The organism is Janthinobacterium psychrotolerans, from assembly GCF_001677885.1.
GTDB lineage: Bacteria > Pseudomonadota > Gammaproteobacteria > Burkholderiales > Burkholderiaceae_D > Janthinobacterium > Janthinobacterium psychrotolerans.
On the sequence record NZ_LOCQ01000054.1, the window covers coordinates 1 to 56,999 of the forward strand.

Genomic DNA, 56,999 nt, shown 5'->3' on the forward strand with positions numbered 1-56,999 from the left:
TGGCTGTGAAGGGCTTGGCTCATGGCGCTGGTAGTTGGGTGACAGAATTCAACAGTGTACTCAAAAGCAACCTAGCCCTGAAAAATGGCAGGCTGCGAGTGGGAATATGATCACCCATATCTAAACATCTACCCCCTGCCGCTCACCTTCAAGTTTGGTGACGGCGTCAAAATTTTTGCCCATACGTGCAAAGTCAAAGAGGTTGTCTTAATGACCAGTCAAGGAACGTTTACCTACTCTTTTCGCTAACTAGCACGGAAATGAACCTGATTGTTCAGTTTGGCGTTTAGAAAAAATTATGCAACCATCAAGCTTGTTGTTTATGAGATGATCGCCGCGCTTGCATATTGGACCTGGGCAGATATTTTAATTTAACCAACATCTAAAAATATGAAAAAAAATATGCAATTTAGACTCGTGGCTTTGATCACGAGTGTGCTTCTCACTGGATGTGACAGTTCAGAAGTCAGTATCGTTAAAAAAATGACGGTTCCGCAAGATCAAACTCATACGTATGAAACAGCATTGTCTAACAGAGCGACCTGCGAGACCTCAGAGTGGCGCACGTTCAAGGACAATGCCAACCGGGAGGCTGTGGAGTATCTGTGCGTCCTGAAGAACGGTGCCGAACTACTGGCCGCCAAGCGCGCATGGCAAATCAAAGAAATCCGCAGTGAATTTCAAAATTATTACCAAGCGATGGATCAACGTATCGAAGAGGCCAAGCAGCACCCTGCATTTTTGGAAAAAAGAGTCGTGGAATTGCAGGAAAAACTAGCTCAGGCTCAAGCCCAAGAGGCCCAGGCCGATAAAGAAAACGGGGATAACGATCCTGTGCGCGCTATGCGCCGTGCCGCAGTCCGGAACGAAATGGGAGCCGTAGCAAGTGCTAAATTTTCAGCGGAGCGGACTGAGCAGTCCCTGCTCGATGCAAAAGCCAACATGGAAGAAAATCTTGCCAGCTTACAGCGGGAAAAGGAGCGATTTCAGGAAGACGAAAAAAATGCCCTTGCCAGGATAGAGAAAAGCTACGGCGGTGTCGTCAAGGCCACTGAAGTTTTTCAATGGAGTGTCAAGGGTGAAGAAGTTTTTCCGGCTTGGTCTGGTGTTAAGCTTCAAAAACAAGATGGGGCCACAATCAGCTTGAACACGAACTGGGGCTTAACGATGCGTGATTTGCTCCACTACCGTGGCGACGACCATGTGCGTTATGCGCTGGATATTCCAGGTGGTGTCGTTCTTGGGCAGTTGAATGCACCTAAACCGGAGGCTGCGCATCCGATACCAAATCCTGTTCAACAACCCGGTAGCTCAAAAGAAACCTGCTATCAGGTCAAGCTCAAGGACTTCCGTAAGGGAATGGGGGAAGAATCGCCTGTAAACAATGAGATGATGAACGAGTGGCGTGCGGAGTGTGGTCTTCCAGCTGTCTAAGTAGTCAGACGAAATTTATTGTGAATGCAGTTCCGAAACCGTTCATCAGGGATTCCACCTCGCTCAGCAATTCACTTCCTTTCAGCCCGGCAAAACGGCGCCAGAAATACTTGGCCTGTTTCCACAGGATCTCGATGCGATTCAGCTCCGGGCTGTAAGGGGGCAAGTAATATAGAAACAGCCCCTGCGCCATCCATTTTCGTCGGCATTTCTCAATCTGCGGCCCCTTGTGAAATGACGCATTGTCCAGTACGACAATGCGCGGCACGCTATGTTTTTGTGCCGCGAGTTCGTCGAAGAAAGCGATCACGTCGTCGCGTACTGTCGGCCGACGTTGCGTTCGCCAGTGCAGCTTGTGGTCATGGCTTAGCGCACCCATAACATTCACGCGCTCGCCATGTGACAGCGGTTCCACTCCACGCGTCTGTCCAATCGGCGACCAGCCCGACTGAATCGGCGGATTCGGGCTGAAACCGGACTCGTCATAAAACAGCAGTTCGCACTGTCCGGCACAAGCCTGTTGATCCAACTCGCCGATTATCCGTGCAGCCTTGCCGAAAGCTTCCGGTGGATGCTTTTTTTTAGACTGTAGCGGTAGCGCTTGTAGCTGAACTGCATCTCGTGCAGATATCGTCTTGCCGTTTCCTGGCTAATGGCTGGCAAGCCTTCCGTTTGCGCCAGGGTCCGTAGCAGACTGTTGGCGCTGCCCCCATCGGCTTGCGCCAATGCCCGTAGTGCTTCTTGCTGTTCGGCCGTCCACTTGCGTTTGCGGCCGGTATGACGGCCTTCATAAAGACCCATCAGCCCTTGCTTGTTCCAGCGTTGCCGCCATGCTTCAATGCTGTTCAGATGAACATGGAATTCGTTCGCGGTTTGCTGCAAAGTCAGTCCCTGGCTCAATCGAACGATCGCTTGGGCACGTATCCGTACACGGGGGTGCGGATGAAAAACACCCATGTCGCGCAATGTTTGCTGTTCAGCCTGTTGTAGTATCAGTAGTTTCATCACATCAACTCCTGCATCATTGCCTATCAGGCTTTGACAGCAAAAATTGACGAATTACTTAGCATGACGAAAAAAGTTGGACGGACATCATTGTCCGGGCTAACGTTTTTTAGTACACGGTGGTAGATAGATCAACGGTGGAATTGGGTATCTTGAGGTCCAATGCCACTGGCTATTGACTTGTTCGCTACTATCATGGCTTGTTAGTACAAACAAATAGAGACCGGATGCTTCGCTAGTTCAGGAATTATCCGGGCTCTGAACAACCCCTCCGCACCCATTCCCTCCGCACCGCTATGAATCCTTGCGCGTCATCCGCTCAATCACCTTCACCATGCCCATGAACAATGCTGCATACACTGCGGCGCCGATGCCCCAGACGATAAAAGCCGTCAACAAATCGGCCCAGATCCAGGTGACGATAAACAGAACGGGGCTGCTCAAGACGGTCAGGTAGCCGCTGGTAAACAGGATGAAGCCGTTCGCGCCTTGGAAGCCGCTGCGCGCGCCGCTGATTTCGATCAGGCTTGCCAGCAACAGAAGGCCGACGACAACGCCTGCCCATATGGTCCAGAACAGTGACATGTTTTGTTTCCTTGACTTGATATTCTGATATTTTAGCTTCTGGCACGCTGCCTCGATCAGCGATGCAGGCACCACACTTTGCTGGCCCGATACCGACCTGCGTATTGCACGCCTTGCGCGCTGTTTCAGCAAGCCAATTTTGGATTTTTGTTGCAATTTAGCATTATAATCAATACAAACTTCATAACATTTTTCATTCAATCAAAATAGAGGAACCTCGTCCATGTCACCTGCGTCACTGTCGCTATTGTTGTTGGGCCTGGCAGCCGTACCTTTCGCCGTGGTATGGATATTTCGAAAATCGGAACATGACGGCTGGTTGTATTTGCTGGCCTCGATCTCCATCCTGTTCCTGACGGCGTCCCTGCTGGCCTGGGCGCCGGTGGCCTATGAAGCTTTGGGTGGCACGTCATTCATGCCAACGTCCGATGGCGAAGGGGCGTTCGACAGCCAGTCCTACAGCGGCTTCCTGCAGATCCTGTTTGGCGTACCGGTCGCCGTCGCCGGTTCCCTTTACGCGATTTTGCTGGCGCGGCAAAGCGAACGGCAGTCGAACCTGTTCAATGCCTACGAAATCGGAAAAAACTTTCGCGACCGCGTCGAACAACGCAATGTCATCCTGGGACGGTTTGCCACCTCTCTGCGTGATATTAACAATACCGCCTTCATCCTGATGGCCCAGGTCGAGCGCGCACTTTCCGTACTGCCTGCGGCAGGCGATACACGGGAAATGGCGGTGCTTCGCATCACCAAGGAAAAGGGCAAGATGGAAGATGGGCTTGTCATGCTGCGTACGGCGCTGCAGGATTATCGTGATGCGACCATCGCTGTCCAGGCAGCCAATATCAAACTCGACCCGCAGTGGCGTGCACCGTTCGACACCATCGGCTGGCAGTTCTATGGCCGCCCCTCGGCTGCACAGGGAAGCGCTGATCTTGCCGCCCCTTTCCCGCATGCGCCTGCCGGGACGGATTTCATTGACTCTTTCCTGTCACGCGACTATCAGGCCGCAGCCGACCGTTTCATTGTCAGGGCTTATCAGTTGAGTGCGGAGAATATGGTACGCACTCGTCTTGAGCGCATGGTCCAGAGTATCGTGCGCTGGTCAGAGGATGATGCACTGCGAGCCGATTACAAGCAGGTGCGCGATATCATCGTTGGTGGTGGGCTGGCAACGGCAAACATCAGTGGCGCATCGGACTACGTGGGATTTCGTTTCATCGGCCCGGCGCTGATCAGAGCCGACAACGCCATTACCAACGGCGATTCATGGCGCCTGCCGATGCGCGTTGATATAGGATCGGCGATCCTGCTCGACTCTTTCCTGGCATTGCCAGACAAGCAGCAATCCGAACTCGAGATTCGCCAGTGGGACGAATGGGAGGTGCTGGGCAAGGTAATGAGTGCAGCCGAACGCGAGAAAATGCTCGCCACGATCGCCGGGGCCGGGCAATATTTTCCGAAGAACTTTACCGATGAAGTGGCGCGAATTCAATCTCTCTATGCTTATAGCTCGGAGCCGGATATGGCGGCGCAACAACGGCAGATGAATCGGGCACGCCTCTCGTATTGCGCGCTGTTTCATCCGATGCCGCCGCAATGGATGGAAGGTACCTTTGATGAGCTTGCGGCGCAAGTACTGAGCGAAGCCCCGCCCACCAGGCAAGAACTGGAAGAGCGCATCGCATCGCTGGCGGTCGGCATTCATCTCTTCCGCATGAATGATGTCCGCAGCGCCAGCATGCGCGCCATGAATGCGATCATGCAGTCCATGGCTGGGGCGGTCGAGCGCCAGTTCCTGCAGCTTGGCGGCGAGGGATTGAACAGCTGGCGCCGGTGCCTTCTGGTCAGCTGGGCGCAGCATCGGGATGTGGACATGCGCAAGGCTGTATGCGATCAACTGCAACAGCAACTGGCAAACAGCGCCGATACCGTACTGATCGTGCAACTGCACCTCGACTTGTTCGACTGTTACACCTTCCTCGAACAGCCGAACCTTGCATCGAGCCACTTCAACCATGCCAAGACATTGCTCAACGGCATGAGCAAGGCCGAACTCGGCAAAACACCATGGTTTGGCATGCACCAGTTGCAGGATCCTGACACATGGCTCAATGCGCAGATCGTGCTGTTCGGCCTCTGGTTCGCTGGATATCTCATGAAGCAGGACGGCGACCTCACCTTTGACGGCAACTCGATCAGCGAAGTGGAGGTGGCCATGCCCAATGGCTTTCTGCCGCTGGTCTGGCTGGACCTGGTGCGCAAGGGACTGATCAGCACGCAGGCGGGAGTAACGGTGGGGCTGTGTCCTGCCAGCGAAGACAACTATTTTGGCGGACTGATCGATCCTGATCAGGGCAGCTGGCAATGGGATCCGGCGGCGGTCTCCAGCGAAGTGGCTCGTTTGATACAGGAAGCGAACGCACACACCGGCTATCTGGATTACCTGTACCAGCAATCGAGCAGTTGAGCAGTTGGGCGGATGCATGTCACATCACGCGACGCCGCGTCGACAATCAGGGGCCAAGTTGAAGGACGGTCACCGGTAGCACTTGTCGGCACGGCGATACCGCCGTGGTCGTTTTCGCGCGGATGGCTCGTCTATAATCGTCTCCCATCTCAACCGCCGCTCACGCGCACTTTCATCCATGCTCCCTCGCCTGCCGCGTGTCCTGCTGCTTGCCGTTTCCCTGGCGGCGCTCCATCTGTGCGCGGCGGGTGCCCCCGCACCGGCGCCGGCGCCGCTGCTGTCCGACTACAGCCATAGCGCCTGGGGCGCAGTGCAGGGGGCGCCGGTTGATGTGCTGAAGTTTGCCCAAGGTAAAGATGGCTGGCTGTGGATCGCCACCGCCACCGGCTTGTACCGCTACGATGGCGTGCATTTCGAGCGCACCGACAGCGTGTATGGGCACCGGCTGCCCTCGTCGAATGTGCTGGGGCTGGCGATCGCGCCGGACGGCGCCATCTGGATCGGCTACCGGCTCGGCGGCGTGACGGTGTTTCGCCCGGACGGCGCGCGCAACTACGGCGCGGCCGAAGGACTGCCGACAGGAGCCGTGCTGCATATCGAGCGGGCGCCCGACGGCGCCATCTGGGTCGGCACGCGCGACGGCGCGGCGCGGCTGGCGCCGGGGGCGGAGCGCTTCGAGGCCCAAGGCGAGAACGTCGGGCTGCCGACGCGGCGCGTCTACCAGGTGCTGTTCGGGCGCGACGGCACGCAGTGGATGGGCACCATGTATGGCGTGTTTTTCCGCAAGCCGGGCCAGGCGCGTTTTTCACACGCCTGGCCGCGCACCATGCTCGTCAGCATGGCCGAAGCGCCCGACGGCGCCATCTGGGCGGTCGACAACGAGAACCATTACTACCGCGTGCGCACCAGCGAGCCGCCGGGCAAGGGGCCGTTGCAGCCCGACGCCATCGGCAACGGCATGCGTTTCGACCGCGACGGCACCATGTGGCTGTTCAGCGCGGACGGCATCGAGCGCAAGTTCGTGCCCGGCGGGCCTGTCCTGCCGGCGCAGCGGCTGACGCGGCAGAACGGCATCAGCGGCCCGCTGCCGCAATCGAGCTTCCAGGACCGCGAAGGCAACCTGTGGTTCGGCACTTCGGCCGGGCTGGACCGCCTGCGGCCGAACCGTCTCAAGACCTTGCCGGTGGCCGAACCGTTCGACCATCCGGGCATGCTGCCGGGACCGGACGGCGATGTGTGGATCGGCGACTACGCGGGCGACATCCGCAGCTTCACGGCCGATGGCGTGAAAAAGGTCGAATTGAAGGGGCATCTGGCGGCCAGCCACTGGGCGCCCGATGGCAGCTTATGGCTGGGCAATGAGCTGGGCCTGCATCACCGCGCCGCCGATGGCGTGTTTACGGCGGTGGCGCTGCCCCCTGGCGTGGCCGGCCTCGATCCGCAGGCGCTGCAGCAGGACCGCGCGGGCGACCTGTGGGCCGCGTTTTCGGGCGGCGGACTGTTTCGCCGCACCAGCGGGAGCTGGATCAGGGATGGCGGCTTGTCCGGCCTGCCCACGGTGCTGACCACGGCCATGGCGATGGATGGGCAGGGCACGGTCTGGCTGGGCCACGCCGACAATACCATCAGCCTGGTCAAACAGGACCAGCACGACGGCGCCGTCAAGCAGCTGGGTGCGCGCGACGGCCTGCAGTTGGGCGCCGTGCTGCAGCTGTACCGCGATGGCGGCAGCATGTGGGCCGGCGGCGAGCACGGTGTGGCGCTGTACCGCGCCGGCCGTTTCCTTCCCTTGCGCGGGCGCCAGGACGACACCTTTCGCGGCGTGTCGGGCATGCTGCGCCTGCCCGATGGCGACCTGTGGCTGCATGGCGCGGACGGCATCTATCACATCACCGCCAGCAGCCTGGCAAGCTGGCTGGCCGACACCGCCAGGCCGGTGGAGTTCGAACGATTCGACGCGCTCGACGGCCTGCAGGGCCATGCCGCACAGCTGCGTCCCCTGCCCTCGATGATCCGCGCGCCCGACGGCAAGCTGTGGTTTGCCACCGCCGCCACCATCGCCATGCTCGACCCGGCCCATATCCGCCGCAACGCCTTGCCGCCGCCCGTGCAGATCCACAGCGTGCTGGCCGATGGCAAACCCTGGACGGCGCAGGCCGGCCAGCCGTTGTCGCTGCCGCAGGGCAGCAAGAACCTGCAGATCGGTTTTACGGCGCTGAGCCTGTCCATGCCCGAGCGCGTGCGCCTGCGCTACCGGCTCACCGGGGTGGACGCCGGCTGGCAGGAAGCGGTGGGACGGCGCGAGGCGTATTACACCAACCTGGGGCCAGGCAGCTACCGCTTCGAGGTGCTGGCCGCCAATGAAGACGGCGTGTGGAACACGCAGGGCGCGCGGATGGACATCGCGATCGCGCCCACCTTCGTGCAGACGGCGTGGTTCAAGCTGCTGCTGGCGCTGGCCGGCGCGCTGCTGCTGTATGGCGGCTATGTGCTGCGCATCCGCAGCCTCAAGCGCAGCATGCACGCGCGGCTGCACGAGCGCTTGCAGGAACGCCTGGCCGAACGCTCGCGCATCGCCCGCTCGCTGCACGACACCCTGCTGCAAAGCGTGCAGGGGCTGATCCTGTCATTTCACGCGCACGCGCACATGCTGCCGCAGGGCACGCGCGAACGGGCGCGCCTCGATGGTACCTTGAACCTGGCCGACCAGCTGCTGATCGAAGGGCGCGACCAGATCATGGATCTGCGCGCCGTCGCCCCGCCCGATGAACTGCGCCTGGCATTGCAGCAGTTCGGCAAGGGCCTGGCCGAGCACCGCGCCCATGCGTTCGAGGTGCGCGTGAGCGGCGTGTGCCGCCGCCTGCAGCCCTGCGTGCACGATGAAATCTATGCGATCGCGCGCGAAGCGCTGTTCAACGCCTCGCGCTATGCCGACGCGGCGCATATCGTGCTGGAACTGGACTACGCCGAGCAGGCCTTTATTCTGCGCGTGCACGATGACGGCTGCGGCCTCGATGACGCGGTGGCGCAAGCGGGACGGCCCGGCCACTGGGGCCTGGTCGGCATGCGCGAGCGCGCCGCCAGCATCGAGGCTAGCCTGAGCATCACCAGCCGGCCCGGCGCCGGCACGCAGATCGAAGTGAACGTGCCGGGCCGGCTGGCCTATTGAAGGCTGGTCAAGCGTACACGGCGGCGGCAGGGATTATTGTAGGATGGCCAGAATGCCGTTTCAACCACCGCCTTCGTCCCACTTATTGAAAGACCACCATGAAAAAATTCATGCTTGCCGTGCTGCTGTGCGCCTCCGGCTCCGCCTTCGCCAATTCAGCCTGCGATACGCCGCGCAACGATTTCGACGGCCTGTATTGCCTGAACAAGGTGTACCAGGAAGCGGACAAGGAACTGAACGACAACTACAAGAAGCTGGCCGCCAGGCTCGACGCCAACGGCAAGCAGAGCCTGAAGTCAAGCCAGCTGTCGTGGATCAGCGAGCGCAACCAGAGCTGCTCGAAAAAAGACAGCTCGGGTTTTTATGTGAACCTCGATTGCGCCACCCACACCACCATCAAGCGCGCACAATTTTTGCAGGACCGCTACCGCGAATGCACGAGCTCGGGCTGCCAGAACAGCAAGCTGCAATAACCTTGCAACAAACTCAGCCTGGCAGGCGCGCCGCCCTGAAGCGCCGCCAGGCGCGCCGCATGCCTTGGGCGTCGCCCAGCCGTTCTTGCGCGCGCGCCGCCAGATAGCCGCGCACGAACGACGCGGGTTCCTGCAGCGCAGCTTGCCTGTCGGCCAGCTGCCGCAGCAAGCCATCGGCCACCTGCAAGTCATTCAAACCACCGAGCACATCCTGCAAGCCCGACAACGGTTTGACATAGGCGCGCACCTTGCCGTCGCTGAACAGGGAGGCAAAGAATTCGGCCGCGTAGCGCGCCTTCTTGGCGGCGATGCGTATCGCGTGGCGCTGCTCCGGCGTGCCCGTCAACAGCAGCTTGCCGCGCTTGCGCAGGCGGCGCTGGCGCTGGCGCAAGGCCTGCCTTGCAAAGCGCGGCAAGGGTTGCTCCAGGGCCCGGCGCTGGCGTGGCGTGGCGCCTTCGCGCCAGCCACACGTGAGCAGCCAGCGCTGCAGTTGCAGCAGCAGCCGCGTGTAGCGCACATCGGCCAGCGCTTCGGCCGCCTGCGCGTGGGCCGCGCGCGCCTGCCCGCGCGCCGCCTCGATCAAGGGCGCCAGCATGCTGGCATCGACGTCGCCCTGGCACGGCGCCAGCGTGTCATTGACCAGCACATCCCAGTCGCGCGCGGCGCCCAGCGTGCCGGCCAGCCAGTCGAGATCGGCTTGCAAGTCTTCGGGCAAGGCCAGCAGCGGCTTGAACAGCGAGAAGGCCGAGCGCAGCCGGCGCAGACCGACGCGCATCTGGTGCAGGCTTTCCACATCCTCGCTGCCTGCCACGCCGTCCTGGTTGGCGCTGATCTGTTCCAGGCAATTGGCGGCGATGGCCTGGAAGCCCCGCTGCACCGACAGCTTGCCGCCAAGGTGCAAGGGCCGCGCCTTGACGGCGTTCACCGGCAAGCCGGCAGCGAGGCGATAGCCGCGTTCGGCCTTGCTGGCCTGGCCTATCCACAGCGGCACCTCCCGCAGCAGCGCCAGCGCAATGTCGAACAGTGCGGCCGGCCGGCCCGCCTTCAGTTCCAGTTCGACCTCGCTGACCGGCACGCTGTTCTCGCCGCTCTCGATCAGGCCCTGGTCCAGCACGCATTCGACCAGATCGCCCTGCGGCGTGGCCAGTTGCCACACCAGCCGTTCGATGCGCGTGCTGAACACGGTCTGCAGATTGCCTCGGATGGCCTTGCGGCGCAGCAGCGCGCGCACCGGCTGCTTGCCCTTGATCTGCGCGTCGAGCGCATCGAGCCGCACCTGCGGTCCATCGACCTCGCTCTCCCACTCATGGCGGCTGTGCAGGCCGCCGCGCACGCTGCCGCCCGCTTTCAGGGTCTGCACCCATGCAGCGTCAACCTGGCGCACGCGCAGGCCGGCCTGGTGGCGGCACAGCTGCAGGTCCGGCGTATCGACATAGATGTCATGCATGGCCAGCAGCACCGGCGCCTCGCTTGGCTGCCGCGCCAGCAAAGGATGCTCGCGCAGCCGTGCGGCGTGCCGGGGATCGAGCAGCAGTTTCAGTTCGACTTCCATGGTCTGCTCCGTGTGCAGGAAAAACAATCATTGTAAGGCTGGGGACGCCTGCGCACGGTTGCCGGATTTGCGCGAGAATAAGCGCTTCACCACCAGAGGAGACACCATGACCTATCACGCCGCCGAGAATCGTTATGAACAGATGCAATATCGCACCTGCGGGCGCAGCGGACTGAAACTGCCGCTGCTGTCGCTGGGCCTGTGGCACAACTTCGGCGACAGCACCAGCCTCGACGTCCAGCGCGACATGCTGCGCACGGCCTTCGACCTGGGCATTACCCATTTCGACCTGGCCAACAATTACGGACCGCCGTATGGCAGCGCGGAAAGCAATTTCGGCAAGCTGCTGCGCGACGATTTTTTACCCTACCGCGATGAGCTGATCATTTCCACCAAGGCTGGCTGGGACATGTGGCCCGGCCCTTACGGCCAGGGCGGCGGCTCGCGCAAATACGTGCTGGCCAGCCTGGACCAGAGCTTGAAGCGCATGGGCCTGGACTATGTCGACATCTTTTATTCGCACCGTTTCGACGCCGACACGCCGCTCGAAGAAACCATGGGCGCGCTGGCCACGGCCGTGCAGCAGGGCAAGGCGCTGTACGTGGGCCTGTCGTCGTATTCGCCGCAAAAGACGGCCGAAGCGGCGGCCCTGCTGCGCGGCTGGAAAGTGCCGTGTCTGATTCACCAGCCCTCGTACAACATGCTCAACCGCTGGATCGAGGACGACGGCCTGCTCGACACGCTGGAACAGGAAGGCATGGGCTGCATCACCTTCACGGCGCTGGCGCAAGGCTTGTTGAGCGACAAATACCTCGATGGCGTGCCGCAGGATGCGCGCATCAACCGCCCCGGCGGCGGCTCGATGACCAAAGAACACCTGAGCGTGGAAAACCTGGCCCGGGTGCGCGGCCTGAACCAGATCGCCGCCGCCCGCGGACAGAGCCTGGCGCAGATGGCGCTGGCCTGGGTGCTGCGCGACCCGCGCGTGACCACCACCCTGATCGGCGCGAGCAGCAGCGCGCAGATCCGCGAAAACGTGGCGGCGCTGCGGCAACTGGGCTTTACGGCAGAAGAACTGCGCGCCATCGATGTGCAGGCGCGCGAAGGCCATATCAATCTGTGGGAAGGGCCGTCGAAGGCGAAATAAGGCAGTGAAGCGGTAACAAATGGGCGCCTGATCGGCGCCCATTTTTACGTTCCCATATGCACCAGCGCATGCCCCACATGCTGCCACCAGTGCTCGCGCGATTTCACCTGTTGCAGGCAAGCCATGTCGATTTCAGTGGGAAACACGTGGTCCTGGCAGGCTTTGGTCTGCAGGGCGTAACGCTGGTTCTCGGCCGCCGCCAGCGCCAGCGCCAGCCAGAAGGCCAGCGCCATCAGGACAATCAGCAAGCTCCACGCCAGGTGGTTGGTGGTGCTTTTTTCGCCGACAAACTCGCGCGGCCGCGTCTCGCGGTACATCGACATCAAGGTTTTCTGTTTCTCTTGCTTGTCTTGCGTCATCGCTGCGGCTTTCTGGTGAACGGGCTAGCCGCCATTTTACGCTCAGTCAGGACGGTCGGGGTCTTCTTCGCCTTCGACCTCGTCCACGGCGCGATCGGGCACCATGCGTTCCACATGGTCGACATCGATATCGCCGCCGTCGGCCGCCGCGTTTTCAGGCTCGACACCGGCCCGCTCGCCGGTACCGGCGGCGTCGCTGTCGCTGTCGAGGCTGTCCTGGTCCTGGCCGGGGATGCCCTGCACATCGCTGCCGCTGTCGGAATTGTCACTGGGACCCAGTGCGCCCTTGCCATGGCCCGTGCCAAGCACGCGGTCCGGCAGGCCGGGCAGGTTGTCTGGATCGAGGCTGCTTGCGCTCATGCTGTTCTCCTGTTAATAAAATATTACTGTACTCCACCCTTTGCAAAAACGTCGCACGGCTGCAATACACCATATTTGAAGATAATACTTCACAAATGTACTATTCATTGCTATAGTTCATTCAAGTAAGCACGCTTCTGATCCAGAAACATGTTTCATCGGCGGCAAGGCGCCAAACGCGCCCTGCCGCCGAGCCGACCGGTACGTGGCGATCCGGCCCATCCATCCAGCCATGCCCAAACAGGAGTTCATCATGCAAGCCAAATCACTCGCAGCAGCATTGCTCGCTCTCGCCGCCTCGTCGGCGTTTGCCCAGAGCACGGCGCCAGCCGCCAACAAGGCGCAACTGACGCGCACCGACGTCACGGCCGACTATATCCGCGCCCGCAACGCCGGCGACATCGCCACCAGCGCCGAAACCTATCCGGCCCCCCCTGCCACCGCCGCCAGCAGCGTGACGCGCGAACAGGTCATGAACGAGTTCTACGCCGCCCGCAAGGCTGGCCAGATCCCGCAGACGGAAGCCGATTTCGATATCGCGCAGACCCGTCACCATGTCGTCAAATAAAAACCGGTCAGCCGGGATGTGGCGGTAACCCAGCAGTAACCGGTTGCGGCGCAGCAGACCCAGGCCACTCCTGGCAAGCTCACCGCTGCGTGCCATCTTTTTTACCGACTATTTTCAGGAGTTCCGCGCATGTCCCTGCCCCGCCGCCTGCTGGCCGCCAGCCTGGCCCTTGCCCTCGCCGCTTGCGCCGACATGGGCCATATCGCGCCGCAGGCGGCGCTGGCGGACGCGCATGCGCTCGACGGCGGCAAGAACAACGCGGCGGCCAGCGCCGCCATCGCCTGGCCGCACGCCCGGTGGTGGCAAGCACTGCAGGACCCGCAGCTGGACCGCCTGATGGAACAGGCGCTGGCCGACAGCCCGACCCTGCGCGGCGCCCAGGCGCGCGTGCGCCAGGCCGAGGCGCTGGCCGGCGCAGCCGAAGACAAGACCCGCCCGCAGCTGGACGCCAGCGTGTCGGTCAACCGCGAACTGTATTCGCAGCATGGCGCTACCCCGGCGCCCTTGGCCGGCAACTACGCCTGGCGCAACCAGGCCACCGTCACCGCCTCGTACGACCTGGACCTGTGGGGCCGCAACCGCGCCGCGCTGGCCGCCGCGCTCGGTGACGTGCAGCTGGCCTCGGCCGAATCGCAGATGGCGCGCCTGGCCCTGGAAACAGCGCTGGTGCGCACCTACATCGAGCTGTCGTACGAATACACCTTGCAGGACGTGATACAAAACAGCCTGGCGCAGCGCGCGCGCATCCTCGACATTACCCAGCGCCGCCGCCAGGCCGGCATCGGTACCGACGTCGACGTGGCGCAGATCGAAACCACCCTGCCCGCCGGCCGGCGCCAGCTGGAGCAAGCCAGGGAATCGCTGGCGCTGCTGCGCAACCAGCTGGCCGCGCTGTCGGGCAAGGGTCCGTCGGCGGGCAGCGCGCTCACGCGCCCGGTGCTGCGGCTGGACCACCCGCTGGCGATTCCCTCGGCCCTGCCGGCCGACCTGATCGGCCGCCGTCCCGATATCGCCGCCCAACGCTGGAGGGTGGAAGCGGCCGCCAAACGCATCGATGCGGCCAAAGCCGAGTTTTATCCGAACGTGAACCTGGTGGCGTTTGCCGGTTTCCAGGCTTTCGGCTTCAGCCATTTTCTCGACGCCCATTCGCAGGTGCGCGGCGCCTCGCCGGCGCTGAGTCTGCCGATTTTCGCCGGCGCCCGCCTGCGCGCCCAGCTGGGCAGCCAGACGGCCGTGTATGACGGCGCCGTCGAGCAGTACAACGCCATCGTCATCAGCGCCATGGCCGATGTCGCCAACGCGGTGACCAAAGCGCAGTCGCTGCAAAAGCAGCATGCGCTGACGCAGCAGGCGCTGGCCACGGCGCAGCGGGCGCGCGACCTGGCCGAGCAGGCCTACAAGGCCGGCATGAGCGACGCCATCAACATGCTCAACACGCAGGTGGCGCTGCTGGCGGAACAGCAGCAGCAGGCAAAGAATGGCGCCAGCGAACTCGATCTGTATGTCTCGCTGATGAACGCACTGGGAGGCGGCATTTAGCGCCAAAGATTAGCGTTGCCACAACATGGCAAGCTACAATCAGCGCTTTATTCTCACGCAAAGGAACACGACATGACAGCATTTGACGCCACCTCGAAGCGGCTGCAGCATATCCGCACGCGCATGCCGGCGTTTCCGCTGGAACTGATGCGCTTGCTGCGCATGACGTATCACATCCAGAAAGGCATGAAGGACCTGACCAATGCCGCGTTGAAAAAGCACGACCTGGTCGACGCCAGCTACATGGTGCTGGCCGTGTTGTATGGCACCGAAGACGAAACCTCGAGCGCCGCCGTGCTGGGCATGGCCTGCCATGAAAAGCCGGCCAACCTGACGCGCGTGTGCAACGACCTGGAAACGCGCGGCCTGATCCATCGCGGCACGCGTCCGGGCGACCGCCGCTCGGTGATGATTTCGCTGACCGACCAGGGCCGCGCCCTGATCGAAGCGGCGCTGCCCGACGTGTACACCGAAACCTCGTCGCTGTACCAGGGTTTCAGCGCCGAAGAGCTGCAGGTGCTCGACAAGCTGTATGCGCGCCAGCTGCGCAACCTGAACAATCTCAACCACCCGGACTGACACCGCTATCGATGACGCCAGCCACAGCACCCTCACATACAGGCCCCCTGCCACGGGCCGCACATAGGCTGGCGCATGCGCTGCGCGACTGGCGCGCGACCGAAGGCGAACGCTGGCTCCATGTCGCCAAGACCCTGACGGCCGCCTTCTGCGCGCTGTGGCTGGCCTACCGCCTGGGCCTCGATTCGCCCAGCACGGCCATGACCACCACCATCATCCTGGCCCTGCCCAGCAGCGGCATGGTGCTGGAAAAAAGCTTTTATCGGCTATGCGGCACCCTGCTCGGCTGCACCGCCGCGCTGTGCCTGATCGGCTTTTTCCCGCAGCAGCCGGTGCTGCTGTTCGCCGGCCTGGCGCTGTGGGTGGGCCTGTGCACCAGCGGCGCCGCGCTGCACCGCAACGCCCAGTCCTATGTCTATGTCTTGTCCGGCTACACCGCCTGCATGATCGTGCTGCCGGCCATCGAGCAGCCGATGCAGGTGTTCGCGCTGGCCGTCACGCGCGTGGCGGAAGTGAGCCTGGGCATTATCTGTTCGGCGGTGGTCTCCAGCGTGCTGCTGCCGCGCCACCAGGGCACGCAGGTGATGCGTTCGGTCGAGGCGCGCTATGCCAAATTCCTCGGCTTTTGCCAGGACGTGCTGCAGCAGAAGCTGTCGGCGGCAGAAGTGGAAGTGACGCATTTGCGCTTCGCCGCCGACGTGGCCGCGCTGGAACAGGGCCGCTCGGCCGCCCTGTTCGAAGTGAGCGACGCCGTCAGCCATGTGCGCGCGCAAAACCGCAAGCTGCACGCGTTTAACAGTACCTTCATGACGGCGCTGACCACCTTTTATACCTTTCACCGCCTGTTCGAGCGCCTGCAGCGCGACGGCCAGACGCAGGTCGTCGAGGCCTGCGCGCCGCTGTTCGACATCATCGCCGAAGCGCTGCGCTCGCGCCCGTCGCAAGACTCGCTCGATACCATGCAGCTGCACCTGCAGGCGGCGCTGGCGCAGGCCCGCGTGCGGATCGGCGACGCCGCCGTCGAACACGCGCAGCGCATCGATTTCGACACCGTCTGCGAGCTGCTGGAACGCTTCGCGCGCGACATGAGCCGCTATCACGAAGTGTATTTCAGCCTGGCGCACGACACCCCACTGGAAGTGAGCACGCCGCAGGCGTACGCGCCGAAAACCCCGCCGGCACTGGTGATCGCCAGCGGCGCGCGCGCGGCCATCAGCCTGGCCCTGCTGGCGCTGGGCGCCTACTACCTGGCCTGGCCCTACGCCAGCACCGCCATGCTGATGGCGGCCGTATTCTGCGCGCTGGCCTCGTCGGTGCCGCGCCCGATCGCGATGATACGCCAGGTGCTGACGGGCTTTTTCATCGCCATGCCGCTGGCCCTGGTGTGCGTGTATTTCGTGCTGGTGCACGGCGACGGCTTTCCCATGCTGGTGCTGAGCTTTGCGCCCTTCCTGGCGCTCGGCCTGTACCTGATGAGCGATCCCGCCAGGCTGGGCATCGGCCTTGGGGTGGGCACCTTCATGACGCAGATGGCGCCCACCAACCTGATGCACATCGACGGCGCGGCCTTTCTCAATACCGGCATGGCGCTGATCGTCGGCCTGACGCTGGCCGGCGTGGTGTTTGCCGTGATCCTGCCCGGGCACACCATGGGCCACAAGGACCATGTGGGGCCGGCCCTGTGGCGCGAAGCGCTGCGCGCCTGCACGGCACGGCTGTCGACAGGCGGCCGGAACAGGCACCGCTTCGACAACCGCATGCGCGATTTGCTCAGCCAGCTCAATGCGGCGGCCGGCCCGGCGCCGGGCGAGGAAGCGCGCGCCGTGGTGCGCCAGGCCCTGACCCTGCTGGAAATCGGCCACTCGGTGATCGAAGTGCGCGAACTGGTCGCCACCTCCACGGCACCCGGCGCCGCCACCCGGGCGCTCGGCCTCTGCGTAGCGAGCATCGCCGCCTGGCTGAGCACGCGCGGCCCAGCCGAGCTGCAGGCCGCCATCGACGCCACCCTGCGGGCCGGCGCCTGCGTGCGCGCGGCGCAGGAGGGTGCCGGCGCCGAGCGTTACGTGCGCCTGCAAACGGCGCTGGCCGACCTGCACTCCCTGTACACCTCCCTGCTAGACCATATGGCGCCTGCCGCCGGAGACCATCATGCCGCGTGAATTCGCTCTGTTCGGGGTATTGCTGCCCACCCTGCTGCCCCTGTTCATTCTCAGCATCGTGCTGCAGACCGTGCTGGACCGCGTGTTCGGCTGGCTCGGCGTGTACCGCATGGTGTGGCATCCATCGCTGGCGCGGCTGTGCATCTTCGTCGCCATCTTCGGCGCGCTGTCCTTGAGTCTTTACAAATAAAAAAACCGTTCAACCTGAAAAAAGAGGGTACCACCATGGTCACCAAACTGACCCGCTATGCAATCACCTTGCTGCTGCTCGCCGCCGCGCTCTGGATCGGCAAGTCCCTGTGGGACCGCTACATGGAATCGCCCTGGACGCGCGACGGGCGCATCAAGGCCGACGTGATCAATATCAGCGCCGACGTGGCCGGCACCGTCACGCAGGTGCTGGTGCGCGACAACCAATTGGTGCACAAGGGCGACGTGCTGTTCGTCGTCGACAAGGAACGCTACGCCAGCGCGCTGGCCCAGGCCGACGCCGTGCTGGCCGCGCAAAGGACGGAGCAGGGCCGCCGCGGCAAGGAAGCGCAGCGCCGCGCCAGCCTGGACGCCAGCATCATCTCGACCGAAAGCCGCGAAAGCGCCGCCTACGCCGCCAGCTCGGCCACCTCGCAGGTGCAGGGCGCGCTGGCCGCGCGCACCCTGGCGCAGCTGAACCTGGAGCGCACCACCGTGCGCGCCCCCGTCGACGGCTACGTCACCAACCTGAATGTCCATACGGGCGACTTTGCCGCCGTCGGCGCGGCCAAGCTGGCCGTGATCGACAGCGCCTCGTACTACGTGGTGGGCTACTTTGAAGAGACCAAGCTGGCCATGCTGGCGCAGGACGACCAGGCGGAAATGAGTCTGATGAGCGGCGGCACCCTGCACGGCCATATCGAAAGCATCGCGCGCGGCATCACCGACCGCGACGCCGCCACCGGCCGCGAACTGCTGGCCGACGTCAACCCCACCTTCAACTGGGTGCGCCTGGCGCAGCGCGTGCCGGTGCGCATCCATATCGACCGGCTGCCGACGAATCAGGTGCTGGTGGCCGGCACCACCTGCACCGTGGTGATCACGCCGCATTCACAAGCGAGCAAGGCTTAACGTCCGCCCGACACGTCCAGCAAGACCCCCGTCACATAGCTGGCGGCGGGACCGAGCAGGTACATGATGGCGTCCGCCACTTCCTCGGGCTGGCCGCCGCGCTGCATCGGCACGCCGGCCGCCAGCCGGTCCACCCGCCCCGCTTCGCCGCCCGAGGCGTGGATCTCGGTATAGATCAGGCCGGGCCGCACGCCGTTGACGCGGATGCCGTCGGGCGCCACCTCTTTCGCCAGGCCGATGGTCAGGGTATCGATCGCGCCCTTCGAGGCCGCATAGTCGATATATTCGGCGCTGCCGCCCAGGCGCGCCGCCGCCGACGACACATTGACGATGCGTCCGCCCTGCCCGCCCATGGCGGTCGACATGCGCCGCACGGCCTGCTGGCTGCACAGAAAATAACTGATCACATTGCTGCGCAGCACGCGCTCCACGCGCTGCACCGACATGTCGACCAGCTTGCATTTCTGTTCGAGCACGCCCACATTGTTGACCAGCGCCGTGATCGTGCCCAGGCGTGCGTCGACTTCCCGGAACAAGCGTTCCACATCGGCTTCCTCCCCGGCGTCGGCCTGTACCGCGATCGCCTCAAAGCCTTCTTCACGGATGCGCGCGCACAGCGCGTCGGCCGCCTCCTTGTCGCGTACATAGTTGATGCAGACCGCATACCCCTGGCGCGCGGCCAGCAAGGCCGTTGCAGCGCCGATGCCGCGGCTACTGCCGGTGATCAGGATGACTTCTTTCATGCTTGCTCCTTATATGAAAAAGCCCGCGTAGGGCGGGCTGTGGGGTGGCTGCGATGATGATTGTCGGATTACGCGCATGGCGCTAATCCGACCTACGCTGTACGTCCCGTAGGTCGGATTAGCGTAGCGTAATCCGACACACCGCCGACATATCAGGGCCGCACATGCGTCATCGCATACGCCAGATGCTGCCACCAGTGCGCGCGCGTCTGTGCGGCGGCCAGGCACTGCGTGTCGCTTTCGGCGCAGGCCTTGCTGGCCAGCGCGTGGCGCTGGTTTTCCACGCTGACGACGGCCAGCGCCAGCCAGGCGACCAACGCCAGGGCTACTGCGCACAAGGTCCAGGGCAGCTGTTTCATGGCTTACTTCTTCGCCGGCGCAGCCACAGGACCGCGCTCCTTGAGGGTGCGCGCCACCAGCTCATCCATCACGCGCAGGGTCGCTTCCTGGGTCTGGCGCTCGGACTGGCCCGGACGCGACAGCTGCGCCGGCGAGGTGACGAAACGGCCATCGATGACGATGGTCGGCGCGCTGTCGATCTTGCTGGCGGTAATCAGCTGCTCGTTGCGTTTGAGCTTGGTCTGGACGCCGAAGGAGTTGAACATTTCCAGGTATTTCGCCTTGTCGATGCCGTTCTTGACCAGCAGCTCGAGAATCGCGCCATCGGTCATCAGGCGGTTGCGGTCAACGTGGATGGCGCGGAAGATCTTCGCATGGTACTGCTCCAGCACGCCCATCGATTCCAGCGTGGCGTAGGCGTGCGCCTGCGGGTCTTTCGGGCCACTGAAGGCCAGGTGGACGCGGCGGAAGGCGACGGCGTCGCCCTGTTTCTTGAGCCAGTCATGCATCAGCGGTTCGAGCGCATTGCAGTGCGGGCACGAATACATGAAGTACTCGACCACTTCCACTTTCTTGCCGGTGTCGGCGCGCTGCGGCGTGGCCAGGGTGGTAAAGCCCGTATCGGCGGCCATGGCGCCGCCGGTGGCGGCGAGGAGGAACGTGGCGGCCAGTACAGGGCGCAGCAGGGAACGCAGGAAGCGCGGGAAACGCATGGTCTATCCTTCATCATAGTGGTCGTAAACAGTGCGAGGTTACCATTTTTTGTGCGCCTGCATCGGCCACCGGTTTCAAAAACAGCCGCCACGGTCAAGCCGGCGACGCCAATTAAGCTCCACTTAAGCACCAGGGCGGGCCGGCGTCAGAAGCGGTAGCGCGCCGACAGGCGCAACTGGCGCGTATCGTTCTGGTAAATGCTGGAGCGGCAGGCCCGCGCCGCGCCGTAATGGCGGCGGTTGGCCAGGTTGCTGGCCGCCAGTTCCAGCTGCCAGGCGCCCACCTTGTAGCCATAGTGGCCATCGAGAGTGGCGAAGGCCGGCACCCGCGCCAGGCAGCTGTGGCCGAAATCATTGCCATAGCGCAGGGCGCGCAGCCACTGCACGCCCAGGTCGGCCGTGGCGCGGCCCGGTGGCGTCCAGTACAGCCGGGCCGAGGCCAGGGTCTTGGGCACCAGCGCGATATCGGCGCCGTCATACGGGTAGTTGTCATAGCGGGCGTGCGCCTGCTGCAGCTGGCCCTCGAACCGCAACGCCGGCGACAGAGTCGTGCTGGCCTCGATGGCCACGCCGTCGCGGCGGGCCGGCTCGAAGTTGCCGGCGTAGCCCTGCTGGTTCAGTTCCACCAGGCTGGGGTCGAAGACGATTTTCGTTACCAGGCGCTCGCTGAACAGGCGCAGCGAAGCGCTGCGGTCCTTGCCGCTCCAGTTCAGGCCCACTTCGCGCTGGTAGCGCAGCTGGCCCGCCAGCGGACGGTAGCCGGCGCTGGTATAGCCATCGTCGTCGATACGGTAGTTGCGCGCGGTCTTGGCATACGCGCTCAGATCGGGGCGCAGCAACACGCTGGCCTGCAGATCCCAGGCGCGCTGGTGTTCCCAGTCGCTGCCGCCGGCCGGCCGGTCGGCCGGGTCGAGGTGAAACTGCTCGTGGCGCAGGCTGGCCAGCAGGCGCGGCGCGCGCACGCCGCCAAAGTCCAGTTCTTCGCGCAGTAGCAGCGCGCGCGCATGCTGGCGGCGCGTCAGGTCGCTGCTGACATCGTCGGTCACGCGCGCCGTGCGGCGCTGCCATTGCATCAGGTCGACACCGACTTCGGTGTCGGTGCCCACCGTGCCCAGCTTGCCATAGTGGCGCAGGCGCGGCGCCAGCTGCAGCTGGCGGCTGCGGTACGACGACACATCGGTGCCGGTGTCATTGGCATAGGTGGTGGCCGCGCGCTTTTCGCGCACGGTCGCCTCCACCCCCAGTTCGACGTTGCCGAGATAGCGCTGGACAAAGGCGCTGGCGCGGCTCACATCGTAGCGGTAGCGGTCATCGGGCCAGGCCGCCAGCACCATCGCAAAGGTATTGAACGGCGCCGGGTAGCGGGTCTGCTGTTCGACCTTGCCGGCACTGAAGCCGTAGCGGCCCTGGCGCGACTTCCATTCGCCGCCAAGGCTGGCGGCGCGTTCGAGAAACACGCTGCCATCGCGGTAATTGCTGCTGCGCACGATGTCGAGCGCGGCGTCGAGCGACAGGCCCGGCTGGTCGCGCGCCACGCTGGCATGCGCGCTGCGCTGGCCGTACCCGCCGAGCTCGGCGGACACTTCGCCCGAGGTGGCGGCGGCGCCCGGCCCGCTGGCCTGCTGCGCCAGCGCCGGCAAGGCCAGCATGGACAGCACGCACAACAACGATAGCGGGAAGAACGGAAATAGCGCCGGCTTAAGCACCGAGCCCCCCTTCGTCGGCCAGGAAGTCGATAAAGGTGCGCACTTTCGAGGACAGGTAGCGCCGGCTGGTGTACACGGCGTGCACCTTGCCGCCGAACACCGTGTAATCGTCGAACAGGCGCACCAGGCGGCCCGAAGCAATGTCATCGTCGGCCTGCCACGATGGCAGCAGCGCGATGCCCATGGCGTCGCGCGCGGCCGCATGCAGCAGGCTTTCATTATTCGACTGCAATACCGGCTGGAATTTGACCTTGAGGGTGCCATGCGGCCCATCGAAAGGCAGTTCATTGCCCGAGGCCATCAAGGAATAACTGATCATGGCGTGCGCGGCCAGTTCCTGCGGCAGGCGCGGCGCACCGAAGCGGGCCAGGTAGGCTGGCGCCGCCACCAGGTAAAACCGCACCTTGCCGACCGGGCGCGCGATCAGGGCCGGCGATGGCGCCTGGCTCACGCGCAGGGCCAGGTCGAAGCCCTCCTCCACCAGGTTCACCACCCGGCCGCTCAGGTCGATGTCGAACGTGACTTCCGGAAAGCGCTCGCGGTAGGCGGCCAGGGTGCGCGTGAAGATGGGATTGGCAAACCAGACCGGCGCGCTCAGGCGCAGCATGCCGCGCGGCACCACCGTCGTGCGGCCGACGGTTGCTTCGACTTCATCGAGGTTGTCCAGCATGTCGCGGCATTGCTCGAAATACACCTTGCCGATTTCCGTCAGGCTCAGGTGGCGGCTGCTGCGGTTGAGCAGGCGCGCATCGAGGTGGCGCTCGAGGTGCATCACATGCTTGCTGACCATGGCCGGCGACAGCCCCAGGCGTTCGCTGGCGCGCACGAAACTGTCAAGCTCCACCACGGCGCGAAACACGCGCATGCTGCGCAAGGTATCCATCCCCGCCCCATCATCAACAAAACGACAATGATATATCAATATTTTCCGTATTGATCAACTTCTGGCGCATGACTATAGTAGCAGCATTCCCAGCCATCCCTGAACGGAGCCGCCATGTCCCAGCTTGCCTTCCCCACCTATTTCCTGTCGCACGGCGGCGGCCCGTGGCCGTTCATGAAAGACCAGTTTGGCGGGCGCTACGATGTGCTCGAAGCGTCGCTGCAGGATATCCCGCGCCAGCTCGGCGCGCGTCCCAAGGCCGTGCTGGTGGTCACGGCGCACTGGGAAGGGCCGCAGTTCCTGGTCTCGGCCAGCCCCAACCCTGGCATGATCTACGACTACTCGGGCTTTCCGGCGCATACCTACCAGATTCAATATCCGGCGCCCGGCGCGCCCGCACTGGCGGCGCAGGTGAAAACCCTGCTCGACGCGGCCGGCCACCCTGCCCGCCTCGACCATGAACGGGGGTTTGACCACGGCACTTTCAGCGCCCTGTTCCCGATCTACCCCGAGGCCGACATGCCCTTGGTGCAGCTGTCGCTGAAGCACGGCTACGATGCGCTCACGCATATCCAAGTGGGGCGCGCGCTGGCCAGCCTGCGCCAGCAGGGCGTGCTGATACTGGGCAGCGGCTTGAGTTACCATAACCTGCGCCAGTTCGGCCAGCCGGGCGCGGTCGCCTCGCAGCAGTTCGACGCCTGGCTGCGCCAGGCCATGGCCTTGCCGCCGGCCGAGCGCCTGGCGCACCTGCTGGCCTGGGACCAGGCCCCCGCCGCGCGCCAGGCCCATCCGCGCGAAGACCATCTGCTGCCGCTGATGGTGGCGCTGGGCGCGGCCGAAAACGAGCCGGCGCAGGTGGTGTATCACGAGGATGATTTTTTTGGCGCGCTGGCGGTGTCCAGTTTCAGATTTGGCCAGGCGGCAGACTGAAAAAAAAGCGCCGCGAGATTGCTGTCGCGGCGCTTTTTTTGACCTGCGGAAGATCAGGTGCCGCGCTTGCCGCGCGCGGCATTCTTGGCCTTTTCAGCCGCAATCGCGGCCGCTACCGCCGCTTTCTCCGCCATCTCGGCCGCATGCTGGGCCAGCAGCGCCGCGCGCGTGTCCGGCGTTTCCAGCGAGATGCGTCCCAGGATGCCGCTGCGGTAGTCCAGCAGCAGGGTGTGCGAAGCTTTTTCAAAGTCGTAGTCGCCGCCCTTGATGCGGAAACCGCGTTTGGCGGCGATGCCTTCGACCACGCCGATGGCGTCGACTTCACCGACCTTGGTGCCGTAGCGGGCGGCCAGCAGGTCCGGGTAGCGCTTGAGCAATTCCTCGGCCAGGAACACGGCCACTTCTTCTTCGATCAGCGCGTTCGAGCCGATGGCGTGGCTGGCGGCCAGCATCAGGCCGTCGCTGGGGATGGCAATCTTCGGCCACAGCATGCCGGGCGTGTCGACCAGGATGGTGTTCTTGTCGAGGTACAGCTTCTGCTGCATTTTCGTCACGGCCGGCTCGTCGCCCACCTTGGCCACGCGCTTTTTCAGCAGCGCGTTCATCAGGGTCGACTTGCCGACGTTGGGGATGCCCATGATCATGATGCGCAGCGGCTTCGTCGGCACGCCACGGTGCGGCGCCAGCGACCTGGCCAGTTCCGGGATGCGCGCCACGTCGCCCGGCTTCTTGGTCGTCATCGCATACGCGGTCACGCCTTCCTGGGCATTGAAATAGGCCACCCAGGCGCTCGTTGCGGCCGGGTCGGCCAGGTCGGTCTTGTTGAGGATTTTCAGGCAGGGGCGCTGGCGGAACAGGCGCAGTTCGTCGACCATGGGATTGCAGCTGGCTGCCGGCAGGCGCGCGTCGACCACTTCAATCACCAGATCGGTGTTTTCCATGGTCTCGGCCGCTTTCTTGCGGGCCGCGTTCATATGTCCTGGGTACCATTGTATCGCCATGCTCTTGCCTTCAAATTCGTTCAGTCAATCCGCTATTTTACGTGGTTGCCGGCGCAGCGTCCGGTTTACCGCCGCCAGGGCGCACCGCGCGGCACGAAACGAGACAATTGGTGATAATTTCATGCTAACCGTGGTGCTACCATCCGCGCTTGCGCCCCGGCGCCCACCGTCCCCGACCCCGACCGACCCGATCCATGCCACCAGCCCGCCTGTTCCCGCCTGCCCTGCTTTGCCTGCTCACAGCCTGTCTGATACCTGCCCATGCACAAGACGCCGGCACGCCGGAAGACAGCGCCGCCGCCCAGGTCATCGATGTGCGCGGCACGCGCGATCCGGACTTGCAGCCCTACCGCACCATGCTCAAGGGCCTCGACGCCTACGCCGACCACCAGCGCCTGGCCCCAGGCGCGCCGCTGCGCTTCAAGCTGATGGCCGCCACCCCGGCCGTCTCGATGGCGGACGTGGCCTTGCGCCTGGAAGCGGACAATCTGTCGGTCGCGATTCCCCTGGCCAGCGACGGCACGTTTGCCCTGACGCGTGACAAGACGGCCTACGACGCGAATGCCGACCTGGTCAGCAACAAGAAACGCAGCACCGTGCGCTGGCGCCCGAATATCGTCACGCCGGGCCTGCCGGCCAATGTGCGGCGCCTGGGCGACCTGCGGCTGGAATGCGAAGTGCGCTGGGCGGTGGAACAGGACGCGCTGCCGTTCATGCGCCGCAACCTGTTCAAGCTGGCGGGCGGCCCCTGCCATTCGGCCATGATCAGCGTTCCCTACCCTGCCGCCCGCACCCTGGCCGGCGTGCTGCTGAAGTCGGGTGACCGCAGCGTGCGCCTGCCGCTGGGCGAGGATCGCCAGCGCTATACGCCGCCTCTGCATGATGCGAGCTGGAACGACGATGCCCTGCTGACGTTCAGCTATGCGGACGAGGAACAGGCCGCCACAGCGGCGCGTAAAAGCCTGTAAATATTTCCACATGGATTTTAATATTTACTTTTAGTAATAAAAATATGTTTTAATACCGCCTCTTACATGAAAGGTAATTGTTTTACTTTGGCAACCTGGTTCAGCTATGGAAGGCCAGCACGAAACAAGCATATGGCATGAGTATCACGACGATGGAAGACACCGGCGCCACTGTGGCGCAGGTGAACCGGCAGTTGCAGTTGCAGGTAGCGAAGCTGGAAGATCGGCTGAAACGCCAGAGCGCCGACACGGCAGGGCTGCAGGCGCTGTACGACCAACTGGTCAATGAAATCAAGCATCACCGCGACATGCTGCACCTCGACAGCTTCGACGCCGACAAATCGGCGGCCGTCTACACGCGCGCGTGGCGCGGCTTCATGGCCGGCGAAGCATGCGATTTCCAGACCCACCGCCACCTCAATACGGGCAGCCGCCTGTCGCTTTTCTAGAGTTCGGCCAGCGCCTTGACATGGGCCGCCACGCTGCGCCCCAGCGACGACAGGTTGTAGCCGCCTTCCAGGCAGCTGACGATGCGCCCCTCGCCATATTGCCGGGCCACCGCCATCATCTGCTGCGTCAGCCAGCTGTAGTCGGCTTCGACCAGGCCCATGCCGCCCACATCGTCTTCGCGGTGGGCGTCGAAACCGGCGGAAATGAAGATCATCTGCGGACGCTGGCGGTGCAGCGCCGGCAGCCAGTGGTCAAGCACCAGCTGGCGCACCACATCGCCCTTCGAGCGGGCCGGCACCGGCACATTGACGCGCGTGTCGGTATAGGATTCGACATCGCTGTAGGGATAGAACGGGTGCTGGAAAAAACTGACCATCAGAATGCGCGGATCGTGCGCCACCGATTCGGCCGTGCCGTTGCCATGATGCACGTCGAAGTCGACGATGGCGACCCGCTCCAGGCCGCGCACGTCGAGCGCATGCTTGGCGGCGATGGCGATATTGTTGAACAGGCAGAAACCCATCGGCTCGCTGGGCCGCGCATGGTGGCCGGGCGGACGGATGGCGCAAAAGGCGTTGGCGATCTCGCCGTCGATCACCGCGTCGGTGGCCGAAATGGCCGCGCCGGCCGCCGCCAGCGCCGCCTGATAGCTGTGTGCGTTGAGCAAGGTATCGCCGTCGAGCGGATAGTAGTCGCCTGGCGGCGGCAGGTTGTCGCGCACCAGGCCGATGGCCGTGGCGCTGTGATTGCGCTCGATATCGGACAGCTGCGCGCAGGCGCCCGTGCGGTGTTCGACCAGGTCGCTGATATGGGCCAGAATCAGCTGGTCGCTGATGGCCTGCAGGCGGGCTGGCGATTCGGGATGCCAGTCGCCCATTTCATGGCGCTGGCAATCGGGGTGGGTATAAATAGCTGTGCTCATTGTTGTACTTGTTCGCTTGGTCTCTGCTATGTCGCTGTCCGCGCAGGTAAAATCACAGGCTGGCCTGCGCCGCCATTGTCTCGACCTTCTAATCTACCACGGACACGCCGGTGGCGGGTGCGGTGGCAGGCGCGGGATTTGACCGGCGCCAGCGATTCCGGATGAAATGGCTGTGCGTACACGACAAGGACTCCATGTTTTCAACCTTACACCAGGCCGCGTGCCAGGTCGGCGAAGTGATCGTCGGCAAGGATCTGCAGATACGCCAGGCGCTGGCCTGCCTGCTGGCCGGTGGCCATCTGCTGATCGAAGACGTGCCCGGCGTCGGCAAGACCACGCTGGCGCACGCGCTGGCCGTGTCGCTGGGCCTGCAATGGAAGCGCCAGCAATTTACCAGCGACCTGCTGCCGGCCGACGTGGCCGGCATGTCGGTCTACGACCGCGCCAGTACCAGCTTCGTGTTCCACCCGGGTCCGCTGTTTACCCAAGTGCTGCTGGCCGACGAGATCAACCGCGCCACGCCCAGGACCCAGTCGGGCCTGCTCGAAGCAATGGAGGAGCGGCAAGTGAGCCTCGATGGCGTCACCCATGCGCTGCCGCAACCGTTCTTCGTGATCGCCACGCAAAACGGCCAGCACCAGGCCGGCACTTTCCCATTGCCCGAATCGCAGCTGGACCGCTTCCTGATGTGCATCACCCTGGGCTATCCCGATGCGGCTGCCGAGCGCGCCCTGCTGCTGGGCCTGGACCGGCGCGCCATGCTGCGGTCGCTGGCGCCCGTGTTGCAGGCCGGGCAATTGCTGGCGATGCAGGCCGCCCTGCGCCAGGTGCATGTATCGGCCGTGCTGGCCGACTATGTGCTGGCGCTGGTGCACGCCACGCGCACGGGCGAGCTGTTTGCCGAAGGCCTCAGTCCGCGCGCCGCGCTGGCCCTGCTGCAGGCGGCGCGCGCCTGGGCAGCGCTGGCCGGGCGCGACCATGTCACGCCCGACGACGTGCAGGCGATGCTGCTGCCCGTCTGCGCGCACCGGCTGCGCCCACGGCAAGGCGGACAGAACAGTGGCGCGCTGCTGCGGCAGATCCTGCTGGCCACGCCGGTGTGAACCGATGCCACGCGCTTCACTGCTGCCCACGCGCCCCTGGCTCGGCGCGCACCGCGTGCATATCCGGCCCTCGCGCGCCGGCCTGGCGTTTGCCGTGCTGCTGCTGGCGCTGTGGATTGCCGCCGTCAACTACGAACTGGCGCTGGGCCATGCGCTGACCTGGTTTGCCGTCGCCTGCGCCATCACCGACATGCTGTTTGCCAGCCGTAACCTGGCCGGACTGTCGCTGTCGGCCACGCCGGGCCGGCCGCTGGCCGTGGGTGGCAACGCCAATTTCGAGCTGCGCCTGATCAACCGCAGCAGCCGGCCCCGTCATGCGATTGCCGTACTGGCGGCCGTGCCGCAAGCGGCGCCCGCACTGGTTGACGTGGACGCCGGCGGCGCGGCCACCGTCACGCTGGTCTTGCCAGCGCTCAAACGAGGCTGGCTGGCGGCGCCTGCCGTGCGCCTGGCCAGCGGCTTCCCGCTGGGCCTGTTCCACGCCTGGTGCCACTGGCAGCCGGGCGCGCGCGTGCTGGTCCATCCGCGCCCGGAAACGCCGGCGCCGCCGCTCCCCTTCAACCTCACCGAAACCCATCCCCGGCACTTGGAGCTGGCCGGCGTGGCCGCCTACCGGCGCGGCGATGCGCTGCAGCGGCTGGCCTGGCGCCATATCGCACGCCACGACGGCGAGCATTTATACAGCAAGCAATTCGAGCCGGCCCACGGCGAAGGCCGGGACGACTTGCTGCTCGACTACGCCAGCCTGCCGGCGCAACTGGACCCGGAAGCGCGGCTGTCGCGCCTGTGCGCCTGGGCGCTGGCGGCCGAACAGTCGCAGCTGGCGTATGGCCTGCGCGTGGATGAGGTCGTCGTCGCATCGGGCCAGGGCGCGGCGCACCTCGACGCCTGCCTGCGCGCACTGGCGCTGCATGGCTTGCCGCAGGCTGCCGCGTAATGGGCCTGCTGCAAACACTGCCGCGCGAGCGCGCCGATATGCTGCTGCTGTTGGTTGCGGTGGCCATGGTGCTGGCGCCGCATGCCGCGCATTTTCCGCCGTGGCTGTCGCTGGCCATGGCCGCGCCGCTGCTGTGGCGCGCGGCGCTGGCCATCATGGCGCGCCCGGGTGGGCGCCAGCCGCCGCTGGGCTGGCTGATGCTGCTGGCCATGCTGGGCATCTCGGGCGTGCATATCAGCTACGGCACCCTGCTCGGGCGCGATCCGGGCGTGGCCATGCTGGCCCTGCTGCTGTCGCTCAAATGCCTGGAAATGCACGGCCGGCGCGATGTCTGCGTGGTGGTGTTCATCAGCTTCTTTTTGCTGCTGGCCAATTTCTTCCATGGCCAGGGCCTGCTCGGCGCGGCGTGGCTGCTGGCCACGGTGAGCGTGCTGCTGGCGGCGCTGCTGTCGTTTCAGTACGGCACGATGCAACCGCGCTGGCCGGCGCGCTGGCGTTTGCTGGGCCGCATGCTGGCGCTGGCCCTGCCCCTGTCGGCGCTGCTGTTTTTCATGATGCCGCGCCTGTCCGGCCCGCTATGGGGCCAGGCCGGCGCCGGCGCGCGCGGCGCCACGGGATTATCGGACAGCATGCAGCCGGGAGCGATCGCGCAGCTGGCCTTGTCCGGCGAGCCCGTCTTCACGGCGCGCTTCCCTGCCGCGCTGCCGCCGCAAGACGCGCTGTACTGGCGTGGTGTGGTGCTGGGCAACTACGACGGCGTCCGCTGGACCCGCAACACCGCGTCCGCGACCGCGGGCAAGATCGATGTCGCACTGACCGGCCAGCGTTTCGATTACCAGGTCGAGCTGCTGGCGAGCGGCCAGCGGCGCATCTTTGCACTGGACCTGCCGCGCAGCCTCGAGCGCCTGCCCGGCAATCCCTATCTGGTGTCGCCGGCACTGGAGCTGCAAACCGTGCAGCCCATCACGACAGCCGTGCGCTACCGCGCCAGTTCGCAAACGCGCTACCGGCTGCAGCCGCAGCTGGCGCCGGAGCAAAGGCAACCCTGGCTGGCGCTGCCTGCGCAGGCCAATCCGCGCAGCCTGGCGTGGGCGCGGCACTTGCGCGCAGGACAGACGGATGCACAGGCGGCCATCAACGCCGTGCTCGCCCACTTTCGCCAGGCGCCGTTCCGCTATACCCTGCAGCCGCCGCTGCTGCCGGGCAAGAATGGCGTCGACCAGTTCCTGTTCGATACGCAAGCGGGCTTTTGCGAACACTATGCGGGCAGCTTTGTCGTGCTGATGCGCGCCATGGGCATCCCGGCGCGCGTGGTGACCGGCTACCAGGGCGGCCTGCGCGACGAGACGGCAGGAACCATCACCGTGCGCCAGTCCGACGCCCACGCCTGGAGCGAAGTGTGGTTGGCCGATCAAGGCTGGACCAGGATCGATCCCACCGCCCAGGTCGCGCCGATGCGCACCGCGCGCAGCCTGGACGCGGCGCTGCCGCCGGTGCCGGCGCAGGCCGGCCGCTGGCGGCCACTGGACGCCTGGCATAGCGCCTGGCAGCGGGCCGAGCAACGCTGGCAGCACTGGGTGCTCGATTACACGCCCGAGCGCCAGCGCGTTCTGCTCAATGCCGTGCTGGCGCTGCCGGCGCGCGGCATCGCCGCCGCCTGCGCGCTGCTCGCCGCGCTGGCGGCACTGGCCGGCGCCCTGCTGTGGTGGCGCCAGCGGCCGGCCACGCACGCCGACGCCGCGCTAGACAATCTGTATGCGCGCTTTTGCCGCCGCCAGGCGCGACGCGGACACAGCCGTGCGACAAATGAGGGGCCGCACGGTTATGCTGCACGGCTGGCGGCCAGCCCGGCCACGCCGCGCGCGCACGATGCGATGGCGCGCTTTCTGGCTATCTATGCGGCGATGAAGTATGGTAACGCCAGCCCAGACGAACACACCCGTGCGCGGCGCGAACTGCGCCGCCTGTTAACACTATGCCGATGAGACGATTCTTGCCTACCACTACCTCGACCACTTCCGCCTTCCTGTTGTCCCTGCTGCTGGCCGTCACTGCACAGGCCGCCGAAAACAGCCAGATTTCCGCCGCCGACCGCGCCAGGGCGATCCAGGCCGCCAAACAGGGCGCAATCAAGCCGGCCGCAAAAAAGGCGCCCGCCAGGTTCGATTTCGAAGGCGAATTCGTCAATTACGCCAGCTGGCCCGAGGTGCGGAGCTTTCTCGACGAGATGGCGTCCAGGCACGGCTTTGACCGCGCCGAACTCGATGCACTGATCGGCAAGGTGCGCTATGTGGACACCACGGTGCAGCTGATGAAACCGGCGCCGCCGGGCAAGCCGAAGAACTGGCAAGCCTACAGCGCGCGCTTTATCGAACCGGTACGCATCAATGCCGGCGTGAAATTCTGGCAGGAAAACGCCGAAGCGCTGGCGCGCGCCGAGCGCGAGTATGGCGTGCCGGCCAATATCATCGTCGGCATTATCGGCGTGGAAACCGTGTACGGACGCAATACGGGCCGCTTCCGCGTGCTCGACGCGCTGACCACGCTGGCGTTTTCCTACCCGGAAAGCCCTACCCGCGCCGCGCGCATGGCCTACTTCAAGGGCGAACTGGAAAATGCGCTGCTGTTCGCGCGCAAGGATGGCATCGATCCGCTGACCTTGCTGGGATCCTACGCGGGCGCCATCGGCCTGCCACAGTTCATGCCCAGCAGCATCATGAAATATGCGGTGGACTTCGACGGCGATAGCCATATCGACTTGCGCAACTCGACCGCCGACGCCATCGGCAGCGTGGCCCACTTCCTCGTCGAGCATGGCTGGAAACGCGATGATCCGGCCACCATCGCCTATCCGGTGACGGTCTCGCCGAGCCGCGTCTGGGAAAAATTCCTCGGTGCCGGCCTGGCCGCCAAATTCACTTTGGCCGAGCTGCAGCAGGCTGGCGTGAGCAGCGTGGCGGCACCACCACAGAATATGCTGTACGGCTTGATCGACCTGCAGAATGGCTCAGAAGCAACAGAGTACAGCTTGGCAAGCAATAACTTCTTTGCTATAACTCAGTACAACAGAAGTTACTTCTATGCCATGTCAGTGATTGATCTGGGCAAGGCTGTCAGCGAAGCGCGCGCTCGCTAACCGGAAGTCGGTGTAAAGTTATAATGTTACTTGTAAGAAAGCGTAAGCGCGATTGTCGCTGCTCTGGAACATGTTTATGGTACACAGATCAGCATCGCGCTCGCCGAGCTCGCCAGTGATCCGGCCACCTCAAGAATTGCGCATGGTTTTTAACTTAACTTTTCTCAAAAAGCAATTTTTGATTTATCATGTCAATGGTAAAGAATACATAGGTGTTGCAACAGGACAACGAAAAAAAGAATGTGACACGATTGTCACACTTTCTAACGTGAAACTAAATCCTGCTGTACAATTGTGTATATATTATGAAAAACTGTACCCCGGATCGTACCATGTGTGAAATCGTTCCTTTTAGTAAAGAATGAACATGAACGCAGCAAGAGCGAGCTCCGAGTGTTTTTACTTTGCAGTGCAACTACAGAAGGAACTAACAACATCATGACAAATCAAGTCGGCATTGATATGAACAGCGATTCGGACTCCGACGATCTGTTGCAATACAACCCAAACAGATTGCTCGACACCCTGATCGAAAACCTGCGCCTGAAAAATGACGCAGCCCTGTCGCGCGCACTCGAAGTGGCGCCGCCAGTCATCAGCAAAATCCGCCACCACCGCCTGCCGGTCGGCGCCTCGCTGCTGATCCGCATGCACGAAGTCAGCGATCTGAGCATTCGTGACCTGCGTTATTTGATGGGTGACCGTCGCAACAAATTCCGCATCAGCGACAAGCAATTCAAGCCGAAAGAAGGCGAAACGCCACAAGGCTGATCCTGCCGCTTGCGCAGGTTTTCCCTCCCCGTCCGGGGAGGGGGTCTTTACACCGTATGTCCAGGCCGTTCTGGCCGACCTGAATCACACCTTATGCTGGAAACACGCCGGTCGACAGATATCTGTCTCCGCGGTCGCAGACCACGAACACGATGGTCGCATTCTCCACGGTTTGCGAAATGCGCAGCGCGATCTCGCAGGCGCCGGCCGCTGAAATGCCGCAAAACAAGCCCTCTTCCGCCGCCAGGCTGCGCGCCATGCGTTCGGCCACGCCCTGGCTCACGTATTCGATCTGGTCGACGCGCGTCTTGTCGTAGATTTTCGGCAGATACGCTTCCGGCCACTTGCGGATGCCGGGAATCTGCGAGCCTTCTTCCGGCTGCGCGCCGATGATCTGGATCGCCGGATTGCGCTCCTTCAGATAGCGCGACACGCCCATGATGGTGCCGGTGGTGCCCATGGCGCTGACGAAATGCGTGACGCGCCCTTCCGTGTCGCGCCAGATTTCCGGGCCCGTGCTTTCGTAGTGGGCGCGCGCATTGTCTTCATTGCCGAACTGGTCGAGGATGATGCCGCGGCCGTCTTTCTGCATCTGCTCGGCCAGGTCGCGCGCATATTCCATGCCACCCGTCTTGGGCGTGAGCAGGATATCGGCGCCGTACGCGGCCATGCTCTGGCGGCGCTCGACGCTCAGATTGTCGGGCATCAGCAGCAGCATCTTGTAGCCGCGCAGCGCGGCGGCCATCGCCAGCGCGATGCCGGTATTGCCGCTGGTCGCCTCGATCAGGGTATCGCCCGGCTTGATCTGGCCGCGTTCTTCGGCGCGCCTGAGCATGGACATGGCGGCGCGGTCCTTGACGGAGCCTGCCGGGTTGTTGCCTTCGAGCTTGCCGAGGATGATGTTGTTGCGCGCAAGCGCGTCGGCGCCCGGCAAACGCGTCAGCTGTACCAGCGGAGTATTGCCTATCGTATCTTCAAGTGTCTTGTAAGCCATCGTGTCGCTTCGCGTAAATTCAACAAAGACCCATTCTAATATGAGATGCACGCTCGCGTGTCGCCGATCAACGGCCCGCCGGGCGCCCTGGCAGGCCGCGCCCACCCGCGCCACAAGGCGCATGGATGCTCGCTTGCGCGGCTTTCCTTGCGGCAGTGCGGCAAGCTTTGGGCACGCGGCGCGGCCTTGCGCTAGACTGCCGTTATCAGTTATTTTTCTTATTTGCTTATTCACTTCCCCTATCGCCACCACGGATACGCCATGACCAGCAGCGCACCTGAATTCATCCCTGAAACCACGCCGGATGATGCACTCCAGGCCAGTTCCTTCGACCTGCCCGGCCGCAGCCACCAGATTTCGCCCGTCTTCAATGACGCCGAACTCGACCGCATGCAGCGCTATGGCAAGCTCAAGCATTTTGCCGATGGCGAAACGCTGTTCAAGGCCGGTAACAGCAGTTTCGGCATGCTGGTCATCCTGTCGGGGCGGGTCGCCGTCACGCGCCATGAAGTCATGGGACAAGATACCTTGCTGCGCGAAGTGGGCCGCGGCCATTTCATCGCCGAGGTGGCGCAACTGTCGGGCCGCCCCACTCTCGTCAATGGCTGCGCCGTCGGCACCGTGGCGCTGCTCGACATCAGCTCGGAGTCGCTGCGCGCGCTGATCGTGGCCGAAGCGGAAATGGGCGAGCGCATCGTGCGCGCCCTGATACTGCGCCGCGTCGGCCTGATCGAAGCGAACTCGGGCGGACCGGTGCTGGTCGGGCCGCGTGGCAATGCCAATATGTTCCAGCTGCAAAGCTTTTTGACCAGCAACGGCCATCCGCACACGGTGCTCGATCCGGACAGCGATACGGCGGCCGCCGCCCTGCGCGCGCGCTACCAGCCGGCGCCGCACGAGTGGCCGCTGGTGGTCTGCCCGGACGGCAAGATCATGAAAAACCCGGGCAACGCCGATATCGGCCGCTGCCTGGACATGCTGCCGGACTTGTCAGGCGACAAGATTTTCGACGTGCTGGTGGTGGGCGCCGGCCCGGCCGGCCTGGCCACGGCCGTGTATGCGGCCTCGGAAGGCTTGTCGGTGCTGGCGCTGGAGCAGCGCTCCTATGGCGGCCAGGCCGGCGCCAGCGCGCGGATTGAAAACTATCTGGGTTTTCCAACCGGAATTTCCGGCCGCGCACTGGCCGGGCGCGCTTATGTGCAGGCGCAAAAATTCGGCGTCGAAGTGGCCACGCCGGCCAATGCCGCCAAACTCGACTGCGACGGCTGGCCGCTGCGCCTGACCTTGTCCGATGGCATTACCGTGCGCGCCCGCACCGTGGTGCTGTCGTGCGGCGCGCGCTACCGCCGCCCGTCGCTGGCCAACCTGAAAACCTATGAGGGACGCGGCATTTATTACTGGGCCTCGCCGATCGAAGCCAAGCTGTGCCACCAGGAAGAAATCATCCTCGTCGGCGGCGGCAATTCGGCCGGCCAGGCGGCCGTGTTTCTGTCCGGCCATGCGGCCAGGGTGCACATGGTGATCCGCGGCGCCGGCCTGGCCGCCAGCATGTCGAGCTATCTGATCGAACGCATCGCCGCCACGCCGAATATCATCTTGCATACGCACACTGAAATCGTCGCGCTCGAAGGCGACGACGATGGCTTGAGCGAGGTGCGCTGGCGCAACAACCAGACCGGCGAGGAGTCCGATTGCGCCGTGCGCCGCGTGTTCCTGTTTGTTGGCGCCGATCCGAACACCGACTGGCTGCAGGACTGCGCCGTGGCGGTCGACCCACAGGGCTTTATCCGCACCGGCTTTGACGTCACGCGCGCTCAATGCAGCAAGCTCGGCGACAAGCCGATCTCGCCGGCAGAACTGCCCGACCGCGCCGCGCTGGAAACGAGCGTGCCGGGCGTGTTCGCGATCGGCGACGTACGCGCCGGTTCGACCAAGCGGGTGGCCGCCGCCGTCGGCGAAGGCGCGGCCGTGGTGTCGCAGATCCACAGCTTCCTGGCCAGGCTGCCCGTCGACGCTGCGCAATAATCAGCGTCGTGGCGTCGGACAAGTCGCCACGCTGACATTGCCGACGTCCTGCGCGCCCTGCCACTGGTCGGCCGTGGTGGCGCGCCAGACCACGCGGTAGCCGGCCAGGTCCGGTTCCGTGTTCGGCTGCCGCTGCAGCGAGGTGGCGTTTTCCAATTTATCCGTGCGCACCTGGACCTGCGACGGCGCGTCTGGCGCGCCACCGTTCATGCTGCTCGACGGCCCGGGCCTGCTCGGCTTCATGGCCATGCTGACGCATATACCCGGGCTGGCAGCTGCGTAGGTCGGGTTAGCGCGCAAGCGCGTAACCCGACGCCACCGTTGACGCCAACAATGTCGTCGGATTACGGCGCCTGGCGTCTAATCCGAGCGACGCCGCCTACTTCTTCTCAGCGACTTTCGCCGCCGGCTTGGCCGCGCCGCCCTTGCCCTGGCCATTGATCTGCAAACCCGCCTCGGACAGCTTCACGGCGCTTTTCGGGCCGATGCCCTTGACCCGGCTTTCAAAGTCGGGCCAGTCCTTGTAGGGTCCCTTGGCGCGCTCGTCGATGATGGCTTTCGAGGTGGCCGGGCCGATGCCCTTCACGCTGTCGAGCGCGGCCTGGTCAGCCTTGTTGACGTCCACCTGGGCCATCGCCAGGCCCATCGTCGCAGCCAGGGTGGCCACGGCCAAAACAAATTGTTTAAACATGGGAAAGTCTCCGTAGTGTGGTTGAAGAACACTGAAACGGCAGACAAGACAGCGCCTGGCCGTCATCACAGTGTAGCGAACGCGGCATGGAGCGGCCGAGGGCCCGGAGTGGAAGAGCTGCGCCAGATCAAGCGAACTGGCGCAGATAGTGAGGAAGATTTATTGCGGGAACAGTTCGGCGCGCGTGACGGTCGCCGTGCCCAACTTGCCGACCACGATGCCGCCGGCGCGGTTGGCCGTGCGCACGGCGTCACCGAGGCTCATGCCGGCGCCCAGCATGGCGGCCATGGTGGCGATCACCGTGTCGCCGGCGCCGGAGACGTCGAACACTTCGCGCGCGTCGGTCGGCATGTGCAGCACCTCGTCGGCCGTGTACAAGCTCATGCCCTCTTCCGAACGGGTCAGCAGCAAGGCGTCCAGGCCCAGCTGGGAGCGCATCTGCTGCGCGCGCTGCGTCAATTGCGCTTCGGTGCTCCAGTTGCCGATAATGCGGCGCAGTTCCGACTTGTTCGGCGTGAGCACTGACGCGCCCGCATAGCGCGAAAAATCGTCGCCTTTCGGGTCAACCATCACGATCTTGCCGGCCGCGCGCGCCGCCTTGACCATCTCGGCCACGTTCACCAGGCTGCCCTTGGCGTAGTCGGACAAAATCACCACGTCGCAGTCGGGCAGCAGGGTATTGAACTGCTTGAGCTTGTCGCGCAGCACCGTGTCGCTGGGCGCATCCTCAAAGTCAATCCGCAGCATCTGCTGCTGGCGGCCGATCACGCGCAGCTTGATGATGGTGGAAATGGCCGCATCGCGCTGCAAGTGGCTGCGGATGCCGTCCTCGCCCAGCAGGCGCTCGACCTGGCTGCCGGCTTCGTCATCACCGACCACGCCCAGCAAGCTGGTCTGCGCACCGAGCGCGGCCGCATTGCGCGCCACGTTGGCCGCGCCACCCAGGCGCTCTTCGCGTTTCTCGATGCGCACGATGGGTACCGGCGCTTCCGGCGAAATGCGGCTGACATCGCCGAACCAGTAACGGTCCAGCATCACGTCGCCCACCACCAGCAGGCGCACTTTGGCCAGGCGCTCTGGCGCCGTCAAGCTTGCCACCGCGTGCGCGCTCATGCCGGCACCTGCAGCGAGCGGCCGATGCCGTGGTATTCGATGCCGGCGTCAAACATGGTGTCGGGCTCGTACAGGTTACGCCCGTCGAAAATCACCGGCTGCTTCAGGCGCTTCTTGATCAGCTCGAAGTCGGGGCTGCGGAAGGCTTTCCATTCGGTCACGATCACCAGCGCATCGGCGTCCACCAGCGCATCGGATGGATTCTCCGCATAGCGGATGTTGGCCAGTTGCGCGGATGTGAGATCGAGCTGCAGCACGCGCTGCGCTTCCGCCATTGCCACCGGATCGTACACCGCCACCGTGGCGCCGCGCGATAACAGGTCGGCCAGCAGCACGCGCGCCGACGCTTCGCGCATGTCGTCCGTGTTCGGCTTGAACGCCAGGCCCCAGATGGCGAAATGGCGCCCGGCCAGGTCGTTGCCGAAGCGCTTCACGATCTTGTTGCCCAGGATATGCTTTTGCCGGTCGTTCACCGCTTCGACCGCGCGCAGGATCAGCAATTCCTGATCGTGGTGCCGGGCCGTACGCTCGAGCGCCTGCACGTCTTTCGGGAAGCACGAGCCGCCATAGCCGCAGCCGGCGTACAAAAAACTGTAGCCGATGCGCGGATCGGAGCCGACGCCACGGCGCACCGCTTCGATATCGACGCCGACCTTGTCGGCCAGGTTGGCCAGTTCGTTCATGAACGAGATGCGCGTGGCCAGCATGGCGTTGGCCGCGTACTTGGTAAATTCGGCCGAGCGCACATCCATCCAGTAGGTGCGCTCGCGGTTGCGGTTGAACGGCGCGTACAAGCTGCGCAGCAGGTCGCGCGCGCGCTCGCCTTCCGGTGTGGCGTCGACGCCGATGACGATGCGGTCGGGCCGCATGAAGTCTTCGACGGCCGCGCCTTCTTTCAGAAATTCCGGGTTCGAGGCCACCGAGAAGGTGGCGTAGGTGGCGCGCAGGTCCAGTTCGGCCTGGATGGCGGCGCGCACTTTTTCGGCCGTGCCGACCGGCACCGTCGACTTGTCGACAATGACCTTGTATTCCTTCATGTGGCGGCCGATGCCGCGCGCGGCGGCCAGCACGTATTGCAGGTCGGCCGAGCCGTCCTCGTCGGGCGGCGTGCCGACGGCGATGAACTGCAGCACGCCGTGGTGGGCGGCCGCTTCGACGTCGGTGGAAAAGGTCAGGCGGCCGGCGGCGCGGTTGCGCGCGACGACTTCTTCCAGGCCCGGTTCATGGATGGGAATGCCGCCGCTGTTGAGCAGGTCGATTTTTTTCGCGTCGAGATCGAGGCAAAAGACGTCATTGCCCAGTTCGGCCAGGCAGGCGCCGGTCACGAGGCCAACATAGCCGGTGCCGATAATGGTGATTTTCATGGTTGTACCGTATGGATAAAAAGCAGGTCTTACATAGAAGTACACGCCACATTGCTTCGGGGCAAAGTGACGTGTACGTATCAGTTCATGACGTTCAATTCTTCGGTGCGGCGCGGTGGGTAGGTTTCCCACTTGTTGCAGCCCGGGCAGTGCCAGTAGAACTGGCGCGCCTTGAAGCCGCAGTGGCTGCACTGGTAGCGGGCCAGTTTTTGCGTATAGCCGTGCACCAGGTTTTTCACCATCGACAGTTCCGACCAGATCGCCGCCGGCGCGTCCATCATGCGCGCCTCGAGCAATTTGTCGAGGCCCAGCAGGGTCGGCGTGCGGCGCAGTTCGGCGCTCACCAGCTGCTTGGCGGCGTCGACGCCGTCCAGCTCCAGCACCGCCTTGAACACCACTTCGATCAGGTCGATCGACGAGGCTTCTTCCAGGTAGGAACGCAGCAGGTTGATGCCTTCCTGCGGCCGGCCCACCCTGGTGTAGCCGTCCATCAGGCGCTGCGCCACCAGGGCCACGTGCGGCACGCTTTGCTGCTCGACGCGGCGCCAGGTCATGATCGCCTCTTCCACGGCGCCGCGCGCCAGCAGCACGTCGCCCGTCAGGATGGTGGCGCGCACGCTCTTGCGGTCGGTCTGCAGCGCTTTTTCCAGCAGCGGCATGGCTTCGTCGGGTTTCAGGTGCACCAGCGCGTCATGCGCCAGTTCGCAATAGAACTGGGCGATTTCCTTCTGGCGCGCACCGGCGCCCGACTCCTGCAGGCCCAGCGCCGCTTCGATGGCGCGTGGCCACTCCTTTTCGCGCTGGAAGATTTCCAGCAGCGCGCGGCGCGCCTGCGCCGCGTATTGGGTCTCGACCAGGCCATTGAAGGTTTCTTCGGCGCGGTCCAGCAAGCCGGCCTTCAGGTAGTCCATGCCCAGCTCGTAGGCAGCATGCACCTGCTGTTCCTGCGGCAGGTCCGGGCGCGCCAGCAGGTTCTGGTGCACGCGAATCGCCCGCTCGGTCTCGCCGCGGCGGCGGAACAGGTTGCCGAGCGCAAAGTGCATGTCGGCCGATTCGGGATCGAGTTTGACGATCTCGATAAACGCGTCGATCGCCTTGTCATGCTGTTCGGTGAGCAGGAAGTTCAGGCCCTTGAAGTAATTGCGCGGCAGGCTGCGCGATTCCGACACCAGCTGATTGATATCGACGCGCGCGGCGATCCAGCCCAGTGCGAAAAACAGGGGAATGCCCAGGAGCCACCAGAATTCAAATTCCATGCGATAGTTTTTATTCGTATAAGAGGAGAAAAGAAGCCCGCTGCATCAAGGCTGGGTGCTGACGCCATCCGGTTGCGGCTGCACATTCGACGACACGCCCACGGCGTGCAATGCGGCGATCGTGGTTTTTTGACGGCTCGCTTCACGGCGGTGGCGGAAAACCGTCGGCGTCAGGGCCAGTACGCCCAGGCTGGCGCCGGCGACAAAAAATCCCAGCAGCATCAGGACCAGGGGGCCACGGATTTCATAATTGAGGAAAACATGCAGGTCGACCACCTGCGCATTCTTCAGCGCAAAACCGAAGAACAGGACGAAAAGAACACAGCCAACGATGGTGGAGATGATTTTCATCGAGAGGTCCAGACAGAGAAAACGGCAATACAAAGGGTATTCATGCCTTACAGCATAAACTTGGAACATATTAACAAAAAAAAGCGGCATCCAAGGACGCCGCTCTTTATTTTCCGCCTTCCAGCAGACGATTAATCCTCGATGATCGGCTGGCCGACCATCGCGTCCACGCGCTCGCGCAACTGTTTGCCCGGCTTGAAGTGGGGCACCCGTTTTTCGGGCACCATCACCTTGTCGCCGGATTTCGGGTTGCGGCCGATGCGCGGTGGCCGGCTGTTCAGGGCAAAACTGCCAAAACCGCGGATCTCGATGCGCTGGCCGGTCGCCAGGGCGTTGGTCATCGCATCGAGAATGGTCTTGACGGCATACTCCGCATCTTTCGCCACCAGCTGAGAATAGCGCTCGGCGAGGCGGTTGATCAGCTCGGACTTTGTCATCTGCCGGTATCCGCAGTCTTAGTTCTTGTTATCGAACTTGGCTTTCAACAAGGCGCCCAGGCTGGTGGTGCCCGAAGCTGCGTTGTTGTCGGTCGCTGCCATCTTCTGCATCGCTTCCTGGGTTTCAACGTTGTCTTTCGCTTTGATCGACAGTTGGATACCACGGGCTTTGCGGTCGATGTTCAGCACCATGGCTTCAACGGTGTCGCCGACTTTCAGGTGCGTACCAGCATCTTCAACGCGGTCGCGCGAGATTTCGGAAGCGCGCAGGTAGCCTTCAACTTCTTCGGACAGTTGGATCACGGCGCCTTTAGGCTCAACCGATTTAACGGTACCGGTTACCAGCGAGCCTTTGTCGTTCATGGCGGCGAAGTTGTTGAATGGGTCACCTTCCAGTTGCTTGACGCCCAGGGAAACGCGCTCGCGCTCAACGTCGATGGCCAGAACGATGGCTTCCAGTTCGTCACCTTTCTTGAAGCGACGCACGGCTTCTTCGCCGGTTTCGGTCCAGGACAGGTCGGACAGGTGCACCAGGCCGTCGATGTTGCCGGCCAGGCCAATGAACACGCCGAAGTCGGTGATCGATTTGATCGCGCCGCGGACTTTGTCACCTTTCTTATGGGTAACACCGAAGTCGTCCCATGGATTGGCTTTGCACTGTTTCATGCCCAGCGAAATACGACGACGCTCTTCGTCGATTTCCAGAACCATCACTTCTACTTCGTCGCCCAGTTGGACAACTTTGTTAGGAGCGACGTTTTTGTTGGTCCAGTCCATTTCGGAAACGTGTACCAGACCTTCGATACCTTGTTCCACTTCAACGAACGCGCCGTAGTCGGTCAGGTTCGTTACTTTACCGAACAGACGGGTGCTTTGTGGGTAACGACGGGACAGACCGGTCCAAGGATCGTCGCCCAGTTGTTTCACGCCCAGCGAAACACGGTTTTTCTCTTGATCGTATTTCAGGACTTTGGCGGTGATTTCCTGGCCAACCGTCAGTACTTCCGACGGGTGACGTACACGGCGCCATGCCAGGTCGGTGATGTGCAGCAGGCCATCGATACCGCCCAGATCCACGAACGCGCCGTAGTCGGTGATATTTTTGACGACGCCGGTCACGACCGTGCCTTCTTTCAGCGTTTCCATCAGTTTCTGACGCTCTTCGCCCATCGAAGCTTCGATGACGGCGCGGCGCGACAACACCACGTTGTTACGCTTGCGGTCCAGTTTGATGACCTTGAATTCGAGGGTCTTGCCTTCGAATGGGGTGGTATCTTTCACCGGGCGGGTGTCAACCAGCGAACCCGGCAGGAATGCGCGGATGCCGTTGGTCAGGACGGTCAGGCCGCCTTTGACTTTGCCATTGACGGTACCGACGACGATTTCGCCCGATTCCATCGCTTTTTCCAGGGCCAGCCACGAAGCCAGACGCTTGGCTTTATCGCGCGACAGGATGGTATCGCCGAAACCGTTTTCCAGCGATTCGATCGCCACGGAAACGAAGTCACCAACTTTGACTTCCAGTTCGCCGTGGTCGTTCTTGAATTCTTCGACAGGGATGAATGCTTCGGATTTGAGGCCGGCGTTCACGATCACGAAATTGTGGTCGAGGCGCACGACTTCAGCGGAAATAACTTCGCCGGAGCGCATATCTTGACGCGACAACGATTCCTCGAAGAGCGCAGCAAAACTTTCCATACCGGTAGATTCGTTAGTTGTAACAGTAGACATAGGGTTCACACAGGTTATCCAGCAGAGATCGCACCATGCGACTTAAACTGGGTTAGGTTTTTGACACACCCGGACAGGCCAGGAGCCGTCAACGGGCACCACATAGCATCAAAATCATGCTATTTTGCAACAGCTGCATACCATTTCAGCACGGTTTCGACAGCAACATCTGCCGTCATCGCCGACGTATCGAGGACATGCGCCCCTTCCGCGGGGACCAGCGGCGCAATCGCACGGTGAGTATCACGTTCGTCCCGCGCCTGCAAATCCATCAGAAGGTCTTCCATATTAGCAGAAAAACCCTTGTCTATCAATTGCTTGTAGCGCCGTTGCGCGCGCGCAGGGACGCTGGCCGTCAAAAACACTTTCAATTGGGCATGCGGAAAGATCACCGTGCCCATGTCGCGCCCGTCGGCCACCAGGCCCGGCGTCTTGCGAAAACCCAGCTGCAAACTGACCAGCGCATGGCGCACTGTTGGCAACACGGCAATCTTCGACGCCGTATTGCCGACCTCTTCCGCGCGGATCTGCTCGGTGACGTTTTCGTTGGCCAGCAGGATCTCGCCATTGGAAAAGTGGCAAGGCAGGTGCTCGGCCAGCTTGGCCAGCGCGTGCTCGTCGCGCAGGTCGGTGCCACGGCGCAAGGCGGTCAGCGCCGTCAGACGGTACAGCGCGCCCGAATCGAGGTAGTGAAAGCCGAGCTTGTCGGCCACGCGGTGCGCCACCGTGCCCTTGCCGGAAGCGGTGGGGCCGTCGATGGCGATGACCGGGATGTGGGATGTGGACATGGTTGGCTCTATCAATTAAATCAGGGTGTCCCTGGCAATCGCCGCAAACGCGGCGAAATACTCGGGGAAGGTCTTGGCCACGCATTTCGGGTCGTTGATGCGCATTTCATTGCCACGGCGGGCGGCGCCGTCGAGCGAGGCCAGCGAAAAGCACATCGCCATGCGGTGGTCGTCATAGGTGTCGATGGTGGCGGCGGCAATTTCCGCCGGCGGCGTCACGCGCAGATAGTCCGCGCCCTCCTCCACCTGCGCGCCGAGCTTGCGCAATTCGGTCGCCATCGCCGACAGGCGGTCGGTCTCTTTCACGCGCCAGCTGGCGATATTGCGCAGCGTGCTGGTGCCGTCCGCGTACAGCGCGGCCACCGCGATCGTCATGGCCGCGTCGGGTATATGGTTGAAGTCCATGTCCACCGCTTTCAGGGGGCCGTTCGAACGCGCCTCGATCCAGTTCTCGCCCATGGTAATGGTCGCGCCCATCTGCTGCAACGCTTCGACAAAGCGCACATCGCCCTGGATGCTGTCGCGGCCCACGCCTTCGACCCGCACCGGGCCGCCGCCAATCGCGCCGGCCGCCAGGAAGTAGGACGCCGACGAGGCGTCGCCTTCGACATGGATGGTGCCCGGGCTTTGATACTGCTGGCCCGGCTGTACCGTAAACGACTGCCAGCCGTCATGCTCGACCGTCACGCCAAAGCGGCGCATCAGGTTCAGGGTAATCTCGATATACGGTTTCGAAATCAGCTCGCCCGTCACGTCGATGGTCACCGCATGGTCGCGCGCCATCAGCGGCGCCACCATCAGCAAAGCCGTCAAAAACTGGCTCGACACATTGCCGCGCACGGCAATGCGCTGCGCATGGATATGGCCGCGGCGGATGCGCAGCGGCGGAAAGCCGTGCTCGCCGGTGTATTCGATCTGCGTGCCGACCGCGTTCAAGGCGTCGACCAGGTCGCCGATCGGACGCTCGTGCATGCGCGATACGCCATGCAGCGTGTAGTCGCCGCCGATCACGGCCAGCGCCGCCGTCAGCGGGCGGATCGCGGTGCCGGCGTTACCCATGAACAGGTCCGCCTCGTGATTCGGCAACACGCCGCCGCAACCTTCCACATGGTGCACCTGGTGCAAGCTGGCCGCGTCCAGACTCAGGTCGATTTCATCCTGGGTCCATTTGACGCCCAGCGAGGTCAATGCGGTCAGCATGACGAAGGTGTCGTCGGAGGCCAGCAGGTCGACAATTTTGGTCGTGCCCTTGGCCAGCGCGGCGAGCAGCAGCACGCGGTTCGAGATGCTTTTCGAGCCGGGCAAGCGCACCGTGCCTTCGACATGCATCACCGGTTTCAGATCGATATGGTGGGGGTAGTGCTTGGTCTGGGTCATGCTGGAATCCTTTGATAGTTTATTTGGGCGCCGGCGTTTCCGCCGTTTCAATCGCTTCGCTCCATTGCTGGCGCGCGTGCTGGGCGTTCGCGTACACCGCCTCGATCGCCGCGCCATCGCTGGCCGCCAGATGCGCGCGCAAGGTCGTCAGCTGCGCCATATAGGCATCGAGCTCGGCCAGCAGCGCCGGCTGGTTGGCCAGGCTGATATCGCGCCACATTTCGGGCGACGAACCGGCAATGCGCGTAAAGTCGCGAAAACCGCTGGCCGCGTACTGGAACAGCAAGGCCGCATGCGGCTTGTTGGCGATATCGTCGACCAGCGCAAAGGCCAGCAGATGCGGCAGATGGCTGACGGCGGCAAACACCTTGTCGTGTTCCTGCGGGCTCAAGGTGTGCAGGATGGCGCCGCAGGCACGCCAGGCGCCAGCCACCGTTTCAATGTCGGCCGCGCTGTTTTCCGCCAGGGGCGTGAGCACCACTTTCTTGCCCTGGTACAGATCGATAATGGCCGCGTCGGGCCCATTCGTTTCGCGGCCCGCGATCGGATGGCCCGGCACGAACTGCGCCACCTTGTCTTTCAATGCCGCGCGCGCCGCCGCCACCACATCGCTCTTGGTGCTGCCGGCGTCGGTGACGATGGTGCCGGGCCGCAGATGCGGCGCGATGGCCGCCAGGATGGCGCCCGTCTGCGCCACGGGCGCGGCCAGCAGCACCAGGTCGGCGCCGTTCAAGGCTTCCGCCATATCGCCGCCAACGACGTCGATGATGCCCAGTTCAAGTGCGCGCGCCATCGAGGCCGGCGAGCGGCCCATGCCGACCACGGTATTGACCGCGCCCGCATGTTTCAGGGCCCGCGCGAACGAGCCGCCGATCAGGCCCACGCCGAAGATGACAACTTTGTTCAGCATCGGCTTCAAGCCAGCGCCTTCGTCAGCGCGGCGATAAAGATGGCGTTTTCCTGCTGCAGGCCGATGGAAATGCGCAGCCATTGCGGCAAGCCGTAGCTGCCGACCGGGCGCACGATCACGCCCTGTTTCAGCAAGGCCAGGTTGACGCGCGCGCCCGCTTCATCGTCGTCGCCGACTTTCACCAGCACGAAGTTGCCGTGCGACGGCACGTATTCCAGGCCCAGCGCGGTGAACGCTTCGGTGAACTGCTGGTAGCCGGCGGCGTTGTTGCGCGCGCTTTTCTCCAGGAATGCCTTGTCGTCCAGCGCGGCAATCGCGGCGGCCTGCGCCATCGAGTTGACATTGAACGGCTGGCGGATGCGGTTCATCAGGTCGGTCAATACCGGCTGGGCGATGGCAAAACCGATGCGCAGGCCGGCCAGGCCATAGGCCTTGGACAGGGTGCGCGACACCACCAGGTTAGGATACTGGCGCACCCAGGCGGTCGACTCGTACTGGTCGTCGGCGGACAAAAATTCGTTGTACGCTTCGTCCAGCACCACCACCACGTGCTGCGGCACTTTCTGCAAAAACGCTTCGATCTGCGCGGCGGAGAGGAAGGTGCCGGTCGGATTGTTCGGGTTGGCGATAAACAGCAAACGCGTGTCGTCGCCAATGGCGGCGGCCATCGCGTCGAGGTCGTGGCCATAGGCCTGCGCCGGCACCACCAGGTGGCGCGCGCCCAGGCCTTGGGTGGCCAGCGCGTACACGGCAAACGAATACTGCGAATAGACGACGGCCTGGCCATGCTGCACAAAGGCGTGGGCGGCGATTTCGAGGATATCGTTGCTGCCGTTGCCCAGCGTGATCCAGTCGGCCGGCACGTCATAGCGCTGCGACAGCACGGCTTTCAGTTCAAAGCCGTTGGCGTCCGGGTAGCGGCCCAGGTCGTCGATGGCGGCGATCATGGCCTGCTTGGCCGAGTCCGGCATGCCGTACGGGTTTTCATTCGACGCCAGCTTGACGATGGATGCCTCGTCCAGGCCGAATTCGCGCGCGACTTCCGCGATCGGTTTGCCGCTCTGGTAAGGAGCGATGGCGCGGACGTATTCGGGACCGATATTTTTAGACATGGTGTGCTTTAAAAGTTGGTATTAATTAGATTGGCGGCTGTTGTTGGGTTACGCTGCGCTAACCCAACCTACGAAATATACAAGGCGTAGGTCGGATCAGGCCGCAGGCCGTAATCCGACACCACCGTCGGCGTCACAGGCTGACCGGATACGACCCCAGCACCTTGAAGAACGCCGCATTGCCCTGCAGTTCGCCCAGCGCCTGCGCCACGGCCGGGTTGTGCACATGGCCTTCCACGTCGACATAGAAATAATACTCCCAGCTGCCCATGCGGGCCGGGCGCGACTCGAAGCGCGTCATCGACACGCCGTGTTTGGCCAGCGGCGCCAGCAGCTGGTAGACGGCGCCCGCCTTGTTCGGCACGGCCAGCACCAGCGAGGTCTGGTCCTTGCCCGACGGCGCGGTCTGCAAGGTGCCGACCACGGCAAAGCGGGTGCGGTTGTGCGGGTCGTCCTGGATATGGCCCTTGACCACGCCCAGCTTGTACTGGGCGCCGGCCAGTTCGCTGGCAATCGCGGCCACCGTGCCGTCTTCGCTGGCCAGGCGCGCCGCTTCCGCGTTCGAGGCCACGGCGTGGCGCGCGATGTGCGGGTAGTGCTGGTTCAGCCACACCTGGCACTGCGCCAGCGCCTGCGAATGGGCGCAGATCGACGTCACGCCGTCCATATTGCCGCTTTTGGTCATCAGGCTGTGGTGCACGGCGATCGCCACTTCGCCGCTGATGATGAGGCTGGTCTGCAGCATCATGTCCAGGGTGCGGTTGACGGCGCCTTCCGAGGAGTTTTCAATCGGCACCACGCCAAAGTCCGCCGTGCCCGCTTCGGCCGAACGGAACACTTCATCGATGGACGCGCATGGCAGGCCTTCGACGGCGCTGCCGAACTGCTGGTAGACGGCCTGTTCGCTGAAGGTACCGGCCGGTCCCAGGTACGCCACCGTCACGCGCTTTTCCAGCGAGCGGCAGGACGACATGATTTCGCGGAAGATGGTCTGCACTTCGCGGTTGCCCATGGGGCCGGGATTGCGCTCGGCCACACCGCGCAGCACCTGCGCCTCGCGCTCGGGGCGGAACACGGGCGCCTGGGTTTCGGCCTTCACGTGGCCCACTTCCTGGGCGATCAGGGCGCGGCGGTTCAGCAGGTCGAGGATCTGCGCGTCGATCGCATCGATCTGTTCGCGCAAGGGTTTCAATTTATCGGTCATGGTGTTGTTTCGTCAGCTGTACTTCAATCATGGCCGCACGGCTTGCGCCGGCGGCGGGCCGGCGCTCATATGCATAAGAATACCGGACAAAATGATCAGGGCTAGGCGCATTGCCGCAGGCAGTACGAATGTACGACAAGGCAATGCAACAACGCCCTGGGCTTTTTGGCAGGTGTTCTAGCGTCCGGCAAACTCGTTCAAATAAGTAACCAAGGCCTGCACGCCCTCGATCGGCATCGCGTTATAGATCGATGCGCGCATGCCGCCGACGGACTTGTGGCCCTTCAGTTGCAGCAGGCCGCGCTGTTTCGCGCCGGCCAGGAAGGCCTCGTTCAGGCTTTCGTCGCGCAGGTAGAACGGGATCGTCATGCGCGAACGGTATGGTGGGGCGACACGGTTCTGGTAGAAGTCGTCCGCGTCCAGCGCCGCGTATAGCAGCGCCGCTTTCTCAATATTACGCTGTTCCATGGCCGCCACGCCACCCTGGCGTTTGAGCCACTGGAACACCAGGCCGGCGATATAGATGCCATAGGTGGGCGGCGTGTTGTACATGGACTCGTGCTCGGCCACGTTGGCCCAGTCGAAAGCCGACGGGCAGATATCCAGCGCATGGCCCAGCAGGTCTTCGCGCACGATCACCACCGTCAGGCCGGCCGGGCCGATATTCTTCTGCGCGCCGCCAAAGATCACGCCGTACTGCGACACGTCGACCACGCGCGACAGAATATGCGAAGACATGTCGGCCACGATGGTGGTGCCGCCTGGCACCTGCGGCGCCTCCTGGAACTCCACGCCGTCGATGGTTTCGTTGGTGCAGATATGCAAATAAGCCGCGCCTGGCGTCAGCTGCCATTCGCTCACCGGCGGCACGCCGGCAAAACCGCCCGCCTGCGACGAGGCGGCCACATTCACCTTGGCGTATTTGGCCGCTTCCTTGATCGATTTGCCCGACCATGCCCCCGTCTGCACGAAGTCGATGCTGGCCGGCTGGGTGGCCGACAGGCCCACCAGGTTCATCGGAATGATGGCGTTCTCGCCCAGGCCGCCGCCCTGCAGGAACAAAATTTTGTAATTGTCGGGCACGGCCAGCAGTTCACGCAGGTCGGCCACGGCCTGCTGGTAGATGGAGATGAATTCGGGGCCGCGATGGCTCATTTCCATCACCGACATGCCGCTGCCATGCCAGTCCAGCATTTCGGCGGCGGCTTGCGCCAGCACTTCCTTGGGCAGCACGGCCGGGCCGGCGGAGAAATTGTAGACAGGATTCAAGATGCATTCCTCAAAGGGTTATTGCGGCGGCTGCGTGGCCGCCCGCAGGACTTGTTCGAGCACGGCGTTGACACGGGGAATGAGCACGCGCTGGCTGATCGCCATCGATTCGGCCGACAGCTGCGGCATGGTGGCCAGCATCTTGCGGCCCAGCGGCGTCTGGTAGAACGCCGTCAGTTGCTCGATTTCCTGCACCGTGTAATAGCGTGCGTACAACGGCACCATTTCGGCGCTCAATTCGTCGATCAGGCTCTGGTCGGCCAGCACCTGGGTCAGGGTCGATACGGCCAGCGGAATCTCTTCTTCCGCATTGGCCAGCGCGCGCGCCTTGCGCTCCTCGGTCAGCTCGGCGTTGCCGGTGATGTTCTGCAAGGCGGCCTGGCGCATCATGGCCGGCACCGATTGCAGCATCTGATCAAAAATCTGCCGCGTCAGCGCGGGGAACTGCATGGCCTCTAACATGCGGCGCACGGCCACCTTCATGGCGGGACTGGGCGCGGCCTGGCGCGCGGGCGCCGCCTGGGTGTTCTGGGCCAGGGCCGGCAAGCTGGCAAGAAAGGCCAGCGAAAAGGCGGCAAAGAAGGTGGCGACGATTTTTCTCATGGTGTGCGAGATTTTGCTCTGAAAAGGGAACTGCGGTGCTGCTTGTCGGCTTACGCCCTGCGGGCCAAGCCGACCTACGATAATGGTGCTGGGGCCGCAAAAGTGGCGCCAATAGCAATTGGGGCTCCCGAAAGAGCCCCAATCATCTTACTCCGGCTGCGCCGGGTCCGTCTCGTCGCTGGCCGGGTCGGCCGGATCGACGGAGGCCGCTGGCGCCGCAGCGGCCTCCGTCGTCAGCTCGACTTCGTCGATATCGGTTTCCACCACGCGTTGCAGGCCAGACAGCTTGGTGCCGTCTTCGACCGCGATCAGGGTCACGCCTTGCGTGGCGCGGCCCATTTCGCGGATCTCCGACACGCGGGTGCGGATCAAGACGCCGCCGGTGGTGATCAGCATGATTTCGTCGGTCGTGTTGACCAGGGTGGCGGCAACCACTTTACCGTTGCGCTCGCTGGTCTGGATGGCGATCATGCCTTTCGTGCCACGGCCATGGCGCGTGTACTCGAGTATCGGCGTACGCTTGCCGTAACCGTTTTCGGTGGCCGTCAGCACCGACTGCTGCTCGTTCTCGGCCACCAGCAGCGCGATCACGTGCTGGCCTTCTTCCAGGTTCATGCCGCGCACGCCGCGCGCCGTGCGGCCCATCGGCCGCACATCGTTTTCGTCGAAGCGCACCGCCTTGCCCGAATCCGAGAACAGCATCACGTCGTGCTTGCCGTCGGTCAGCGCCGCGCCGATCAGGAAGTCGCCGTCGTCCAGGTCAACCGCGATGATGCCGGCCTTGCGTGGATTGCTGAAGTCCTTCAGCGGGGTTTTCTTGACCGTGCCCAGGCTGGTCGACATGAAGACGTAATGGTCTTCCGGGAAGGTGCGGTTCTCGCCCGACAGCGGCAGGATCACGGTGATCTTCTCGTTGTCCTGCAGCGGGAACATGTTGACGATCGGCTTGCCGCGCGAATTGCGCGAGCCTTGCGGCACTTCCCACACCTTCAGCCAGTACATGCGGCCACGGTCCGAGAAGCACAGGATGTAGTCGTGCGTATTGGCGATGAACAGCTGGTCGATCCAGTCTTCCTCTTTGGTCGCCATCGCCTGCTTGCCGCGTCCGCCGCGCTTCTGCGCGCGGTATTCGGTGATCGGCTGGGCCTTCATGTAGCCGGTGTGCGACAGGGTCACCACCATGTCCTGCGGCGTGATCAGGTCTTCGGTTTCGAGGTCGGTCGCGTTCAGTTCGATCTGCGAGCGGCGCACGTCCTTCTTGCCGGCGCCGTACTCGTTCATCGCCAGTGTCATTTCGTCGGTGATGATGACAGTCACGCGTTCCGGTTTGGCCAGGATGTCGAGCAGGTCGGCGATATGTTCCATCACTTCCTTGTACTCGTTGACGATCTTGTCCTGCTCCAGGCCGGTCAGGCGCTGCAGGCGCATCTGCAAAATTTCCTGCGCCTGGTCGTCCGACAGCTTGTACAGGCCGTCGGCTTGCATGCCGTAGTGCTTCGGCAGGTTTTCCGGACGATACGCGTCCACGCCGCCCGGCGTATTGCCGTCGCCGGTACGCGCCAGCATCTCGCGCACCACCGACGAATCCCATGGGCGCGCCATCAGCTCGACCTTGGCGATCGGCGGCGTCGGCGCGGCCTTGATGATGGCGATGAAGTCGTCGATATTGGCCAGCGCGACGGCCAGGCCTTCGAGCACGTGGCCGCGTTCGCGCGCCTTGCGCAGTTCGAACACGGTACGGCGCGTGACCACTTCGCGGCGGTGCGACAGGAAGCACTGCAGCATCTGCTTCAGGTTCAGCAGCTTGGGCTGGCCATCGACCAGGGCCACCATGTTCATGCCGAAGGTGTCCTGCAACTGGGTCTGCTTGTACAGATTGTTGAGCACCACTTCCGGCACTTCGCCGCGTTTCAGTTCGATCACCACGCGCATGCCCGATTTGTCGGACTCGTCGCGGATGTCGGAAATGCCTTCGAGCTTCTTGTCGCGCACGTTTTCGGCGATGCGTTCCAACAAGGATTTCTTGTTGACCTGGAATGGCAGCTCGTCGACGATGATCGCGATGCGTCCGCCGTCCTTGCCGTATTCCTCGAAGTGGGTCTTGGCGCGCATCACCACGCGGCCACGGCCGGTGCGGTAGCCGTCGCGCACACCCGAGACGCCATAGATGATGCCGGCCGTCGGGAAGTCCGGCGCCGGGATCAGTTCGATCAATTCGTCGATCGTGCACTCCGGATTGCGCAGCACATGCAGCGCGCCGTTGATCACTTCGGTGATGTTGTGCGGCGGAATATTGGTCGCCATGCCGACCGCGATACCGGACGAGCCGTTGATCAGCAGGTTCGGTATGCGCGTCGGCAATACCGACGGTTCCTTTTCCTTGCCATCGTAGTTGGGTACGAAGTCGACCGTGTCTTTTTCAATGTCGGCCAGCAGTTCACCGGCGATCTTGTCGAGGCGGCACTCGGTGTAACGCATGGCCGCGGCGGCGTCGCCGTCGACGGAGCCGAAGTTGCCCTGGCCATCGACGAGCATGTAGCGCAGCGAAAAATCTTGCGCCATGCGCACCAGGGTGTCGTAGATCGAGGCGTCGCCGTGCGGGTGGTACTTACCCATGGTTTCACCAACCACGCGGGCGCACTTGACGTAAGGGCGGTTCCACACGTTGTTCATTTCATGCATCGCGAACAGGACGCGGCGGTGCACCGGCTTCAAGCCATCACGCGCGTCAGGCAAGGCGCGACCGACGATCACGCTCATGGCGTAATCGAGGTAGCTCTTGCGCATCTCTTCTTCGAGGGAAATAGGGATTGTTTCTTTTGCGAATTGATCCATTGGCGGTTCGACTGATCTCAGGCTGTGGTTAACTTATCTGCTACGCAATGTAATGACGCAATACTGCATATCCTAGGCGGCTGTCGTCGTGGAGTGGCTGGCAAAAGGGGCAGGACGGTTGCAGGAGCGCAGCGCCGCCATGGGCTTTTTGTCAGGCACGCCCAACAGTCAAGCGTACGATTTTAGCATGCGCGCCCTGCCGCAAGTGCAAATTGCCGGACACGCGGGAAATGCCAGGGCGTGCCGGCGGTGCACCGGGGCTGTGCATGACTGCTTGACAATAGTGCATATTGACAATATCTGTTCAAGTCCTCTGCCCACAAAACAGGCACTAAATGTAACCAGATGTCACGGGCGCGTCATAATTGGGCATTTTCGTTGCGTAGTTACAACATGCAGTCTAAAATCGCGGAAGCTTTGATTTGCCCACGGTCGTGCGCTACGGATGCGTGTGGCAAAATGAAGTAGAAGTTAATTGCTAGTTTCGCAATCTGAACGAGCGTTATGGTCTACATGATAAAATCCCGGCACGTAAGACCAGTAGCGCCGTGTTGTTCTGCGGATATCACCCCCCGAAAGGAAAAAAGAATGAATAAATTTGTAACGCTGTTTTTCGCTGCATCCGCAGTGATTGCTGGCTCGGCTTCGGCTCAAACCCCAACCTCGCCACCATTCGCTCCAGTGACCACCGACATCAAGGCACCAACGCCAAAGAGCGCCTATGTGCAAGATGCCCGCGGCGTAATCGTGCGTGACCCATTCGGCCTGTGCTGGCGTACCGGCTACTGGACACCTGCTGACGCGGTGCCAGGTTGCGACGTGCCACTGTGCGTAGAACCAGAAACCCTGCAAAACGGCAAATGCGTGGCACCTCCTCCGCCACCAGCACCAGCGCCTGCTCCAGCACCAGCGCCAGTGGTTGTGCCAGTACCAGCAGCTCCTACCTCGGAAAAAGTCAGCTTCGCCGCTGATGCCTTCTTCGACTTCGACAAAGCCACTCTGAAACCAGAAGGCAAGTCGAAACTGGATCAGCTGACCACCCAACTGGGCGGCATCAACCTGGAAGTCATCATCGCTGTGGGTCATACCGACTCCGTCGGCACCGATGCTTACAACCAGAAACTGTCGGTACGTCGTGCTGATGCTGTCAAAGCCTACCTGGTCTCCAAAGGCGTTGAAAGCAACCGCGTGTACACCGAAGGCAAAGGCGAGAAACAGCCAGTTGCTGACAACAAAACCGCCGAAGGCCGTGCGAAAAACCGTCGCGTGGAAATCGAAGTGGTTGGTACCCGCAAGTAATTGCTCCAACGGCTGCGCCTGATCCGACCATCAGATCAAGCGCATTCGAGAAAAACCCCGCCCCGGCGGGGTTTTTTTTCGTCCGTGGCTGCCCGTTTTGAAAAATGCCGCTATCATTCCACCCATGAACGCCGACCCTCTAGAAATCCAAAAATTCAGTGAGCTGGCCCACCGCTGGTGGGACCCCACTTCCGAGTTTCGTCCCCTGCACGAAATTAACCCCCTGCGCCTGGAATGGATCAACGCGAAAGTGCCGCTGGCCGGCAAGCGCGTGATCGACATCGGCTGCGGCGGCGGCATCCTGGCCGAGTCGATGGCCCGCAAGGGCGCCGACGTGACGGGCATCGACCTGTCCGAAAAAGCCCTGAAAGTGGCCGACCTGCACAGCCTGGAGTCCGGCGTGAACGTGCGCTACAAGCTGATCGCCGCCGAAGCCATGGCCGCCGAAGAAGCGGGCCAGTACGATGTGGTGACCTGCATGGAAATGCTCGAGCACGTGCCGGACCCCTCGGCCATCGTGCAAGCCTGCGCCGCGCTGGTCAAGCCGGGTGGCCATGTGTTCATGTCGACCCTGAACCGCAACCCGAAAGCCTATCTGTTCGCCATCCTGGGCGCCGAATACGTCTTGCGCCTGCTGCCAAAAGGCACGCACGACTACGACAAATTCATCACCCCGGCCGAACTGTCGCAATTTGCGCGCACGGCCGGCCTCGACCTCCACGGCATGCGCGGCATGGGCTACAACCCGCTGACCAAGATTTATTCGCTGACCAACGACACCAGCGTGAACTATCTGGTGGCCTGCACCCGCCCCCTGTAACTCAAAAGCAACACCCAAGGCGGCTGCGGCCGCCATTTTTCTTTTTTTACTCACTTTTACCGACCAGCGCCCGCCATGACCACCGACCACCTGCCAGCCCCGCGCGCCATCCTGTTCGACCTCGACGGCACCCTGGCCGACACCGCACCCGACCTGGCGGCGGCCATCAACCTGATGCGCACCCGCGCCGGCCTCGCCCCCACGCCCTACGAAGTGCTGCGCCCCACGGCCTCGGCCGGCGCCCGCGGCATGATAGGCGCGTCCTACGGCATTGCCCCCGGCGAAAGCGGCTACGAGCCTCTGAAAAACGGTTTCCTCGACAACTATGAAGCCGCCCTCGCCGTGGAAAGCCGCTTGTTCGACGGCATCCCCGAGCTGCTCGACGGCCTGACGGCCCTCGGCCTGCAATGGGGCGTGGTCACCAACAAGGCCGCCCGCTTTACCGACCCGCTGATCAAACAGATCGGCCTGGCCAGTGCCGGCTGCGTGATCTCCGGCGACACCATGGCCCACCCGAAACCGCACCCCGCCCCGCTGCTGGAAGCGGCCCGCCGCCTGAACCTGGCCCCCGAGCAATGCTGGTACGTCGGCGACGACCTGCGCGACATCCAGGCCGGCCGCGCCGCCGGCATGCGCACGATCGCCTGCGCCTGGGGCTACTGCGGCCCGGTCGAGCCCTTGTCGTGGAACGCCGATTATTTGCTGGAGACGCCGGCGGCGTTGCTGGAGCTGGTGAGCGAAGTCGTGCTGGCGGAGCGGGAAAGGCAGCTGGCGGCTTGATACCGCATCTTCTATGCGTAGCGTTCAATACTGCGAATGCACCATGCAAGACTACGAAGTTTGCGCTACAATGAATGTTCTGTGGGGACGACCTGGTTTCGACGTGGGTTGCAAAGCAGCGCAGGGCATACCGAGGGCGGGCTACCTCGTAAATACAACCTGAAAAAACTTAACTGCAAACGATAACTCGTACGCACTGGCAGCTTAATCGCTGTTAGCTCTAGAACACCTCGTCCCTGGGGTGGGCCGTCAAAAGCTCTAGAGTCATTTACAGGGACTCGTCGTATGCTGGGTTACTTAGCGTCCGACTAAATAATAGGTAACTCGCTTGCCCATAACGTGCACATCCGTGCTGGCTGAGTTAAATTAAATGATAGTGCTAAGTATGTAGAACTGTCTGTAGAGTGCTTGCGGACGCGGGTTCGATTCCCGCCGTCTCCACCACTGGATAAAAAACAAAGGCCCCCGAGCGCAAGCGACGGGGCTTTTGTTTTTTATCCAAAGACGAAACAGCCAGAACCGAATCCGCGTCCGGCACGGACGCGGGGCGTAGCGGGGAATTCGCCCCGCATGCGGGGTGCCCGCGCAGCGACGTTGCGCTGCAGCGCAACGGCTCCCCGATTCTTCTGACCAAGGAAGCGCCCCGGCGCTTTTGCCTTGTCTCCACCACTGGATAAAAAACAAAGGCCCCCGAGCGCAAGCGACGGGGCTTTTGTTTTTTATCCAAAGACGAAACAGCCAGAACCGAATCCGCGTCCGGCACGGACGCGGGGCGTAGCGGGGAATTCGCCCCGCATGCGGGGTGCCCGCGCAGCGACGTTGCGCTGCAGCGCAACGGCTCCCCGATTCTTCTGACCAAGGAAGCGCCCCGGCGCTTTTGCCTTGTCTCCACCACTGGATAAAAAACAAAGGCCCCCGAGCGCAAGCGACGGGGCTTT

General features: G+C 63.2%; 53 protein-coding genes and 1 other RNA gene. 24 read left to right on the plus strand and 30 right to left on the minus strand.

The window, feature by feature from the left end; translation table 11 throughout:
* Positions 1–402: 402 nt before the first annotated feature.
* Positions 403–1,434 (plus strand): hypothetical protein, encoded by a 1,032-nt coding sequence (locus ASR47_RS11700; protein ID WP_065307964.1) that lies wholly within the window; start codon positions 403–405, stop codon positions 1,432–1,434.
* Positions 1,435–1,438: 4 nt separating this feature from the next.
* Here the strand turns inward: ASR47_RS11700 and ASR47_RS26470 are convergent, their stop codons facing one another.
* From ASR47_RS26470 to ASR47_RS11715, 3 genes are all read right to left on the minus strand, one after another.
* Entirely contained in the window at positions 1,439–1,963 is a 525-nt protein-coding gene (locus ASR47_RS26470) for an IS630 family transposase (RefSeq protein ID WP_245714335.1), read from the minus strand.
* Positions 1,964–1,971: 8 nt separating this feature from the next.
* Positions 1,972–2,439 carry a helix-turn-helix domain-containing protein gene (locus tag ASR47_RS11710; protein WP_065307966.1) on the minus strand — a complete coding sequence of 156 codons (468 nt, stop codon included), beginning with the start codon at positions 2,437–2,439 and terminating at the stop codon, positions 1,972–1,974.
* Positions 2,440–2,733: 294 nt separating this feature from the next.
* The gene (locus tag ASR47_RS11715) at positions 2,734–3,024 is read right to left on the minus strand and encodes a hypothetical protein (RefSeq protein WP_065307967.1); all 291 of its coding nucleotides are present in this window, start codon (positions 3,022–3,024) and stop codon (positions 2,734–2,736) included.
* Positions 3,025–3,247: 223 nt separating this feature from the next.
* Here ASR47_RS11715 and ASR47_RS11720 point away from each other — a divergent pair, with 223 nt between their 5' ends.
* From ASR47_RS11720 to ASR47_RS11730, 3 genes are all read left to right on the plus strand, one after another.
* On the plus strand, positions 3,248–5,494 hold the full coding sequence (locus ASR47_RS11720) for a hypothetical protein (protein ID WP_150127772.1): 2,247 nt from the start codon (positions 3,248–3,250) through the stop codon (positions 5,492–5,494).
* Between the two features lie 178 nt (positions 5,495–5,672).
* Positions 5,673–8,663, plus strand: coding sequence for a sensor histidine kinase (locus tag ASR47_RS11725; protein ID WP_065307969.1), 2,991 nt, complete (start codon positions 5,673–5,675; stop codon positions 8,661–8,663).
* Between the two features lie 98 nt (positions 8,664–8,761).
* Positions 8,762–9,136 (plus strand): lysozyme inhibitor LprI family protein, encoded by a 375-nt coding sequence (locus tag ASR47_RS11730; protein WP_065307970.1) that lies wholly within the window; start codon positions 8,762–8,764, stop codon positions 9,134–9,136.
* Between the two features lie 13 nt (positions 9,137–9,149).
* Here the strand turns inward: ASR47_RS11730 and ASR47_RS11735 are convergent, their stop codons facing one another.
* Positions 9,150–10,688: a CYTH and CHAD domain-containing protein gene (locus ASR47_RS11735; protein WP_065308160.1), complete on the minus strand. Its 1,539-nt coding sequence runs from the start codon at positions 10,686–10,688 to the stop codon at positions 9,150–9,152.
* Positions 10,689–10,794: 106 nt separating this feature from the next.
* Between ASR47_RS11735 and mgrA the strand changes: the two genes are divergently transcribed.
* Entirely contained in the window at positions 10,795–11,835 is a 1,041-nt protein-coding gene (gene mgrA, locus ASR47_RS11740) for an L-glyceraldehyde 3-phosphate reductase (protein ID WP_065307971.1), read from the plus strand.
* Between the two features lie 44 nt (positions 11,836–11,879).
* Here mgrA and ASR47_RS11745 read toward each other — a convergent pair whose 3' ends face one another.
* Both ASR47_RS11745 and ASR47_RS11750 read right to left on the minus strand, forming a co-directional pair.
* On the minus strand, positions 11,880–12,194 hold the full coding sequence (locus ASR47_RS11745) for a hypothetical protein (protein WP_082988882.1): 315 nt from the start codon (positions 12,192–12,194) through the stop codon (positions 11,880–11,882).
* A gap of 42 nt (positions 12,195–12,236) precedes the next feature.
* Complete coding sequence (locus ASR47_RS11750) at positions 12,237–12,554, minus strand: hypothetical protein (protein WP_065307972.1); 318 nt, start codon at positions 12,552–12,554, stop codon at positions 12,237–12,239.
* Positions 12,555–12,807: 253 nt separating this feature from the next.
* On the opposite strand from ASR47_RS11750, the gene ASR47_RS11755 reads away from it, so the two are divergent.
* From ASR47_RS11755 to ASR47_RS11780, 6 genes are all read left to right on the plus strand, one after another.
* Positions 12,808–13,122 carry a DUF4148 domain-containing protein gene (locus tag ASR47_RS11755; protein WP_171898933.1) on the plus strand — a complete coding sequence of 105 codons (315 nt, stop codon included), beginning with the start codon at positions 12,808–12,810 and terminating at the stop codon, positions 13,120–13,122.
* Positions 13,123–13,251: 129 nt separating this feature from the next.
* Entirely contained in the window at positions 13,252–14,661 is a 1,410-nt protein-coding gene (locus tag ASR47_RS11760; protein WP_065307974.1) for an efflux transporter outer membrane subunit, read from the plus strand.
* A 72-nt stretch (positions 14,662–14,733) separates the two neighbouring features.
* Positions 14,734–15,240 (plus strand): MarR family winged helix-turn-helix transcriptional regulator, encoded by a 507-nt coding sequence (locus tag ASR47_RS11765; protein ID WP_065307975.1) that lies wholly within the window; start codon positions 14,734–14,736, stop codon positions 15,238–15,240.
* Between the two features lie 11 nt (positions 15,241–15,251).
* Positions 15,252–17,399: an FUSC family protein gene (locus ASR47_RS11770; protein ID WP_065307976.1), complete on the plus strand. Its 2,148-nt coding sequence runs from the start codon at positions 15,252–15,254 to the stop codon at positions 17,397–17,399.
* Positions 17,389–17,589 (plus strand): DUF1656 domain-containing protein, encoded by a 201-nt coding sequence (locus ASR47_RS11775; RefSeq protein ID WP_065307977.1) that lies wholly within the window; start codon positions 17,389–17,391, stop codon positions 17,587–17,589. Before ASR47_RS11770 ends, ASR47_RS11775 begins: the two co-directional genes overlap by 11 nt.
* A gap of 35 nt (positions 17,590–17,624) precedes the next feature.
* The gene (locus ASR47_RS11780; RefSeq protein WP_065307978.1) at positions 17,625–18,500 is read left to right on the plus strand and encodes an efflux RND transporter periplasmic adaptor subunit; all 876 of its coding nucleotides are present in this window, start codon (positions 17,625–17,627) and stop codon (positions 18,498–18,500) included.
* Here the strand turns inward: ASR47_RS11780 and ASR47_RS11785 are convergent.
* From ASR47_RS11785 to ASR47_RS11805, 5 genes are all read right to left on the minus strand, one after another.
* On the minus strand, positions 18,497–19,243 hold the full coding sequence (locus ASR47_RS11785) for an SDR family oxidoreductase (protein WP_065307979.1): 747 nt from the start codon (positions 19,241–19,243) through the stop codon (positions 18,497–18,499). The genes ASR47_RS11780 and ASR47_RS11785 overlap by 4 nt on opposite strands.
* Before the next feature lie 152 nt (positions 19,244–19,395).
* The gene (locus ASR47_RS11790; protein ID WP_065307980.1) at positions 19,396–19,602 is read right to left on the minus strand and encodes a hypothetical protein; all 207 of its coding nucleotides are present in this window, start codon (positions 19,600–19,602) and stop codon (positions 19,396–19,398) included.
* A 3-nt stretch (positions 19,603–19,605) separates the two neighbouring features.
* On the minus strand, positions 19,606–20,295 hold the full coding sequence (locus tag ASR47_RS11795; protein WP_065307981.1) for a thiol:disulfide interchange protein DsbA/DsbL: 690 nt from the start codon (positions 20,293–20,295) through the stop codon (positions 19,606–19,608).
* A gap of 146 nt (positions 20,296–20,441) precedes the next feature.
* Positions 20,442–22,001: a TonB-dependent receptor gene (locus tag ASR47_RS11800; protein ID WP_150127773.1), complete on the minus strand. Its 1,560-nt coding sequence runs from the start codon at positions 21,999–22,001 to the stop codon at positions 20,442–20,444.
* The gene (locus ASR47_RS11805) at positions 21,994–22,884 is read right to left on the minus strand and encodes a LysR family transcriptional regulator (RefSeq protein WP_065307983.1); all 891 of its coding nucleotides are present in this window, start codon (positions 22,882–22,884) and stop codon (positions 21,994–21,996) included. The genes ASR47_RS11800 and ASR47_RS11805 overlap by 8 nt, the downstream gene beginning before the upstream one ends.
* Before the next feature lie 114 nt (positions 22,885–22,998).
* Here ASR47_RS11805 and ASR47_RS11810 point away from each other — a divergent pair, with 114 nt between their 5' ends.
* Positions 22,999–23,814, plus strand: coding sequence for a DODA-type extradiol aromatic ring-opening family dioxygenase (locus ASR47_RS11810; RefSeq protein ID WP_065307984.1), 816 nt, complete (start codon positions 22,999–23,001; stop codon positions 23,812–23,814).
* A 53-nt stretch (positions 23,815–23,867) separates the two neighbouring features.
* On the opposite strand, the gene ylqF is transcribed toward ASR47_RS11810, so the two are convergent.
* Complete coding sequence (ylqF, locus tag ASR47_RS11815) at positions 23,868–24,815, minus strand: ribosome biogenesis GTPase YlqF (protein ID WP_082988883.1); 948 nt, start codon at positions 24,813–24,815, stop codon at positions 23,868–23,870.
* A gap of 194 nt (positions 24,816–25,009) precedes the next feature.
* On the opposite strand from ylqF, the gene ASR47_RS11820 reads away from it, so the two are divergent.
* On the plus strand, positions 25,010–25,783 hold the full coding sequence (locus ASR47_RS11820; RefSeq protein ID WP_065307986.1) for a hypothetical protein: 774 nt from the start codon (positions 25,010–25,012) through the stop codon (positions 25,781–25,783).
* 137 nt (positions 25,784–25,920) lie between these two features.
* Entirely contained in the window at positions 25,921–26,232 is a 312-nt protein-coding gene (locus tag ASR47_RS11825) for a hypothetical protein (RefSeq protein ID WP_150127774.1), read from the plus strand.
* Here the strand turns inward: ASR47_RS11825 and ASR47_RS11830 are convergent.
* Positions 26,229–27,155, minus strand: a complete 927-nt coding sequence (locus ASR47_RS11830) for a histone deacetylase family protein (RefSeq protein ID WP_065307988.1) — start codon at positions 27,153–27,155, stop codon at positions 26,229–26,231. The genes ASR47_RS11825 and ASR47_RS11830 overlap by 4 nt on opposite strands.
* A gap of 194 nt (positions 27,156–27,349) precedes the next feature.
* On the opposite strand from ASR47_RS11830, the gene ASR47_RS11835 reads away from it, so the two are divergent.
* The 5 genes from ASR47_RS11835 to ASR47_RS11855 all read left to right on the plus strand — a co-directional run bounded on the left by ASR47_RS11835 (position 27,350) and on the right by ASR47_RS11855 (position 33,102).
* A complete protein-coding gene (locus ASR47_RS11835) occupies positions 27,350–28,258 on the plus strand; it encodes an AAA family ATPase (RefSeq protein ID WP_065308162.1) in 909 nt (302 codons plus the stop codon).
* 4 nt (positions 28,259–28,262) lie between these two features.
* On the plus strand, positions 28,263–29,195 hold the full coding sequence (locus tag ASR47_RS11840) for a DUF58 domain-containing protein (protein WP_065307989.1): 933 nt from the start codon (positions 28,263–28,265) through the stop codon (positions 29,193–29,195).
* Positions 29,195–31,180, plus strand: coding sequence for a transglutaminase TgpA family protein (locus ASR47_RS11845; protein ID WP_065307990.1), 1,986 nt, complete (start codon positions 29,195–29,197; stop codon positions 31,178–31,180). Before ASR47_RS11840 ends, ASR47_RS11845 begins: the two co-directional genes overlap by 1 nt.
* Positions 31,171–32,331: a lytic murein transglycosylase B gene (gene mltB, locus ASR47_RS11850; protein ID WP_082988884.1), complete on the plus strand. Its 1,161-nt coding sequence runs from the start codon at positions 31,171–31,173 to the stop codon at positions 32,329–32,331. The genes ASR47_RS11845 and mltB overlap by 10 nt, the downstream gene beginning before the upstream one ends.
* 438 nt (positions 32,332–32,769) lie before the next feature.
* The gene (locus tag ASR47_RS11855) at positions 32,770–33,102 is read left to right on the plus strand and encodes a hypothetical protein (RefSeq protein WP_034751784.1); all 333 of its coding nucleotides are present in this window, start codon (positions 32,770–32,772) and stop codon (positions 33,100–33,102) included.
* A gap of 91 nt (positions 33,103–33,193) precedes the next feature.
* Here ASR47_RS11855 and cysM read toward each other — a convergent pair whose 3' ends face one another.
* Complete coding sequence (gene cysM / locus ASR47_RS11860) at positions 33,194–34,096, minus strand: cysteine synthase CysM (protein WP_065307992.1); 903 nt, start codon at positions 34,094–34,096, stop codon at positions 33,194–33,196.
* 261 nt (positions 34,097–34,357) lie between these two features.
* Here cysM and ASR47_RS11865 point away from each other — a divergent pair, with 261 nt between their 5' ends.
* Positions 34,358–36,121: an FAD-dependent oxidoreductase gene (locus tag ASR47_RS11865; protein WP_065307993.1), complete on the plus strand. Its 1,764-nt coding sequence runs from the start codon at positions 34,358–34,360 to the stop codon at positions 36,119–36,121.
* Here the strand turns inward: ASR47_RS11865 and ASR47_RS11870 are convergent, their stop codons facing one another.
* From ASR47_RS11870 to gyrA, 16 genes are all read right to left on the minus strand, one after another.
* The gene (locus tag ASR47_RS11870; protein WP_150127776.1) at positions 36,122–36,364 is read right to left on the minus strand and encodes a hypothetical protein; all 243 of its coding nucleotides are present in this window, start codon (positions 36,362–36,364) and stop codon (positions 36,122–36,124) included.
* Between the two features lie 136 nt (positions 36,365–36,500).
* Entirely contained in the window at positions 36,501–36,812 is a 312-nt protein-coding gene (locus ASR47_RS11875; RefSeq protein ID WP_065307995.1) for a ComEA family DNA-binding protein, read from the minus strand.
* Positions 36,813–36,971: 159 nt separating this feature from the next.
* A complete protein-coding gene (rfaE1, locus tag ASR47_RS11880) occupies positions 36,972–37,925 on the minus strand; it encodes a D-glycero-beta-D-manno-heptose-7-phosphate kinase (protein ID WP_065307996.1) in 954 nt (317 codons plus the stop codon).
* Entirely contained in the window at positions 37,922–39,289 is a 1,368-nt protein-coding gene (locus tag ASR47_RS11885) for a UDP-glucose dehydrogenase family protein (RefSeq protein WP_065307997.1), read from the minus strand. Before ASR47_RS11885 ends, rfaE1 begins: the two co-directional genes overlap by 4 nt.
* An 80-nt stretch (positions 39,290–39,369) precedes the next feature.
* Positions 39,370–40,545: a lipopolysaccharide assembly protein LapB gene (lapB, locus tag ASR47_RS11890; RefSeq protein WP_065307998.1), complete on the minus strand. Its 1,176-nt coding sequence runs from the start codon at positions 40,543–40,545 to the stop codon at positions 39,370–39,372.
* Positions 40,546–40,590: 45 nt separating this feature from the next.
* Positions 40,591–40,896 carry a LapA family protein gene (locus ASR47_RS11895; protein WP_065307999.1) on the minus strand — a complete coding sequence of 102 codons (306 nt, stop codon included), beginning with the start codon at positions 40,894–40,896 and terminating at the stop codon, positions 40,591–40,593.
* Positions 40,897–41,027: 131 nt separating this feature from the next.
* Positions 41,028–41,333: an integration host factor subunit beta gene (locus tag ASR47_RS11900; RefSeq protein ID WP_008446215.1), complete on the minus strand. Its 306-nt coding sequence runs from the start codon at positions 41,331–41,333 to the stop codon at positions 41,028–41,030.
* Positions 41,334–41,351: 18 nt separating this feature from the next.
* Positions 41,352–43,064: a 30S ribosomal protein S1 gene (gene rpsA / locus ASR47_RS11905; RefSeq protein WP_071650172.1), complete on the minus strand. Its 1,713-nt coding sequence runs from the start codon at positions 43,062–43,064 to the stop codon at positions 41,352–41,354.
* Between the two features lie 119 nt (positions 43,065–43,183).
* Positions 43,184–43,852 (minus strand): (d)CMP kinase, encoded by a 669-nt coding sequence (gene cmk, locus ASR47_RS11910; protein ID WP_065308000.1) that lies wholly within the window; start codon positions 43,850–43,852, stop codon positions 43,184–43,186.
* 15 nt (positions 43,853–43,867) lie between these two features.
* Positions 43,868–45,229: a 3-phosphoshikimate 1-carboxyvinyltransferase gene (aroA, locus tag ASR47_RS11915; protein ID WP_065308001.1), complete on the minus strand. Its 1,362-nt coding sequence runs from the start codon at positions 45,227–45,229 to the stop codon at positions 43,868–43,870.
* Between the two features lie 19 nt (positions 45,230–45,248).
* Positions 45,249–46,139 (minus strand): prephenate dehydrogenase, encoded by an 891-nt coding sequence (locus ASR47_RS11920; protein ID WP_065308002.1) that lies wholly within the window; start codon positions 46,137–46,139, stop codon positions 45,249–45,251.
* 5 nt (positions 46,140–46,144) lie between these two features.
* A complete protein-coding gene (gene hisC / locus ASR47_RS11925) occupies positions 46,145–47,251 on the minus strand; it encodes a histidinol-phosphate transaminase (RefSeq protein ID WP_065308003.1) in 1,107 nt (368 codons plus the stop codon).
* Between the two features lie 133 nt (positions 47,252–47,384).
* Positions 47,385–48,455 carry a prephenate dehydratase gene (pheA, locus tag ASR47_RS11930; protein ID WP_065308004.1) on the minus strand — a complete coding sequence of 357 codons (1,071 nt, stop codon included), beginning with the start codon at positions 48,453–48,455 and terminating at the stop codon, positions 47,385–47,387.
* Between the two features lie 177 nt (positions 48,456–48,632).
* Positions 48,633–49,724 (minus strand): 3-phosphoserine/phosphohydroxythreonine transaminase, encoded by a 1,092-nt coding sequence (gene serC, locus ASR47_RS11935; protein WP_065308005.1) that lies wholly within the window; start codon positions 49,722–49,724, stop codon positions 48,633–48,635.
* Positions 49,725–49,742: 18 nt separating this feature from the next.
* Positions 49,743–50,327 (minus strand): DUF2059 domain-containing protein, encoded by a 585-nt coding sequence (locus tag ASR47_RS11940; protein WP_065308006.1) that lies wholly within the window; start codon positions 50,325–50,327, stop codon positions 49,743–49,745.
* A 147-nt stretch (positions 50,328–50,474) separates the two neighbouring features.
* A complete protein-coding gene (gene gyrA, locus ASR47_RS11945) occupies positions 50,475–53,162 on the minus strand; it encodes a DNA gyrase subunit A (protein ID WP_065308007.1) in 2,688 nt (895 codons plus the stop codon).
* Positions 53,163–53,750: 588 nt separating this feature from the next.
* Between gyrA and ompA the strand changes: the two genes are divergently transcribed.
* From ompA to ssrA, 4 genes are all read left to right on the plus strand, one after another.
* Positions 53,751–54,461 (plus strand): outer membrane protein OmpA, encoded by a 711-nt coding sequence (gene ompA, locus ASR47_RS11950; RefSeq protein ID WP_065308008.1) that lies wholly within the window; start codon positions 53,751–53,753, stop codon positions 54,459–54,461.
* Positions 54,462–54,585: 124 nt separating this feature from the next.
* Positions 54,586–55,281 (plus strand): bifunctional 2-polyprenyl-6-hydroxyphenol methylase/3-demethylubiquinol 3-O-methyltransferase UbiG, encoded by a 696-nt coding sequence (ubiG, locus tag ASR47_RS11955; RefSeq protein ID WP_065308009.1) that lies wholly within the window; start codon positions 54,586–54,588, stop codon positions 55,279–55,281.
* A gap of 75 nt (positions 55,282–55,356) precedes the next feature.
* Complete coding sequence (locus ASR47_RS11960; RefSeq protein ID WP_065308010.1) at positions 55,357–56,061, plus strand: HAD family hydrolase; 705 nt, start codon at positions 55,357–55,359, stop codon at positions 56,059–56,061.
* A gap of 83 nt (positions 56,062–56,144) precedes the next feature.
* Positions 56,145–56,505: a transfer-messenger RNA gene (ssrA, locus tag ASR47_RS11965) on the plus strand.
* Positions 56,506–56,999: the final 494 nt, after the last annotated feature.

Coding starts and splice junctions, on each gene's coding strand:
- ASR47_RS11700 (WP_065307964.1), top strand. CDS start 403: ATGCAATTTAGACTCGTGGCTTTGATCACGAGTGTGCTTCTCACTGGA.
- ASR47_RS11710 (WP_065307966.1), bottom strand. CDS start 2,439: ATGAAACTACTGATACTACAACAGGCTGAACAGCAAACATTGCGCGAC.
- ASR47_RS11715 (WP_065307967.1), bottom strand. CDS start 3,024: ATGTCACTGTTCTGGACCATATGGGCAGGCGTTGTCGTCGGCCTTCTG.
- ASR47_RS11720 (WP_150127772.1), top strand. CDS start 3,248: ATGTCACCTGCGTCACTGTCGCTATTGTTGTTGGGCCTGGCAGCCGTA.
- ASR47_RS11725 (WP_065307969.1), top strand. CDS start 5,673: ATGCTCCCTCGCCTGCCGCGTGTCCTGCTGCTTGCCGTTTCCCTGGCG.
- ASR47_RS11730 (WP_065307970.1), top strand. CDS start 8,762: ATGAAAAAATTCATGCTTGCCGTGCTGCTGTGCGCCTCCGGCTCCGCC.
- ASR47_RS11735 (WP_065308160.1), bottom strand. CDS start 10,688: ATGGAAGTCGAACTGAAACTGCTGCTCGATCCCCGGCACGCCGCACGG.
- mgrA (WP_065307971.1), top strand. CDS start 10,795: ATGACCTATCACGCCGCCGAGAATCGTTATGAACAGATGCAATATCGC.
- ASR47_RS11745 (WP_082988882.1), bottom strand. CDS start 12,194: ATGACGCAAGACAAGCAAGAGAAACAGAAAACCTTGATGTCGATGTAC.
- ASR47_RS11750 (WP_065307972.1), bottom strand. CDS start 12,554: ATGAGCGCAAGCAGCCTCGATCCAGACAACCTGCCCGGCCTGCCGGAC.
- ASR47_RS11755 (WP_171898933.1), top strand. CDS start 12,808: ATGCAAGCCAAATCACTCGCAGCAGCATTGCTCGCTCTCGCCGCCTCG.
- ASR47_RS11760 (WP_065307974.1), top strand. CDS start 13,252: ATGTCCCTGCCCCGCCGCCTGCTGGCCGCCAGCCTGGCCCTTGCCCTC.
- ASR47_RS11765 (WP_065307975.1), top strand. CDS start 14,734: ATGACAGCATTTGACGCCACCTCGAAGCGGCTGCAGCATATCCGCACG.
- ASR47_RS11770 (WP_065307976.1), top strand. CDS start 15,252: ATGACGCCAGCCACAGCACCCTCACATACAGGCCCCCTGCCACGGGCC.
- ASR47_RS11775 (WP_065307977.1), top strand. CDS start 17,389: ATGCCGCGTGAATTCGCTCTGTTCGGGGTATTGCTGCCCACCCTGCTG.
- ASR47_RS11780 (WP_065307978.1), top strand. CDS start 17,625: ATGGTCACCAAACTGACCCGCTATGCAATCACCTTGCTGCTGCTCGCC.
- ASR47_RS11785 (WP_065307979.1), bottom strand. CDS start 19,243: ATGAAAGAAGTCATCCTGATCACCGGCAGTAGCCGCGGCATCGGCGCT.
- ASR47_RS11790 (WP_065307980.1), bottom strand. CDS start 19,602: ATGAAACAGCTGCCCTGGACCTTGTGCGCAGTAGCCCTGGCGTTGGTC.
- ASR47_RS11795 (WP_065307981.1), bottom strand. CDS start 20,295: ATGCGTTTCCCGCGCTTCCTGCGTTCCCTGCTGCGCCCTGTACTGGCC.
- ASR47_RS11805 (WP_065307983.1), bottom strand. CDS start 22,884: ATGGATACCTTGCGCAGCATGCGCGTGTTTCGCGCCGTGGTGGAGCTT.
- ASR47_RS11810 (WP_065307984.1), top strand. CDS start 22,999: ATGTCCCAGCTTGCCTTCCCCACCTATTTCCTGTCGCACGGCGGCGGC.
- ylqF (WP_082988883.1), bottom strand. CDS start 24,815: ATGGCGATACAATGGTACCCAGGACATATGAACGCGGCCCGCAAGAAA.
- ASR47_RS11820 (WP_065307986.1), top strand. CDS start 25,010: ATGCCACCAGCCCGCCTGTTCCCGCCTGCCCTGCTTTGCCTGCTCACA.
- ASR47_RS11825 (WP_150127774.1), top strand. CDS start 25,921: ATGAGTATCACGACGATGGAAGACACCGGCGCCACTGTGGCGCAGGTG.
- ASR47_RS11830 (WP_065307988.1), bottom strand. CDS start 27,155: ATGAGCACAGCTATTTATACCCACCCCGATTGCCAGCGCCATGAAATG.
- ASR47_RS11835 (WP_065308162.1), top strand. CDS start 27,350: ATGTTTTCAACCTTACACCAGGCCGCGTGCCAGGTCGGCGAAGTGATC.
- ASR47_RS11840 (WP_065307989.1), top strand. CDS start 28,263: ATGCCACGCGCTTCACTGCTGCCCACGCGCCCCTGGCTCGGCGCGCAC.
- ASR47_RS11845 (WP_065307990.1), top strand. CDS start 29,195: ATGGGCCTGCTGCAAACACTGCCGCGCGAGCGCGCCGATATGCTGCTG.
- mltB (WP_082988884.1), top strand. CDS start 31,171: ATGCCGATGAGACGATTCTTGCCTACCACTACCTCGACCACTTCCGCC.
- ASR47_RS11855 (WP_034751784.1), top strand. CDS start 32,770: ATGACAAATCAAGTCGGCATTGATATGAACAGCGATTCGGACTCCGAC.
- cysM (WP_065307992.1), bottom strand. CDS start 34,096: ATGGCTTACAAGACACTTGAAGATACGATAGGCAATACTCCGCTGGTA.
- ASR47_RS11865 (WP_065307993.1), top strand. CDS start 34,358: ATGACCAGCAGCGCACCTGAATTCATCCCTGAAACCACGCCGGATGAT.
- ASR47_RS11870 (WP_150127776.1), bottom strand. CDS start 36,364: ATGAAGCCGAGCAGGCCCGGGCCGTCGAGCAGCATGAACGGTGGCGCG.
- ASR47_RS11875 (WP_065307995.1), bottom strand. CDS start 36,812: ATGTTTAAACAATTTGTTTTGGCCGTGGCCACCCTGGCTGCGACGATG.
- rfaE1 (WP_065307996.1), bottom strand. CDS start 37,925: ATGAGCGCGCACGCGGTGGCAAGCTTGACGGCGCCAGAGCGCCTGGCC.
- ASR47_RS11885 (WP_065307997.1), bottom strand. CDS start 39,289: ATGAAAATCACCATTATCGGCACCGGCTATGTTGGCCTCGTGACCGGC.
- lapB (WP_065307998.1), bottom strand. CDS start 40,545: ATGGAATTTGAATTCTGGTGGCTCCTGGGCATTCCCCTGTTTTTCGCA.
- ASR47_RS11895 (WP_065307999.1), bottom strand. CDS start 40,896: ATGAAAATCATCTCCACCATCGTTGGCTGTGTTCTTTTCGTCCTGTTC.
- ASR47_RS11900 (WP_008446215.1), bottom strand. CDS start 41,333: ATGACAAAGTCCGAGCTGATCAACCGCCTCGCCGAGCGCTATTCTCAG.
- rpsA (WP_071650172.1), bottom strand. CDS start 43,064: ATGTCTACTGTTACAACTAACGAATCTACCGGTATGGAAAGTTTTGCT.
- cmk (WP_065308000.1), bottom strand. CDS start 43,852: ATGTCCACATCCCACATCCCGGTCATCGCCATCGACGGCCCCACCGCT.
- aroA (WP_065308001.1), bottom strand. CDS start 45,229: ATGACCCAGACCAAGCACTACCCCCACCATATCGATCTGAAACCGGTG.
- ASR47_RS11920 (WP_065308002.1), bottom strand. CDS start 46,139: ATGCTGAACAAAGTTGTCATCTTCGGCGTGGGCCTGATCGGCGGCTCG.
- hisC (WP_065308003.1), bottom strand. CDS start 47,251: ATGTCTAAAAATATCGGTCCCGAATACGTCCGCGCCATCGCTCCTTAC.
- pheA (WP_065308004.1), bottom strand. CDS start 48,455: ATGACCGATAAATTGAAACCCTTGCGCGAACAGATCGATGCGATCGAC.
- ASR47_RS11940 (WP_065308006.1), bottom strand. CDS start 50,327: ATGAGAAAAATCGTCGCCACCTTCTTTGCCGCCTTTTCGCTGGCCTTT.
- gyrA (WP_065308007.1), bottom strand. CDS start 53,162: ATGGATCAATTCGCAAAAGAAACAATCCCTATTTCCCTCGAAGAAGAG.
- ompA (WP_065308008.1), top strand. CDS start 53,751: ATGAATAAATTTGTAACGCTGTTTTTCGCTGCATCCGCAGTGATTGCT.
- ubiG (WP_065308009.1), top strand. CDS start 54,586: ATGAACGCCGACCCTCTAGAAATCCAAAAATTCAGTGAGCTGGCCCAC.
- ASR47_RS11960 (WP_065308010.1), top strand. CDS start 55,357: ATGACCACCGACCACCTGCCAGCCCCGCGCGCCATCCTGTTCGACCTC.